We start from the raw sequence: 57,671 nt of genomic DNA, 5'->3' as shown, positions 1-57,671 counted from the left end.
AGTGTAATAATAGAGCATGGGTGCTTCTGATTCGCCAATATTATCTGAAGCCATACAGTCAGTTGCAGTAAATTGGCCTGCTAAGTGTTGATCTAAATCGACAAAAACCCCCTCAAAACCTTTAGTGTAATCAACCCATCCGAGAAATAAGGTTAAAATCACGCCCCAGACGCAACATAGCCCAAGTAACCAATTTTTCATCATCTGAAATGCAGGTGAAATAGGGTTAGCGATGATTTTATTACGTAAAAACCAAACTAAGGTAATGACTAAGCCACTCACAAAAGCCACTGAGGAAAATGGCATCTGGTAGCTCATCGGTAGCCAGCGACTAAAAGGGCTGAGCCATTCTTGCTGGTGGCCTGTTAATGCTATTAGGTAACAGGCCCAAAGAAATAGAATCAGTAATGACCAGAATATTGCCGCGAAATATGAAATATAACGTAAAATTTTCGCTGGAGCAGCTAAGAGTGTTTGTGTTGCTAAAATCGCCATTGGGGCAATAAATGGGAGCAAATACAAGGCACGACCTGAAGCTGAAAGCTGCAAAAAAACAATGCCTAATAAAGGAAATAGGGTGAGTAAATATTGGTTTTGATTGAATAACCGCTTGATAGGGTGCCTTAAAAAATATGCTGTAGCCAGTAGACCCGAAGGAAAGGCGAACAATAAAACGGCAGCTGGAATACGTGTTAAATTGGCTTTTGCACCTAATTTTTCGACAGAAAACCCGAAAAAGCGACCAATATTGTTTTCCCAAAACCACACCATAAATAAGTCAGGATGCTGCAAGTATAAATGGATAGGCCAAGGTAAAATAGCAACAAGGGCGATTAACCCTGCGGATAAACTGAATAGCCAGAATTGCTTGGTTCTACATTGGCGAATAAAAATAGGGGATAAAATTAAGCAAATCCATAAAACGCCGGGGATGAAAACCCCTTTTGAGAGCATTGTGATTACCGTCCCTAGGGATAACCAAAGGCTAGACATCAACAGTTTCTGTTGCTGTATTAGCCCGAGTAACCCATAAAGGCCGATAGTTGCCCCAGCCATAAGAGCAACATCTGTGAACATATCATGGCTGTGGCGCAGAACCCCCGGAGCACAGGCATAGAGTGCGAAAGCTAACCAAATGCGTGTATCCGTAAAGTCTTTAGCTTGGAAAAAGCGGCGCGCTAAGCATAAAAAGAAAGCGAAATTGAGCGCTGAAAACAGCAAAGTTGCACTACGAGCTGCATCATAAAGGGGCATAAAACCAGAAAATAAATGGGATGTAATAGTAGCAACCCAATAATAAAGCGGAGGTTTTTCCATGAATGGTTCACCCGCATTTGTTGGGACTAACCATTCATTAGTTTCATACATGGTTTGAATAATGCCAAAGCTATAATTTTCATCTTGCTTCCAAGGGCTATGGCTATATATTCCCGGTAATAAATACATTGCGAGGAAACAAATAAAAAGTAGTAAAACACCCCGTTGTAAAGTGATTATTGATGTATTCTTATTTGACATTTTAATATGTTTTTTGTGTTCGTTATTATAAATAAATCAGAATTATAACTATGGTTGACAATAATTGAGTGTATATATATATGAATTATATTCACTCCATGTATGTTTTATTTTCTCAATAAAAACAACGTAAAAAAGCATGTTTAATGGTTTGTATGAAAATTATTCTACCATAAATAAATATTTTTTAAGTTGTTCGTTTTGTAAGAAAATATTCTGTGATTATACCAAGAAAAATAATCACTCTCTTTAAACAAACGCTATATGAAAAGTAATTAGTTATTTTTACTTAAAATAACTACGATGAAAATAAAGGGAATTTTAGAAAGTCCGTTTAAGGCTCAGAGGGGAATAGATATTTTTTATCCTTAAGGAAGTACTTAGCAAAAAAACTGATAAGCCTTTGTTGAATACGAAAGGGGGAATATCAGGGGGATATGCTAAAAACACTTGATCATTAGCCCGTTTTAGAACGATAATTGCCCTCCTCACAATACGTTTTATTCTAATTTCAAAGCCAAACGATTGCGTAACTGTTTTTATAGAGAATTTATTCTCAATTGGTTTTATTTTTTGAAAACGTAATCGTTTACGTCAACGTATGCGTTAGGCGTCAGCACTATTTGAGAGTATTCGTTTACTATTAACAGCAGAGGTACACCATGTCAGGCCAACAGGCGTCATCCAACTGTAAATTGGATTCATTTTTTAAGATAACAGCACGCGGGTCTTCAGTTCGCCGTGAAATCATTGCAGGGCTAACTACATTCTTAGCGATGGTTTATTCTGTCATCGTTGTGCCTGGTATGCTGGGACAGGCTGGTTTCCCTCCAACCGCTGTTTTTATTGCAACATGTTTAGTGGCGGGGTTTGGTTCTTTGCTGATGGGGCTATGGGCAAATTTGCCAATGGCCATCGGCTGTGCGATTTCATTGACAGCTTTTACTGCATTTAGCTTAGTTTTAGGGCAAAAAATTAGTATACCCGTGGCACTAGGCGCCGTTTTTCTAATGGGGTGTTTATTCACCATTATCTCTGTTACAGGTATTCGTAGCTGGATCTTACGTAATATGCCAATGGGGATTGCCCATGGTACAGGGATAGGTATTGGTTTGTTTTTATTGCTAATCGCAGCAAATGGTGTTGGTTTAGTGATCAAAAACCCAAATGCAGGTTTACCTGTCGCTCTGGGGGAATTTACCTCTTTCCCTGTGTTAATGTCACTCGTTGGGCTAGCGGTTATTTTTGGTTTAGAAAAACGTCGTGTTCCGGGCGGCGTTCTACTGGTGATTATCGCTATTTCAATTATTGGGTTGATTTTTGACCCCGCTGTCCAATATCAAGGTTTCTTTAAATTACCATCATTGGGTGACGATGGGCTATCTCTAGTATTTAGTATGGATATTATGGGGGCTTTACAACCCATGGTATTACCAAGCTTGCTTGCGTTGGTGATGACAGCTGTCTTTGATGCAACAGGGACAATTCGTGCCGTTGCGGGGCAAGCTAACCTTTTAGATAAAGATGGGCAAATTATTGATGGTGGTAAGGCGCTAACTGCCGACTCAGTGAGTAGTATTTTTGCTGGTGCGATCGGTGCATCTCCTGCCGCAGTCTATATTGAATCAGCAGCAGGAACCGCAGCGGGTGGTCGTACAGGGTTAACGGCTGTGGTTGTTGGGGTACTCTTCCTCTTAATTTTATTTTTATCACCATTATCTTATTTAGTGCCTGCTTATGCGACAGCACCTGCGTTGATGTATGTGGGCCTGTTGATGCTAAGTAATGTCTCTAAACTTGATTTTGATGACTTTGTTGATTCAATGTCAGGTTTACTGTGTGCGGTGTTTATTGTTTTAACTTGTAATATTGTGACTGGTATTATGCTTGGTTTCGCCGCATTGGTGATTGGCCGTATTTGTGCGGGTGAATGGCGTAAACTGAATGTGGGAACTGTGATTATTGCGGTGCTTTTAGTGGTATTTTATGCCTCAGGATTAGCTATTTAAGGTTCATAATATTTAAATAAGGCGATCTTATCGCCTTATTTAACGTTTTATATCGATTAATCGCAAAATGGTAATTTTTTCCCCGAAAAATAATTGCTAAGGATAAAATAGATATAAGGCGGTGAACCAAGTGGAAGTCCATAGTTTCCACTCGTTACTGGCTCGATTTGAACAATCATGGTCTGGACGGTGCTATCTCTTACTATGCGGCGGCAGGCAAATTTTAGACTTTGGTCGTCTGGTTAATCAGTAAGGGCAACATGGAAATTTTCTTTACTATTTTGATTCTGATTTTAGCGGTCTCTATTTCTGGAGTTGCCGTTAAAGTTTTACCTATTCGAATTCCGCTTCCCCTCATTCAAATTGCTATCGGTGCATTACTTGCATGGCCTCAATTTGGCTTGCATGTCACTTTTGACCCTGAACTATTTATGGTTCTACTGATCCCACCTTTGCTGTTTGTTGATGGTTGGAAGACACCAACACGTGAATTTTTCCAAAATGGCCGAGAAATTTTTATTTTAGTGTTGGTTTTGGTGTTAGTGACTGTAATCGGCATTGGCTATTTAATTTACTGGTTAATGCCGGGTATACCTTTAATTGCCGCTTTTGCGCTTGCCGCGGTATTGTCACCTACAGATGCCGTAGCGTTATCTTCCATTGTTGGGAAAGGGCGAATTCCTAAGCGGATGATGAGCGTACTTGAAGGTGAAGCTCTGATGAACGATGCTTCCGGTCTGGTTGCATTAAAATTTGCCGTCGCAATTGCGATGGGCACGATGGTGTTTAGCACTTCAGGTGTCACCATTGAGTTCTTCAAAGTCGCTGTGGGTGGTTTACTGTCGGGGATTATCGTTACTTGGCTATACAGTAAATCATTGCGCCTTATGAGCCGTTGGAGTGGCGACGACCCAGCAACACAAATTGTGTTTATGCTCTTGTTACCATTCGCATCATATATGATTGCAGAGCATATTGGTTTTTCAGGTATTTTAGCGGCAGTTGCAGCAGGGATGACCATCACAAAATCAGGTGTGATCCGTAACGCTCCATTAGCGATGAGGTTACGTGCAGATAGCGTTTGGTCAATGCTTGAGTTTGTCTTTAACGGTTTAGTTTTCATTATGTTAGGGCTACAGCTACCGGGTATCTGGGAAACGTCAGTTATCCAAGCAGAACTTGATCCTAGTGTAGAAACGTGGATGCTATTTGCAGCGGTAGCCGTGATTTACTTTGCTTTATTGTTACTCCGTTTCTGCTGGCTGTGGCTAATGAAAAGGTTTAGCCGGTTGTTCTTAAAGAAAAAACCACTGCAATTTGCCAATTATACTGTGCGTGAACTCTGGCTTGCTTCCTTCGCAGGGGTTCGTGGGGCAATTACTTTAGCGGGTGTGCTTTCAATCCCTCTATTTTTAACCGATGGCTCTCCATTCCCTGCTCGTTATCAGTTAATTTTTATTGCTGCGGGGGTGATTCTATTCTCTATTTTTGCTGGGGTTATCGCTTTACCCTTATTACTGCGTAATTTTAAAGTGGGTGATAAGGATGCCGATGCTAACGAAATTCGTATGGCTAAAGCCGCAATGGCTGAAGTCGCGATTGTCAGCTTAAATAAAATGCAAGAGCGTTTATCTGCGGATGTCGAGGAAAAGCTAGATTCCGAAGATATTAGCGAGGTGGCATCCCGTGTGACGGGGTATTTAAGGCGCCGAACGGCTGGGCAGGATGAAATAGAACACAGCTTGCAGATTGAAGACTTGGAGCGTCGTTTCCGTTTAACCGCGCTTCGTGCGGAACGCGGTGAGCTCTATCACTTACGTGCGACGAAGAAAATCAGCAACGAAACGCTACAATCTTTACTAGTTGACTTGGATTTATTGGAAGCTGTATTGATCGAAAAAGAGCATTAAGGCTAAAAAACGAGTATTCTACTCACACCCCTTAAGTTTGAGACAAAATACAGCATTATGTGGTTACTTGTTATTACGACGCTGCTTTGGGCAGCGTCTTTTAGTCTTATAGGCGAATACCTTGCTGGCCAAGTTGACAGTTGGTTTTCGGTATTGGTGCGTGTTGCACTTGCTTCGTTAGTTTTCTTACCTTTCTTACGTTGGCGTCAATTTAGCCTCAAGGTGATTGCTCTGTATATGGCGGTAGGTGCTTGCCAACTTGGGGTGATGTATCTTTTTGTATTCCATGCCTATCAATACCTAACGGTAGCTGAGTTTTTACTTTTTACGGTATTAACGCCGTTATATGTGACGTTGATTTATGATTTGTTAGAACGACAACCACTCCGTAAAGGTTACTTATTTAGCTCACTACTCGCTGTAATTGGTGCTGCTATCATACGTTATGATCACTTAAGTGAATCTTTTTGGTTAGGTTTACTCTTCGTGCAGTTAGCAAATATCTTTTTTGCTATTGGGCAGGTAGGTTATAAGCGGTTGATGGAAATACACCCTATTCCTCAACATCAGGCATTTTCATGGTTTTATCTGGGCGCTACGCTAGTTGCACTGATTGGCTGGTTGTTATTTGGCAATAAATCAATGATGCCAACGACAACGCTTCAATGGGGGGTATTATTGTGGCTTGGCATTGTGGCGTCAGGAATTGGCTACTTTATGTGGAACTATGGTGCCACAAAAGTTGATGCTGGAACCCTTGCTATAATGAATAACATGATGGTTCCAGCAGGGTTATTAGTGAATTTTGCTATTTGGCAACAGCACCCTGATTGGTTGAGCTTTACCATAGGATCGAGCTTGATAATTGCTTCTCTTTGGGTGCATAGGCGTTGGATCCTTTCGCGCCCTTTACATAAGACAAGTTCTCCACAGCATGATCCGTCGCGGTCGCAGTAAAAGCCTCAATGGCTGGCTGGCGCTGCTCCCCCTCACGGCAAGCAGCGTACAGTCGGCTCCATAAACCACTCCCCAGTGTTTTTGTTTTAATCAGACCTTGTTTTTCAAAGGAATCAACCGCCCAGTGAGGGAGCGCTGCTATCCCCATTTTTGCTGCAACCATTTGAATTAAAATTAATGTGTTATCTACATTTTTTACATTGGGTGAGACCCCAGCTGGTTGTAAAAAATGACGCCAAACATCAAAGCGATCCCGTTGTACTGGGTAGATGAGCAGGGTTTCGTCTGCCAAGTCATGGGGCTCAATATACGGCTTTTTGGCTAACGGATGGTCATTGGAGACAATCAGTTTCACTTCATAGTCAAACATAGGTGTGTAGTGTAGGCCTTGCTCCGCCAATATGTCAGATGTCATCACGATATCTAATTCCCTTGAGAGTAACTCCGGCTGGGGGTCGAAAGTGACACCCGATTTAAAATCAACGCTGACTTGTGGCCAAGTTTGCCGAAATTGTTGCAAAGCAGGGGTTAACCACTGAATACAGCTGTGACACTCAATGGCAATACGTAATGCACAAACGCCAGGTTCATTACATACGCGGATCGCATCTTTCACTAATGGCAAGACTTGCTGTGCGAGTTGCAGCAAAACTTCGCCTTGTGGTGTGAAACGTAATGGTTGGCTTTTGCGAATAAATAGCCGAAAACCTAGTCTGTGCTCTAAATCACTAAACTGGTGAGACAGGGCCGACTGTGTCTGGTGCAAGTGGGTCGCCGTTGCAGCTAATGAACCGTATTGGCTGAGCGCTTGCAATGTTTTTAAGTGTTTTAATTCGATCATGAAAAACCTTCACCGTGATAATGAATAATTTGCGCTTGTGCTTTATACAGTACCTGTTGATTATAGATGTGTAAACATCTAGACGGCTAAATATTTTAAGGGGTCAATATGTCTGTTATAAATCATACGCTTGGGTTTCCACGTGTTGGACTAAAAAGAGAATTAAAACGTGCACAAGAAGATTATTGGGCAGGCAAGATTGACCAAGCTGCTCTATTAGACGTCGGTCACGTATTACGCGTTCGCCATTGGGAACAACAAAAAAATGCGGGAGTTGAGCTATTACCTGTTGGTGATTTTGCTTGGTATGACCAAGTACTGACAACCAGCTTACTATTAGGAAATGTGCCTCCGCGTCACCAAAATGAAGATGGTTCAATTGACTTAGATACACTATTTCGTGTCGCTCGTGGTCGTGCACCAACGGGAACACCAGCCCCAGCAGGGGAAATGACTAAATGGTTTAACACCAACTACCACTATATCGTGCCAGAATTTCAAAAAGGGCAAAAGTTCGCATTATCATGGACGCAATTATTTGACGAAGTGGATGAGGCATTAGCGTTAGGTCATAAAGTAAAACCTGTGATTATTGGTCCTATAACTTACCTATGGTTAGGGAAAGTTAAAGGTGGAGCCTTTGACCGTTTATCATTGCTAAATGAATTATTGCCTGTTTATCAGGAAATTCTTTCACGTCTCGCAGAAAAAGGTATTGAGTGGGTACAAATTGATGAACCTGCTTTAGTGTTAGATTTACCTGCGCAATGGCAAGAAGCGTATCAACAGGCTTATCAGGCGCTATCGGGTAACACAAAATTGCTGTTAACCACCTATTTTGATGGTATTAGCCACCATTTAGATTTAATTAAAAGCCTCCCTGTTCAAGGCTTACATGTTGATGTTGTGGCAGGCGCTGATGATATTGAAGAGCTACATAAAGCGCTACCCGAAGATTGGGTATTATCACTCGGTATTATCAATGGGCGTAACGTATGGAAGGCCGATTTAGGTGAAAAATTCTCACGGGTGAAACCGTTATTAGGTCAGCGTAATTTGTGGGTTGGCACCTCATGTTCATTACTGCATAGCCCCATTGACCTGAATGATGAAACCCGTTTAGATACAGAAGTGAAAAGTTGGTTTGCTTTTGCAATACAAAAATGTGAAGAACTCGCTTTACTGACAAAAGCGCTAAATCAACCAACAGAAAATCATATTGCTACACTAGAAACATATAGTGCGCCAATCCGAGCTCGCAAAACATCAACTAGGGTGAATAACGCGGCGGTAGCACAACGTTTAGCGGCTATTCGTGATGGTGATACACAACGTAGTAGCCCGTATTCACAGCGTGCACAGCGTCAACGTGAGCGCTTTAACCTGCCATTATGGCCAACAACAACCATCGGCTCTTTCCCTCAAACCAGTGAAATTAGAACATTACGCTTAGATTTTAAAAAAGGTAATGTGGATAAAACTTATTACCGCACCAATATTAGCGAGCACATTAAACAAGCGATTAAAGAACAAGAAATTTTAGATATTGACGTGCTAGTTCATGGTGAAGCAGAACGTAATGACATGGTTGAATATTTTGGTGAACATTTTGACGGCTATGTTTTCACCCAAAATGGTTGGGTGCAAAGCTATGGCTCGCGCTGTGTGAAACCCCCTGTCATTATTGGCGATATTAGCCGCCCAGAGGCGATTACAGTGGAATGGGCAAAGTATGCTCAATCGTTAACAGAAAAACCGGTTAAGGGGATGTTGACAGGCCCTGTGACGATCCTCTGTTGGTCTTTCCCTCGTGAAGATGTTAGCCGTGAAACGATTGCGAAACAGATTGCGTTAGCATTACGTGACGAGGTTGATGATTTACAAAAAGCGGGGATTGGCATTATTCAAATTGATGAGCCTGCCTTACGAGAAGGTTTACCACTGCGCAGAGACGAGTGGGCAGATTACTTAAAATGGGCGGTTGATGCATTCAAACTCAGTGCTGCAGTTGCACAAGACAATACTCAAATTCATACCCACATGTGTTATTGCGAGTTTAATGACATCATGGATTCCATTGCTGCATTGGATGCGGATGTGATCACCATTGAAACATCACGTTCGGATATGGACTTGCTAGACGCATTTGAGACTTTCCATTATCCAAATGAAATTGGGCCTGGGGTGTATGATATTCACTCACCAAATGTGCCAAGTGTGGAATGGATTGTCGCGTTGCTGAGAAAAGCGGAAAAACGTGTTCCTGTTGAACGTTTATGGGTTAACCCTGATTGCGGATTAAAAACCCGCGGTTGGTCAGAGACTCGTCAAGCCTTAGCCAATATGGTTCAAGCAGCAAAACAACTGAGAAGTGAGCACTAAAAATAAAGTCAGTAAGTGACAAAGGGCAGGGGGAACCTGCCCTTTTTTATAAAATTAGCACAAAATTTAACTTTAATAATTTAAAAATGCGGTTATATATTTCAGTTACTCTTTGTTGATAATAAAACTAAATGTGAATGCGATTTTTTGCCAAATTAATAGGGAAAACAATATGTTTAAAATACCAATGAAAAAATCATTGTTACAAACAAGTACAGCGGTATTTTTATTAATTTCTATTTGGAGTTCATCGGCTTATGCTATTGACCACATTATTGAAACAACAAATGGAAAAGTCCAAGGCAGTACACAACAGTCGTTAGTCACATGGACTGGTATTCCTTATGGTAAAGCTCCTCAAGGGGAGTTGCGCTGGAAAAAACCAGAACCAGTGAGCCAGTGGTCTGAAACGTTTGATGCAACTAAGCCTGCTCAAAATTGTATTCAAACTAGCCAATCAGGGGCGATAGGTACTGAAGATTGTTTGAATCTTAATATCTATAGGCCTGACGATAATCAGAAAAACCTCCCTGTTTTGTTTTACCTACATGGTGGAAATAACCAAACAGGGACTTCAGCCGAATTTAACCCTCAGTTGGTTGCAACGGAACTAAATGCAGTGATCGTTACCGTCAACTATCGTCTTGGCGCACTCGGTTTTAACCCTCTTCAAGCACTTAACACAGGGGATAAGATAGAAGACTCTGGAAACTACGCGTTATTAGACATTAAGCTTTCACTGGATTGGGTAAAAGAAAATATTGCTGCATTTGGTGGAAACCCAAATAACATTACCGTCTCCGGTTTCTCTGCGGGGGGACGAGATGTTATGGCAATGCTGATCTCCCCAATATTTGAGAACTCATTCAATAAAGCGATTGTATTTAGCGGAGGAATGACAACGGCAAATAAAAACCAAGCAGAACAAATTTTTGCTGACCGATTAGCCAAGTTAGTGGTTCGAGATAATAAAAAACCAACACTAGATTTAGCGAAAGAGTGGCTTTTAAGCGGCTCACCAGATGTTAAAGCGTATCTTTATCAACTCCCAGCCGCAGACCTAGCGACGTTATTTGGCGATGCTGGCATTAGAATGTCACAGTTTCCACACCTGTATCGGGATGGGGTAGTACTACCTAAAAATGGTTTTGAAACAAACGAATATCACTCAGTCCCCATTATCATGGTCACTGGGCAGGGGGAGTTTTCTTTATTTGCTCGAGGTGATAAGCGTTTTGCGGGGGCAATAGCAGATGGCTCATTAGCGACGAATACTCGCCTTTTGAATCAATATGATTTTGCGAATAAATATGGCAGTTTGTTTTATAGCCTGTTTAATGTGAATCAATCGGCCCAAAAGATGTACCCTCATTACAAGGCACCGATTTATGGTGTGGAATTTAGTTTGGGCAGTGATGAAGTTGTGACGGGCAGCCAACTTGCCCCATTAGGTTCTTTCCATGGTATTTTTTTGGCACTGTGGGATAAAACAAAGTTTAGCCCGTTCACTCAAGAATTGGTTAAATTAGAGGGGACGAAAGATGTCAGACAGAAATTTAATGGCTACTTAGCTAATTTTTTATTGAATGGTGTACCATCGAATAAAGGCCAAATTGAATGGAAGCCTTGGTCACCAGAAAATGAACAAGCAGGGGAATCATTACTTGTTATTAATGCAAATAAAATAAAATCAATTATTTATATGAGTAATAAACCATATCAATACGATGATGTTGTTGCTTTGATTGAGCAAGATAATACGGTAACCCCAGAAGAGAAACAGCAAATAATAACGCAAGTACTTAATGGGCGTTGGTTCAGTGAGCCTTTAGATAAACAGTTTTCTCACAAAGAAACGCAATAGCGTTTTGCTGTCCATAAAATGGTTGATAAGCCTAAAATAAGGTTTATCAACCAGCTAACGCTTAACCAAAGAGTTTTGATTTCAGAAGGTTCATACCAATGGAGGCAAGATCCAAGTTTTCTGGGATTTCTCCATTTGGTGTCGCATTATCGACGAGTTGCGGAAGGTATTTTGCCACTAAATCTGAAGTTGACTGTGCATCAAGGCCGACACTTTGAGCGAGTTCTTGGATATTAACATTGCCAAATACTTGCATTAGCTGGTTATTATCGATAGGCAAGTTCTCACCTTCACTAATCCAAGATGCAATAACACCGCCTAACCCTTGCTCGTTAAACTTTTCAACAACACCGCTTAAGCCCCCTTGGTTTTCAAGCCAATCGATGACTGATTGAAATTGTTGCATTTTATCGCCAGCAACCATTCCCATTACTTGTTCAAATAAACCCATTTTAACTCCTCACAATATGTCAGCTAATGCTTAACAGCTATAGATATAACCCTAGTATGGAACATGACACTAAAAAAGTAGCGGGTTATTTTGGTCGATTTAGCCTTAAGGTCAATAAAAATAACGTACTGAGGACAACTTAGCCTAAAAATATATTTTTCAGCATATTGTAGTGGGACAAATAAACACAACCAGCATCACATTTTTTATCACATTATCCTGTGAATGTCTTTGTAGTGATGTTAAATCATTAATTTATTGTTATTCAGGTAGTTACGTCTATTTTGTTTGTTTTTTATATTATTCTTAATGTGACGTTAGTCATGTGTTTGTGAATTTTATTGTGTGAAAATTCACAACAGTCACGAAGATTAACAACATCAGGGGTCATTATGGGAAATTTCGTTAATAATATTGGCGTTATTGGCCTTGGTTCCATGGGAATGGGGATAGCCCAATCTTTAATAAAAAATAATATTTCTACCTATGGATTTGATTTAAACCAAGATGCTTGCCAACGCCTTCTTCGCACAGGGGCAAAAGGCGTTGGGCAAGATGCAGCAGAATTTGCTCATCTCATTGATGCTTTATTACTGGTCGTTGTTAATGGTCGTCAGGTTGAGGCTATTTTATTTTCGGGTGAAAAACCACTCGTGGAGCAGCTACGTCCAGGCACCATCATTGTTTTACACAGCACCTTAGCGGCTGAGCAAACCAAAAGCATTGCTCAACGCCTTGCTGAATACCAGTTACCTCTGGTCGATGCGCCGATTTCAGGGGGCTCCATTAAAGCAGCGGATGGCAAGTTAACCGTTATGGCATCAGGAGCACCTGTATTATTTGAAAAACTATCACACGTGTTCGAAGCAATTTCTGAACGTCTATATCGTGTGGGTGACGAAGTCGGTTTAGGTTCAACAGTAAAAACGATCCACCAGCTATTGGCTGGAGTGCATATTGCGGTTGCTGCGGAAAGCATGGCCTTAGCATCCAAAGCGGGTATTGACCTAGCGGTAATGTACGACATTGTGACTCATGCGGCTGGGAATTCATGGATGTTTGAAAACCGTATGCAACATGTATTAGACGGTGATTATACCCCGAAATCCTCCGTCGATATTTTTGTGAAAGATTTAGGGTTAGTAATGGAAACGGGGAAGGCGCTAAATTTCCCATTACCACTGGCAGCCACAGCTCACCAAATGTTTATTTCAGCTAGCAGTGAGGGGTTTGGGCAGCAAGATGATAGTGCTGTGATCAAAACATTTAAAGGTATTACTTTACCGGAGAAAAAAGCATGACAGTGAAGTTAGGTGTGATCGCCGATGATTTTACCGGTGCAACTGATATTGCAGGTTTTATGGTGCAAAACGGTTGGAAGGTAGTTCAATTATTGAATGAACCTGATGAAAACACAGTGATACCACAAGGTGTTGATGCAATTGTTGTTAGCTTGAAAAGTCGTTCTTGTCCAGTGGATGAAGCAGTCAATGCCTCGGTGAATGCATGCAATTGGTTGAAGAAAAAAGCCCAGTGCCAACAAATTTTCTTTAAATACTGCTCGACATTTGACTCGACAGAAAAAGGAAATATCGGCCCAGTCACTGATGCATTGATGAAACAACTCGGTACGACTCTCGCATTAGTTTGTCCTGCGCTGCCCGTTAATGGTCGAACCGTAGTTCATGGCCACTTGTTTGTTAATGGTCAATTGCTCAATGAAAGCGGTATGCAGCACCATCCAGTTACGCCAATGACTGATGCAAATTTATTACGGGTGATGGAAAAACAGTCAAAAGGTAAGGCGGGTTTAATCAAACTTGCTGACATCCAACAAGGTAGCGAAGCCGTTAAATCACAATTAACTGAATTAGCCCAACAAGGGGTGAACTACGCCATTGTTGATACCTTGACGATGGATGATCTGTTACCTATCGCACAGGCAGTAAAGACTATGCCTCTATTGACCGGGGGGTCCGGTTTAGGCGCCGCATTAGCAAACATTGATAGCCAATGTGCATGGGGTGAAAACAGCGCTCGAGGTGAAAAGCCAACGGGAACAACTCGGAAAACGGTGATTTTATCAGGTAGTTGCTCGGTTATGACTAATAAGCAAGTACAGGCTTATCAAAAAGTTGCCCCAGCAAAGGCCTTAGATGTTGGTGAATGTTTAGCTAACCCTGAGTATGCAAAGTTGTTAGCTACTTGGGTACAAGAACAGCAAGGTGGAGGGTTAGCACCTTTATTATATGCCACTCAACCACCTGAATTACTGAAAAAAACGCAAGAAAAATACGGTGCAGCAGAGTCCAGCGCAGCAGTTGAAAATGTGTTTGGAGAGGTTGTGAAGTTACTTCAATCACAAGGGTATGACACCTTTATTATTGCTGGTGGTGAAACCTCAGGGAAAGTAGTTCAAAGCCTAGGTACAGAACAATTAAGTATTGGTTCACCAATCGCCCCTGGTGTTCCATGGGTACAAGATTTAGCAAGCGGTAGCTGGTTAGCGCTGAAATCAGGTAATTTCGGCCAAGAAAATTTCTTCCAGTTTGCACAGGAGATGTTTAATGAGTGATGAAAAGGCGCTGCGCCAAGAACTAGTCGATTGGGCTAAGTCAATGTTTAACCGTGGATATAGCAGCGGTGGTGCAGGAAATATTAGTGCTCGGTTACCTGATGGGTGCATTATTGTAACACCCACAAATTCAAGCTTTGGTGATTTAGACCCAAATAGATTGAGCAAATTAGATGCCGAAGGTAACTGGATAGACGGTGATAAACCAACGAAAGAAGTGTCTATGCATATGGCGATGTATTTACAACGCCCTGATTGCCAAGCGGTTGTCCATCCTCATTCCCCTTGGTTGACCGCATTATCTTGTTTGCCGGGGTTGGATACTAAAAACTGCTTACCGCCAATCACCCCTTATTACGTGATGCGAGTAGGTAAATTACCATTAATTGAGTACCTGCCTCCGGGGGATGACCGTATTGGTGAGGAAATTGCCAAATTGGCACCGACCCATAACGCGGTATTGTTATCGAATCATGGCCCCGTAGTGGGAGGGAAAACATTAAGACAAGCATTCTTTAATACTGAAGAATTAGAAGATACTGCTCGTCTGTACATCACCTTACGCCCACACGGCTTTACAACATTAACGCAAGAGCAAGTTGAGCAGCTCGAAAGTCGTTATCCACAAAAGTAAGGAAACAGAAATGGCTAAATTTGCGGCAAATTTAAGCATGATGTTTAACGAAGTGCCTTTTATGCAACGTTTTGCAAGTGCAGCGAACGCAGGGTTCAAAGGTGTTGAGTATCTTTTCCCTTACGAAGAAGATGCTAATGCGATTGCCGGTGAACTCAAAAAATACAATTTAACTCAGGCTTTATTTAATATGCCAGCAGGTGACTGGGGAGCGGGAGAGCGCGGTATGGCTTCTATTCCGGGTCGTGAGGCTGAGTTTGCTGAAGGCGTACAAACTGCATTGAAATACGCGAAAGCGTTGGGCTGCAAGCAAGTGCATGCAATGGCGGGTAAAGTGGATGAAAACTTCACACTTGAGCAGCAAAAAGCGTGTTTTATCAAAAACATTCAACATGCTGCGGATGTTATGGCAGAACACGGTATTCGTGTACTGATCGAGCCGATTAATACTCGTGATATGCCGGGGTATTTTTTAACGACTCAAAAGCAAGCCGAAGCGCTATTACCTGAAATTAACCGTGAAAATGTCTTTATCCAGTTAGATTTATATCACTGCCAAATTATGGAGGGTGATTTATTGAAAACGATTGAGCGTTTATGGGGCAAGTTTAGTCATATTCAAATAGCGTCAGTGCCATATCGCCATGAACCGGATAGTGGCGAAGTTAATTATCCATGGATTTTTAAAAAATTAGATGAAATGGGTTACGAAGGTTGGTTAGGATGTGAATATCACCCTGCTGGCCGTACCGAAGATGGGTTAGGCTGGTTAAAACAAGCAAATTCATAATGAGGAAAACCTATGCTTCCTTCTGAGCGTCGTGATTTTATTTATCGTTATGTGCATGAGCACCAAACTGTTTCAATTAGTGATTTAGTTGAGCTAATGAATGTTTCGCATATGACAGTACGACGTGATATCCGCATGTTGGAAGAAAAAGGGAAAGTAACCAGTGTTAGTGGTGGCGTTAAATTAAATGATGCACTACGCCAAGAGCTCCCTTGGAGTGAAAAAGCACGGTTGCATCACCGTCATAAACGTGAAATTGGGCAGTTTGCTAGCTCATTAGTTGAAGATGGGCAAGTTGTGTATCTCGATGCTGGGACGACGACCTTTGAAATTGCACGAGTACTCGGTGAGCGTTTTAATTTAACTATTGTCACTAATGATTTTTCTATCATGCAGTATCTGATGAATAAGTCACAGTTAAACCTGTATCACACCGGGGGGCAGGTAGATAAACGTAACCATTCTTGCGTAGGCAATACCGCGGCAATGATGCTGCAAACGTTAAATGTGGACATTGCGTTTATCAGTACGAGTTCATGGGATATACAGCATGGGGTTTCGACCCCACATGAAGAAAAAGTTCAGATAAAACAGACTCTACTTGATGTTGCTCGCCGTTGCGTGCTGGTTTCAGATAGTAGTAAGTTCGGCAAATATGGCATGTTCCGTGTTTGTCCATTGAATCAATTGCACGACATTATTTGCGATGACCAACTGCCAACGGATGTCGTGCAACGGATAACAGAACAAAACATAAAACTTCATTTAATCAAGACATAAAACATAAATAATCTTACCTAGAACTGCATAGCCAGTTAAAAGGCTATAGCAAGGAGAATTACAATGAAAGTTATTATTACTGGTGGCGCAGGCTTTCTGGGCCAGCAGCTAGCCGCTGCTTTGCTTAAAAATACTCAGGGCTTAAATTTTGACCACCTTGTTTTAGCCGATATTCAGTGCCCTACAGCACCCATTGAGGATGCACGAGTCAGTTGTGTTGCGTTAGATTTAACACAGCCAGGTGCGGCCGATAAACTGATTGATGCGCAAACTGATGTGGTTTTCCACCTAGCAGCTATCGTCAGTAGCCACGCTGAAAGTGATTTTGACTTGGGTATGAAGGTTAACTTCGAAGCAACTCGCCAATTATTGGAAGTTGCACGTGCCAAAAACCCAGCAATCAAATTTATGTTCACCAGTTCGCTAGCAGTGTTCGGCGGAGAATTACCTGAGGTGATCACTGATTTATGTGTGGTTAATCCTCAATCTTCTTATGGCGCCCAAAAAGCCATGTGCGAGCTGATGGTCAATGATTATTCACGTAAAGGTTATGTGGATGGGCGTGTTATGCGTTTACCAACCATTAGTATCCGTCCAGGTGTGCCAAATAAAGCCGCTTCTTCATTCGCGAGTGGCATTATTCGTGAGCCATTAAATGGGATTGAAAGTGTTTGCCCTGTCTCTCCTGATCTCGCTTTATGGTTATCCAGCCCTGAAACAGTTATCAATAATTTTATCCATGCTGTCAGTATTCCAGCAGAAAAATTTGGTAAATCGCGCACAGTCAATCTGCCGGGGATCACCGTTACTGTACAAGGCATGATTGATGCACTGCGTGAAGTTGCAGGGCAAGACGCTGTTGATCTTATCCGATTTGAACCAGATGAAGCTATTAATCGTATTGTGGCTAGCTGGCCGGGTAAATTTGATATCAGCCGTGCTTTGGAACTTGGCTTCCGTGCAGATGGCTCTTTCAGTGATGCGATACGCTCGTTTATCACTCACCATGGCGCATCCAAGTAGGAGATAAACTATGTCCTATATTCCTGTTATTGGCCTCGCGGTGGCCATATTTGTCCTGATATTTTTAGTATTACGAACGCGTGTTCATGCGCTGTTAGCGATGCTAATTGCTGCTGCAATCGCAGGTATTTCTGGTGGATTGACAGCAGCAGAGACAGTGACAGTAATTACGAAAGGCTTTGGGTCAACACTCGGTAGCATTGGTATTGTTATCGGACTCGGGGTAATGATGGGAAGGGTATTGGAAGTTTCCGGTGCCGCTGAACAGATAGCCTATAGCTTTATCAAATGGTTAGGTAAAAAACGCGAAGAGTGGGCATTGGCAATTACTGGTTATATTGTCAGTATCCCTATCTTTGTTGATTCTGCTTTCGTCATCTTATATCCATTGGCAAAAGCACTGGCAAAAAACGGTAAGCGCAGCATCTTAACATTAGGAGTTGCACTTGCTGGTGGGCTCGTTGTTACACACCATACTGTTCCGCCAACACCAGGTCCTTTAGGCGTTGCAGGTATTTTCGGTGTTGATGTCGGGGCGATGATCCTTGCTGGGATGAGCCTTGCTCTCCCCTGTGTTATTGGTATTGTTTTTTACGCAAAATGGTTAGGCACTAAATATCCTGAGTTTATGCCAGATGAAACGGGCAGCGAAGATTTAAAAGAAGTTCATGCCCGTTACATGGAAGAAAAAGCAAATAAACCATTACCAAGCTTATTTTTATCATTATTACCGATTATCACGCCAATTTTGCTGATCTTTATTAATGCAATTAATGGCTTGATTTTGAAAACAGCACCATTCCAAGGTATGGAAGGCAATTGGTATTTCCAGACTTTTGAATTCTTAGGTGCGCCGATTATTGCTTTATCAATAAGTGTATTGATCTCTGTATACACATTAATGCCAAAAGCAACGAAAGAAGAAGTCATTGACCGTATGGAAGAAGGCTTGCAATCGGCGGGGATCATCCTATTAGTTACTGGTGCTGGTGGTGCATTAGGTGCGGTGTTACGTGATAGCGGAACAGGGAACATTCTTGCTGAGCATGTTGCTAACTTGCCTATTACACCTGTATTAATTCCGTTTATTATCGCGACATTGGTTCGTTTGATCCAAGGCTCTGGTACAGTTGCAATGATCACAGCAGCATCTATTTCTGCGCCGATCATTAGCCAAATACCCGATATTAACTTATTAGTTGCGGCGCAAGCGGCAACAATGGGGTCTCTGTTCTTCGGTTATTTCAACGACAGCCTATATTGGGTTGTGAACAGAATGATGGGAATAAAGGACGTTAAACAACAAATTATTGTTTGGTCTATCCCTACCACTATTGCGTGGGGTATAGGTTTAGTTGGTGTCCTTATCCTTGATGTAGTTCTCTAACATAGCGTTATTATTTTTAGTTCTGCCAAATAATCAAAGCGCCCAGCTATTAGGGGCGCTTTTTGTGGTTATGACAAACTTTCATCTATACTGGTATCAACGGATTTTAAATAGACATAGCGCAAATGTTAATTTGTGATGAATATCACTAAATAATGAAATTAAGTTTTTATTGTTTTCATTAAAAGTGACGCTTATCACTAAAAGTTAATGGTTTTCTCGCTATATTACTAGTTACGATTAATCAGTGATGACTGATTTAATGATGCCATTGTGTAAAGGAGTTTGAAATGTCTGACGTTTTCCACTTAGGTTTAAAGAAAAGTGACTTACAGGGTGCAACTGTAGCGATTGTTCCTGGGGACCCTAACCGTGTTGAAAAAATTGCACGTCTGATGGATAACCCTGTACACCTTGCATCATTGCGTGAATATACCTCTTGGCGTGGTGAGCTCGATGGAAAAGCGGTTATTGTGTGCTCAACAGGTATTGGCGGTCCGTCAACATCTATTGCGGTTGAAGAACTCGCTCAGCTAGGCATTCGTACTTTCTTACGTATTGGTACAACAGGCGCAATCCAAGAAGATATTAATGTTGGTGATGTGTTAGTCACAACAGGTGCAGTACGCTTAGACGGTGCTAGCCAACACTTTGCGCCATTAGAATATCCAGCAGTTGCAGATTTTAATTGTACTAATGCTCTTTACGCTGCGGCAAAAGATGCGGGTGCGACAGTACATGTTGGGGTGACGGCTTCTTCAGATACCTTCTACCCAGGCCAAGAGCGTTACGATACTTATACCGGCCGTGTTATGCGCCATTTCAGAGGTTCAATGAAAGAGTGGCAGGACATGGGGGTAATGAACTATGAAATGGAATCGGCGACATTGCTCACTATGTGTTCCAGTAGCAAAGGCTTACGTGCAGGTATGGTTGCAGGCGTTATTGTTAACCGGACCCAGCAAGAAATTCCAAACGAAGCGTTACTGAAAAAAACGGAAGGTAACGTACTAAGCATTGTCGTTGAGGCTGCTCGTCGTCTGCTATAGTCAATAATTTACTGGCTCGCTTACTGAAATTTCACTCGGTTGTGGATGTAAAGTAGGCGAGCTTAGTCTCCGCACTTTCTTCCTGTATTCCCTCATTTATATTTTTCCTATAAATTTAGTAATTGCTAACAATTTACAGTGAATAATCTGATCCCCCTTATTTCGTAGATCTGTTATTGTCATAAAAACAATTATCAATATTATGTGCCCTCAAATTATTCAGGATGCATTTATTTTTGTAATCTGAATAAAAGCTGTGGGGCTAAAAGGAATTATTATGTCGACAACACCTTATCTTCACCCTTCAGTACTTCCTCTTAAAGGGGGGATTAACTTCCGCGATCTTGGCGGGAAAAAACTTCCTAATGGCAGCAAAATTAAACCTGGTATACTATTTCGTTCGGGGTCATTAGACCGCTTAACTCAAGAAGATGAATCCGTTTTACATTCACAAAACCTTTTTCAAATTATTGATTACCGTGATGAAGCTGAAATTTTAGATAAGCCTGATGTGATCTGGGAAGGGGCTCATTATATTCATGCGCCAGCGAATCCTTTAGCTAAGGAGGTTTCGGCTAACTTAGATAAACTGACCCCAGAAATATTAGAACAATTTGACCCACAAGCTTTTATGTTCCGTCTGTATGAATTATTACCGTTGAATAACCCAGCTTATCATCAACTGGTGAACTTACTGCAACAACCAGAGAAAGGTGGAATAGTCCAACATTGTGCTGTCGGGAAAGACCGTACCGGCGTTGGTTCAGCATTAGTCCTCTTTGCGCTCGGGGCCGATTTGGAAACCGTTATGGAAGATTATTTATTGACCAACGAAACACTAGCACCTTATCGCAAACATCTTTTAGCAGAGCATGCAAAAACGATGAATGAAAACATCGTTAAAAAGTTTGAGTATGTTTATTCCGTGCGCGAAGACTTTCTAATGACTGCCTTAAAGAGTATTGAAAGTCACTATGGTAATGTTGATAAATGGCTAGAGAAAGATTTTGGATTGGGGGCTGGCCAGCGGGAAGCACTGCAAAGTCATTTTCTTGATTGATCTATCTTAAGTGACGACGAGTTGTGGAAATTGCGCCTTATAAATTCCATAACTCGGTTAATTGATAAGGATTTTTTGCTTCGTTTAACCTTGATTTATCACATTTTCGTTACTGTAATAAAGTAAATCAATGATGATAGGGGATTGCTTTGACGCTTAATGAAATCGTTACCCTTGTAACCGACTTTACTCGTGAAAATGAAATATGGGCTCTTCCTATTATTTTCTTTCTCGCGTTTGGTGAGTCATTAGCATTTTTATCGCTACTTTTACCTGCAACAGTCATTTTATTAGGGTTAGGCGCTTTAATCGGTGAAAGTAATATTACATTTTGGCCAATATGGCTTGCTGCCGCTTTAGGGGCATTTTTTGGGGATTGGCTTTCTTATTGGTTTGGTTTTCATTATAAAGAGAATGTTCGCAAAATGTGGCCGATTTCCCGTAACCCGCAAATGATAGATAAAGGGCATCGTTTTTTTGACCGCTGGGGGGTATGGGGGATTTTCTTTGGGCGATTTTTTGGCCCTCTACGTGCGGTTGTTCCCCTTGTGGCAGGGATTTGCGCGATGCCACAGCGTCATTTTCAACTGGCAAATATTGCTTCTGCGATGATCTGGGCATTTGGCATCTTGGCACCGGGTGCACTCGGTCTGAAGTGGTTTGCAAGTTGGGTAGGCTAAGCAAAGCTTGCGAAATGCTTCGCAAAATTTTCTCAGTATATGTAATTACCTCTGGACACTTATACAGTATCCAATTACCTTACACTGGGTTTTGTAAAGTAAGGGTGTAATCGTGGATACCTCTCTTTTATATGCAGTTATTGGTGTGTTGAGTGGCATTTTAGTGGGTGGCTTAGCAACGTGGTTTTCTATTGCTCAAAAAATAGCTCACAAAGATCAAGAGCTACAACAAATCAATCGGCAATTGGCGGCAAGTGACGAAAAAAGTATTCATCTTGCTCAATGGAAAGCAGAGTACGACAGGCTTGACCAAGAATTGCGCACACAACGGGATATCAATCGGGAACAAGAAGCCGAACTTCGTGAAGTCATTACCCGTTTTGAACAAAATCAGCTCGCAAATGAAGAAAAACAACGTATTTTACAAAACAGTGAACAACGATTGACTGCGCAGTTTGAAAATTTAGCAAACCGTATTTTTGAACAAAATGAACGTAGGGCGTCGGAACAGCAACAAAAAAGTTTATTGGCAATGTTATCGCCTTTTCGTGAACAACTAGAAGGTTTTCGCCAACAAGTTCAACAAAGTTTTGGTGAAGAAGCGAAAGAAAGGCATACCTTAGCGTATGAAATAAGGCAGTTGCAGCAGCTTAACAATCAGATGACCAAAGAAGCTGTTAACTTAACCCGGGCACTTAAAGGGGATAATAAAATTCAAGGTAATTGGGGGGAAACTATCCTCACTCGCATTCTTGAGGTTTCCGGTCTGCGGGAGGGAAGCGAGTTTGAAACCCAAGTCAGTGTCAATACAGGTTATAATACTCGCTATCAACCCGATGTTATTATTCATCTTCCTGAAGGTAAAGATGTGGTTGTTGATGCAAAAATGTCATTGGTTTCCTATGAACATTATTTCAATAGCGAAGACCCGCACGAACAACAACAAGCGCTAAAAAATCATGTTGCATCCATACGCAACCATATGCGTATGTTGAGCCGAAAGGATTACCATCAGTTACCCGGAATACGCTCTTTAGACTATGTTCTAATGTTTATTCCTATTGAACCTGCGTATTTGCTTGCTTTAAAGGAAGCTCCTGAGCTACTTGATGAAGGAATAAAACAGAATATCATGTTGGTTTGCCCGTCCACGTTATTAGTGGCTGTGCGAACTATCAATAATATTTGGCGCTATGAGCGACAAGGGCAAAATGCCCAAGAAATTGCAGAAAGAGCTGCAAAAATGTATGACAAACTACGCTTGTTTGTGGATGATATGCAGGTTTTAGGCTCCAGTCTTGATAAAGCGAATAATACTTACCTGTCGGCAATGAAACGTCTTGCACAAGGGCGAGGTAATTTAATTAGTCAGGCGGAAAGTTTTAAAGAGCTAGGGGTAGAAATTAAACAACCTATCGCGCCTCAACTTATTGAGCGCTCAGAGGCATCTAATTGTGCGGAATCTTAGACTTCTGATAGGGTTTTACCTCAAAGACTGTTACACTTCTAACAAAAGTTTGAACTATCAGCAGGCATAAGAGAAATGACTGAACCAACTAAAGAAACCATTGATTTTGGTTTCCGTACTGTCGGCAAAGAAGATAAAGCCGGTCTAGTAGCGAATGTTTTTCACTCTGTAGCATCAAAGTATGACTTAATGAATGACTTAATGTCATTTGGTATTCATCGTATCTGGAAACGTTTTACTATTGAAGCAAGTGGTGTCCGCCGTAATCAGCGTGTACTTGACCTTGCTGGTGGAACAGGTGACTTAACCGCTAAGTTTTCGCGTCTTGTGGGCGAAAAAGGTGAAGTCATACTTGCTGATATCAATGACTCAATGTTGAAGATGGGGCGCGAAAAATTACGTGATCTTGGCATTGTTGGTAATGTAAATTATGTTCAAGCTAATGCTGAAGAACTTCCATTTCCAGATGACCACTTCGATTGCATTACTATCTCTTTTGGTTTGCGTAACGTTACGGATAAAGACAAAGCACTGCGTTCGATGTTTCGTGTTCTAAAACCGGGTGGGCGTCTATTAGTATTAGAATTTTCAAAGCCTATTATTGAGCCATTGAATAAAGCGTATGATGCGTATTCATTTCACATATTGCCTCGTATTGGTCAGGCAATTGTGAACGACCCAGAAAGCTACCGTTATTTAGCGGAATCCATTCGTATGCACCCTAACCAAGAAACACTTAAAGGGATGATGGAAAACGCCGGGTTTGAGCAAGTCTCTTATACCAATATGACTGGTGGGATTGTTGCATTGCATAAAGGGTTTAAATTCTAAGATGGAAGCACCATCAACACATACCGAAAATCAAAATACAGTTTTGTACTCTTTGATAACAGCATTGATGGAAACCTCACTTAACCATATGTTGTTCAAAGAAAAAGTATTACAGCCTGCTAGGGTACGTTTAGCAGGCAAAGTGATGGCTATTGAGCTTAAAGAACTCAATAAAACGCTAACACTTATTTTTGCTGAAAATCATGTTGATGTATTAAGCGAATGGGTTGAACCCGCAGACTGTACAATTAAAACATCATTATTTACTTTAATTAAATTGAAAGATAAACAGCAGTTATCTCAGCTAATCAATCGTGGTGATATCGTGATTGAAGGGGATATGCAGATTGTTCAGCATTGGTCCTCATTGCTCGATTTAGCAATTTGGAACCCGGCACATTATCTTTCACCTTATATTGGTGATGTCGCTGCTGAAGGGCTTAGTAAACTCTTGAATAAAGGCGTTTGCTTCGCATCTCACTTAGTTAAAAGGCAAAAAACGTATGTGAAAGATGCATTAATTGAAGAATGGAAAATGGCACCTAGCCAACTCGAACTTGCTCATTTTAATGACAAAGTTGAGGAAGTAGAACATTCAATTAATACGCTCGAACAAAGGTTAAGTCTGTTGGAGGAGAAGAATGACACCCGGTGAAATAAAACGACTTTACTTCATTATTCGGGTTTTTCTCTCTTATGGACTAGATGAGTTAATCCCCAAAATTAAGCTTACGTTACCGCTAAGAATTGGGCGTTTAGGTTTTTTTTGGATTAGAAATCAGCACAAAGATAGGCCATTAGGCGAAAGGCTTCGTCTTGCATTACAAGAGCTAGGGCCCGTATGGATCAAGTTTGGGCAAATGTTATCAACCCGTCGTGACCTTTTCCCGCCAGCAATCGCAGACCAACTTTCATTGCTACAAGATAAAGTCGCTAGTTTTGATGGGAAATTAGCCCGAGGTTACATTGAGGATTCTCTTGGTGGGCCGCTAGAACAGTGGTTTGATGACTTTGATGAGCAAGCCTTAGCTTCAGCTTCAATTGCTCAGGTTCACACTGCGACGCTAAAAGAAAATGGCAAAGATGTTGTTATCAAGGTAATTCGCCCTGATATTCTGCCTATCATTAAAGCCGATATTAAGTTGATGTACCGTATTGCTAACTGGGTTCCTTTACTACCTGATGGTAGGCGTTTACGGCCCAAAGAAGTAGTGCGTGAATATGAAAAAACGTTAATTGATGAGCTAAACCTACTACGTGAATCGGCCAATGCGATCCAGCTACGCCGTAATTTTGAAAATAGCTCCATGCTTTACATTCCCGAAGTTTACCCAGACTATTGCCGTGAAAACGTTATGGTCATGGAACGTATTTATGGCATCCCCGTATCAGATATTACAGCGCTAAAAGCTCAGGGTACAAATATGAAGCTGCTAGCAGAGCGGGGGGTAAAGGTTTTTTTCACCCAAGTTTTTCGAGACAGTTTCTTCCATGCAGATATGCATCCCGGAAATATCTTTGTTAGCTATGAGCACCCTGAAGACCCCCTGTACATTGGTATCGATTGCGGGATAGTGGGTTCACTAAATAAAGAAGACAAACGGTATCTTGCAGAAAACTTTATTGCCTTTTTCAACCGTGACTACCGCAAGGTTGCTGAACTACATGTTGATTCAGGATGGGTGCCTCTTGATACAAATGTGGAAGATTTTGAGTTTGCTATTCGTACAGTTTGTGAACCTATTTTTGAAAAACCATTGGCCGAAATTTCATTTGGGCATGTTTTATTAAACTTGTTTAATACTGCACGTCGTTTCAATATGGAAGTACAACCACAGTTGGTATTATTACAGAAAACATTACTGTATGTGGAAGGGCTTGGGCGTCAGTTATACCCTCAGCTTGACTTGTGGAAAACGGCAAAACCATTCTTAGAAGATTGGGTTCACAGCCAAGTGGGGCTACCCGCCATTACTCAGGCATTGAAAGAAAAAGCGCCTTACTGGGCAGAAAAGATGCCTGAAATTCCTGATTTAATATATGGCGCATTGCGACAACATAAGTTTTTACAATCGAATATAGACCAGTTAACACAACAGTTGAAAAGTCAGCGCAATAAACAGCGTAAATCCCATTATCTTCTAGGTGTGGGGGCGACTTTTATTTTGTGTGGTAGCTTATTTTTTATTTCTGATTTTACACGGCTTGCGGTCGTATTTATGGCGGCGGGTGCCCTATCTTGGGTAATTGGTTGGTGTAAAGCGGGCGATAATTAAGTAAACTTTGTTTTGCGACAAGTTTATAAGGCTGTGAACATTTCCGTATTTAGTGTTGGTTGTATATAATAGATATAACAACAATTGATCCCAAAACTATAGAGGTATTAACAATGGAATCAACTATTGCAATGGCTGCTTTCGGTAGTCCTTGGCAACTAATCATCATTGCTTTGCTTATTATTTTAATTTTCGGCACCAAAAAATTACGTTCATTAGGTTCTGATTTAGGTGAATCACTTAAAGGTTTCAAGAAAGCGATGAGTGATGATGAAAAGGCAAAAGTTGAGCAAGATAAGCAAGATGCCGACTTTGCGACTAAGAACATTACTGAACAACAGGCTTCTGAAAAAAAAGAAAGCCCAGTTGAGAGCAAAAACAAAGAGCAGGGTTAAACCGTGTTTGACATAGGTTTTAGTGAGCTGTTGCTTGTTACAGTTATTGGTCTTGTAGTCTTAGGTCCTGAGCGCTTACCAGTGGCAGTGAGAACTGTCGCTGGGTGGATACGTGCTATGCGTTCAATGGCAGCGAATGTACAAAATGAGTTATCACAAGAGCTGAAATTACAAGAGCTGCAAGACACTCTGAAGAAAGTAGAAGAGAAAGCTAACTTAGAAGCGCTTTCCCCGGAACTTAAGCAGTCCATGGAAGAGCTGCGTACAGCAGCACAGTCATTGAAAAGCGGCTATCAAGCAACAACCAGCGATATCGAAACAGAGTTAAATAAAGCAAAAGAGATCACTGACAGTTATGATAGTGCTGTTAAGGATGCTGAAAACAAGGCCCCAGAGGCCCAAGAATCAGATCCTGACCCTGAGCATGCAGCTAAGATGGCAGCGGTTGTTGAGGATAAAACACCTGAAGCTCCTACAACAGTGAAAACGGCTGAGCCGCTCGATGCTAAAGTAAAGAACTCTAATCAAACTGAAAGTGAAAAATAACACATGGCTGTAAATGATACACAACCACTTATTAGCCACCTCATTGAACTCCGTAAACGGCTAATGAACTGTTTAATTACAGTTTTGATCGTTTTTGCTGCGCTCGCTTATTTTTCAAATGATATTTACCGGCTGGTAGCAGCCCCTTTGATTGATAAGTTGCCAGTGGGCTCTCAAATGAGTGCGACGGATGTGGCGTCAACCTTCTTTACCCCTATTAAACTGACGATGATGGTTTCGGTTTTTGTATCGATACCAGTTATTCTCTATCAAATTTGGGCATTTATAGCGCCGGCCTTATACAAGCATGAACGCAAACTCATGTTGCCTTTGCTTGTTTCAAGTAGCTTTTTGTTTTATTTAGGGATGGCATTTGCTTACTTTGTTGTTTTCCCATTAGCTTTTGGCTTTTTTGTAAAAACAACACCAGACAGCGTTAACTTTATTCCGGACATCAGTAAATATCTTAGTTTTGTCATGACATTATTTATGGCTTTTGGTGCTGCATTTGAGGTACCAATTGCAATTATTTTACTGTGTTGGACTGGGGTAACTACACCTGAATCATTAAAACGTAAACGTCCATATATTTTGGTTGGGGCATTTGTTGTAGGGATGTTTTTAACCCCACCAGATGTCCTTTCTCAGACTTTACTAGCAGTCCCAATGTATTTGCTATTCGAGTTGGGGGTATTACTGTCTAACTTTTATGTCGGCAAAGGTCGAGGTCGACAAGAAGAAGGTACTGAGGAAGAAGAGTCGTAAGTAGGTTTTAGGTCATATTAGGCTTAATGACAGCCCATAGAGAACCCTTCATTGTTGAAGGGTTTTTTATGGGCACGATTTTTAGTCAGTTGATTTTTTAAATTGAGTATTATCAACAATTTTAGGGACACTTTTGTTCAATATATTCAGTAGAAGAATTGAACGATATTCTCCATTTGGCTCATCAAAGATAGCTTGAACCCCCGCAAAAACCCCCTCGGTAATTGTGACTTGATCTCCATGTTTTGGCATATCAGGGGCTATGGAATGACTAATAGGGTTTTGTTGTAATAACTTAATGATTTCATCAGGGACTTCAGCGGGTAATTGGCCAAACCGAATAAAATGGCTGACCCCACGAGTTGATTGGATAGTCGTAGTATGAATTTCGTTGTGATCAAACTTTACGAACAAGTAATTAGGGAATAAAGCTTCTTGCACCTTAGTTCTTTTTCCTCTGACCACTTTTTCCATTTCTGTCATGGGCGTCATACAGATAACACTCTGCCTATTTAGATGCTCAATAGCACGCTCAATTTGCCCTCGTTTGCAATAAAGCAGATACCACTTTTCCATTTTTCGAATCTCGCATGACAAAATTATGTTTATGATAACAAATTACGACATAACAGTGTGACTATTGAGTAGTAGCACAATATTATTGGTATTCTGAAGCTTATATTAATCGAATATGGACTTTAGGTAACTGTAATATAAAAAGCAAATCAGTAGGAGACATGATGGATATCTTTTTGTTGAGTAATGGTAAGCTGCCAGGTAACCCTGTATGGCTAAGCTATGCTCTACCTCGTATCAAAGAAATGATTACACGTAAAAATGTAAAGTCAGCTGTTTTAGTTCCTTATGCGATCCTTCGTGGCTCACATGATGAAAGAGCAGAGCAACTATCGGAAGCTTTAGGGATAAACGTTACTTCCATTGAGCATTTTGCGAGCCCAGTAGAGGCGATTGAACAAGCTGAGTGTATCTTAGTGAGTGGTGGCAACACTTGGTGGCTCAACAAGTGTTTACATGAAAATGGCTTGGTTGTTGCTATTCAGCGCGCTGTTAAAGAACGAGGAGTCCCTTACATAGGTTGGAGTGCGGGGTGTAACGTTGCGACTCCAAGTATTCGTACTACTAATGATATGCCCGTAAGTAATGCTGTAATTATGCCTTCTCTAGGGTTATTCCCTTTACAAATCAACCCCCATTATATTGATGCTCATATTTCTGGGCACATGGGCGAAACGCGTGATGAAAGGTTGCAAGAATTTTGTGTAATTAATCCTCATGAGGTTGTTGTTGCTCTGCGAGAAGGGAGTGGGATGCAGATCAAAGGTAATGAACTTCATTATTTCAGTGGAAAAGATCAAGGTTTTAAACTATTTCAGCACAACAAAACATTCTCAGAGCAGTTTGATACATTATTATTAGAAAAATTAGTCCCTTTTGATTGCCAGTAAAATGGTATACTTGACCAGAAAAAGATTGATTATTAAGTGTTTTAGGTAGTAACTTGTAACCTTGGCCGGACGTCTTATAATGGGACTCCCTCTGTAACAGTAAAAGAAGATAATGAAATATCGTGACCTTAGAGATTTCATCGCGCAGCTTGAAAAGCAGGGCGAACTAAAACGTATTACAATGGAAGTCGATCCCTACTTGGAAATGACTGAAATTGCAGATCGTACACTAAGAGCAGGGGGACCGGCCCTATTATTTGAAAATCCCAAAGGTTATAACATGCCTGTCCTATGCAACTTGTTTGGGACGACAAAACGCGTTGCTATGGGGATGGGGCAAGAAGATATCAAAGCCTTACATGATGTAGGTAAATTGCTCGCATTTTTAAAAGAGCCTGATCCTCCGAAAGGTTTTCGTGACCTTTTTGATAAGCTACCAAAATTCAAACAAGTATTGAATATGCCAGCAAAGCGCTTAAGTTCAGCGCCTTGTCAGGAACAAATTTGGGCTGGTGATGACGTAGACATCACCAAAATACCCGTTATGCATTGTTGGCCAGAAGATGCGGCACCGTTAATAACATGGGGGCTAACTGTCACCAAAGGGCCATATAAAGAAAGGCAAAACTTAGGTATTTATCGCCAGCAAGTACTTAGTAAAAACAAAGTTATCATGCGTTGGTTGTCTCATCGCGGTGGTGCTCTTGATTTTCAAGAATGGTGCCAAGCTCATCCAGGTGAAAAATTTCCGGTAGCCGTAGCATTGGGGGCTGACCCGGCAACAATTTTAGGGGCGGTAACCCCTGTGCCTGACACGTTATCAGAATATGCATTTGCAGGCTTATTACGTGGTAATAAATCAGAGGTCGTAAAATGTATATCTAATGACCTCGAAGTTCCGGCGGGTGCCGAAATTATTCTTGAGGGCTATATTGAACCGGGTGAAATGGCACCTGAAGGGCCTTATGGTGACCACACAGGTTATTATAATGAGATAGATAACTTCCCTGTGTTTACTATTACTCATGTGACTCAGCGCCGCGATGCAATTTATCATTCAACTTATACAGGGCGGCCACCTGATGAACCAGCGGTACTTGGTGAAGCCTTAAATGAAGTTTTAGTACCTATCCTACAAAAGCAATTTCCAGAAATTGTCGATTTTTACCTTCCACCTGAAGGTTGTTCATACCGGCTTGCTGTCGTAACAATGAAAAAACAATATGCGGGGCATGCAAAAAGAGTAATGATGGGAGTCTGGTCATACCTGCGCCAATTCATGTACACTAAATTTGTTATTGTTTGTGATGATGATATTAATGCGCGTGATTGGAAAGATGTTATCTGGGCAATTACAACCCGAATGGACCCTGCCCGTGATACCGTTATGATGGAAAATACGCCGATAGACTACTTAGATTTTGCTTCACCTGTATCAGGGTTAGGTTCAAAAATGGGGCTTGATGCAACCAATAAGTGGCCAGGTGAAACGGATCGCGAATGGGGACGTCCTATTGTTATGACAGATAACGTAAAATCCCGTATTGATGACATTTGGGAACAATTAAATATTTTTGAAAAATAAGAGGGGAACCATGGCAACTCTAAGCTGTAAAGTTACATCTGTCGAATCGATTACGGATACGGTTTATCGGGTTATATTGTTGCCAGATGGTCCTTTTCATTTTAAAGCAGGTCAATATTTAATGGTCGTAATGGACGAAAGAGACAAACGACCATTTTCAATGGCTTCTACCCCAAAAAATAAAGAAACGATTGAATTACATATCGGAGCTTCTGAAATCAACCTGTATGCTATGGCTGTTATGGACAGGATTTTAGAACAAAAACGCATCGATATTGATATTCCTCACGGTAAAGCTTGGTTTCGCGAAAACAGCAGCAATGGCATGATTTTAATTGCAGGGGGGACAGGGTTCTCTTATACCCACTCAGTACTGCTTGCTGCATTAGCTGAAAATCCTAATCGTGACATTACTTTCTATTGGGGAGGGCGTCAGTTGGAGCACCTGTATGACCTTGGTGAATTACAAGCACTGAGTGAAAGCTACCCTAATTTGAAAATCACCCCTGTTGTAGAGCAACCTGATGAATTATGGCGTGGTAGAACAGGCACTGTTCTCAGCGCAGTGTTAGAAGATTTCGGTGATTTATCCAATCATGATATCTATATTGCAGGGCGTTTTGAAATGGCGAAAATTGCTAGGGATCGTTTCTGTAATGAACGCAATGCTAGGGCCGAGCAGTTGTTCGGTGACGCTTACGAATTCATTTAACCCGTCCTAGTTCAAATTGTAGGGGTGTTGGCTTCGCTCATTCGCCCTAGTCACATACTTATGTATGCTCCTAGGGTCTCATTCACTTGCCGCCTACCTACAATCTGAACTATGAGGGTTAAACTCGTCTGGTATCTGCATGAAATCAGGTTAGTTTCAAATTGTAGGGGGGCTAGCTTTGCTCATTCGTCCTAGTCACATACTTATGTATGCCCCTAGGGTCTCATCACTTGCCGCCTACCTACAATCTGAACTATGAGGGTTAAACTCGTCTGGTATCTGCATGAAATCAGGTTAGTTTCAAATTGTAGGGGTGTTGGCTTCGCTCATTCGCCCTAGTCACATACTTATGTATGCTCCTAGGGTCTTATTCACTTGCCGCCTACCTACAATCTGAACTATGAGGGTTAAACTCGTCTGGTATCTGCATGAAATCAGGTTAGTTTCAAATTGTAGGGGGGCTAGCTTTGCTCATTCGCCCTAGTCACATACTTATGTATGCTCCTAGGGTCTCATTCACTTGCCGCCTACCTACAATCTGAACTATGAGGGTTAAACTCGTCTGGTATCTGCATGAAATCAGGTTAGTTTCAAATTGTAGGGGTGTTGGCTTCGCTCATTCGCCCTAGTCACATACTTATGTATGCTCCTAGGGTCTTATTCACTTGCCGCCTACCTACAATCTGAACTATGAGGGTTAAACTCGTCTGGTATCTGCATGAAATCAGGTTAGTTTCAAATTGTAGGGGGGCTAGCTTTGCTCATTCGCCCTAGTCACATACTTATGTATGCTCCTAGGGTCTCATCACTTGCCGCCTACCTACAATCTGAACTATGAGGGTTAAACTCGTCTGGTATCTGCATGAAATCAGGTTAGTTTCAAATTGTAGGGGTGTTGGCTTCGCTCATTCGCCCTAGTCACATACTTATGTATGCTCCTAGGGTCTCATTCACTTGCCGCCTACCTACAATCTGAACTATGAGGGTTAAACTCGTCTGGTATCTGCATGAAATCAGGTTAGTTTCAAATTGTAGGGGTGTTGGCTTCTCTCATTCGTCCTAGTCTCATACTTATGTATGCTCCTAGGGTCTCCTTCACTTGCCGCCTATTGATAACCTAAACTATGAGAGGCTATTTGGTTAGAAAAAGGCAAAAAAAACCCGCCCCTGACTAGGCGGGAACATCGACAAAATGCAATGTTTGTGAAAATTACGGCTAAACACGTTCAATAATAGTGGCGATACCTTGACCAAATCCGATACACATAGTTGCTAAACCAAACTGTTTATCTTTAAGCTCTAATTGATTAAGTAAAGCGGTGGTGATCCTTGCACCTGAGCACCCTAATGGATGACCGAGGGCGATAGCACCTCCACTAAGATTTACTTTTTCGTCTAATTGATTCTCTGATAATTTTAAACCTTTCATGCAGGCTATTGATTGAGCTGCAAAAGCTTCATTTAGTTCAATAATATCAATATCATTTAAAGACAACCCAGCGCGTTTTAATGCAAGTTCGCTTGCTGGTACTGGCCCATAACCCATTATTGATGGATCACAGCCAACTACTGCCATTGCTCGTACTCTAGCTCGTGGCTTAATCCCTTGCTGGCTAGCATAGCTTTCACTCGTTAGCAGCATTGCGGATGCCCCATCAGATAGGGCTGATGAGTTCCCTGCCGTGACTGTACCACTGACCGGGTCAAATGCTGGTCTTAGAGCAGCTAGGCCCTGAAGGCTAGCATCAAAGCGGATGACCTCATCATAATTTACAGAAATAAGATTACCATTAGCGTCATGCCCGCTAATAGGGACAATTTCATTACTAAATTTCCCATTTTCTGTTGCTAAAGCAGCAAGTTGGTGAGATCTCAAGGCAAATGCATCTTGTTCTTCACGGCTAATTTTGTACATTTTTGCTAGCATTTCAGCGGTAAGGCCCATTGCGCCTGCGGCTTTGGCAACTCGTAACGTCAGTTTAGAGTTGAAATCTATACCATGAGTCATGGGGACATGCCCCATATGCTCGACGCCACCAATTAATACTGAGTTTGCATCGCCTGTCATGATGAGTCGGCTAGCATCATGTATTGCTTGCATTGATGAACCACAAAGGCGATTAACAGTCACAGCTGGAACAGTGTGAGGTATATCCGTGAGCAATGCCGCGTTCTTGGCAATATTAAACCCTTGTTCTAAGGTTTGTTGGACACAACCCCATATGATGTCATCTAACTGTTTTTTACTTGCATTTGGATTGCGTTCAAAAATAGCATTCATAAGGTGCGCAGATAGGTCTTCAGCCCTGACATGGCGAAATACCCCACCTTTTGAACGGCCCATTGGTGTACGTATTCCATCAATAATGACGACATTTTCCATAAAATTAACCCCTCGCAACTTTTTTGACATCAACGGCCACAACAGGTGGTTGTGGGTAATATCTAGCATTAGTAACTGCTTTTTCTTTTAAACCTTCAGGTGCCTGATAAAGAGGGCTTAAATGCTCTAAAGATTCTGCTGTTTTGAAATAAGACTGGCTACCCAAAGTATCTAAGTAGCAGAATGCGCCACCTCTAAATGGTGGGAACCCTAGACCATACACGAGAGCAATATCTGCATCTGATGGGCTCTGAATAATGCCTTCTTCTAAACAACGGACAACTTCATTGACCATTGGGATCATCATTCGAGCAATAATTTCTTCTTTGGTAAAAGAACGTTTTGTTGAGCAAATAGAAGCGAGTAGTTCATCTGTATGAGGGTCATTAACTTTTTTCGGCTTACCTTTTTTATCTTTTTCATATAGATAAAAGCCCTTGCCATTTTTTTGACCAAAACGCTGCTGTTCAAACATCACACTTATGGCATTTTTGCCTGTTTTACTCATACGCTCAGGGAAACCTTCGGCCATGACTTGTTCAGCATGGAAAGCAGTATCAATACCGACAACATCGAGAAGATAAGCAGGGCCCATAGGCCAACCAAATTCTTTCTCCATGATTTTATCTATTTCTCTAAAATCAGCCCCATCTTGCAAAAGTAAATTAAAACCTGCGAAATAAGGGAAAAGGACTCGGTTAACAAAGAAACCAGGGCAATCATTAACGACAATTGGGGTTTTCCCCATTTTATTCGCATAGGCAACAACTTTGGCGATAGTATCTTCAGATGTTTGTTTCCCTCTGATAATTTCAACTAATGGCATACGGTGTACTGGGTTGAAGAAATGCATTCCACAGAAATTTTCTGGGCGTTTTAGTGAGCTTGCAAGTGTCGAAATTGGAATGGTAGAGGTGTTTGATGCTAATAAGGTATCAGGGGCAATAAGGGATTCTACCTCAGTGAGCACAGCGGCTTTAATTTTGGGGTTTTCAACAACAGCTTCAACGACGATTTGGCTGCTTTCAATACCTGAATAGGATAATGAAGGGTGTATAGCAGCTAATGTGGTTGCCATTTGTGCAGCGGTGATTTTCCCTCTTTCAAATTGCTTGTTTAACAGCTTTTGTGCTTCCTCAATCCCTAACTCTAATGATTTCTCATTGATATCCTTCATTAAAACTGGCACGCCCCTACTGGCGGACTGATAGGCAATGCCTCCACCCATAATCCCAGCACCAAGCACTGCGGCATGCGTTGGAGTACTAACATGTTGTGAGAGTTTTTTGCTATTAGATTTAACATGTTGATCATTCAGAAAAATACTGACTAATGCGCGAGCAACATCACTATGGGCGAGAGGTACAAAAGCTGCGGTTTCATGTTTTAATGCTTCATCTCGTGCACAGTTTGCTGCTTTTTCAATTGTATTTACAGCAGCCATTGGCGCAGGGTAATGTTTCCCAGCAGCCTGATACACCATTCCTTTTGCCACATTGAAACTCATTGTTTGTTCAATAGGGCTTAATTGTAATGGCTCTAGTTTTGGTTGGCGTTTTTTCTGCCAATTTAGTGCACCTGCAATAGCTGATTCAATGATAGTCAGTGCAGATTGAGGTAAGAGTTGGGTATCAACAACAGCGTCGATAAGACCAAATTTTAATGCTTGAGCGGCATTGATATCTTTACCTGCGGTAATAATTTCTAAGGCACTATCTAAACCGATTAGACGAGGCAGACGTACGGAACCACCGAACCCAGGCATAATACCAAGTTTTGTTTCAGGAAGCCCAATTCGAGCGTCGGGTGATGCGATACGAAAATCAGTGGATAAAACGCACTCACAGCCACCACCTAAAGCATAGCCATTGATAGCGCAGATAGTAGGAACTGGCAAATCTTCAATGCGGTTAAAAATGGTATTGGCATATTGTAACCAATTACTTAGCGTTTCTTTTGATGCCTCAAATAGAGATAAAAACTCTTTAATATCAGCTCCAACAATAAACGCTGGTTTATCAGAACGGAAAATAACACCTTGCAGATCGGTTTGCTGCTCTAGAACAGTCACGGCTTCATCAAGTGAAGCAACGGTGTGGGTATCCAATTTATTAATCGGCCCTGGTGAGTTAAAAACCAGTTCTGCAATCCCTTTTTTCAACCATTGAATATAGATTGTTTCACTTTGATAAAGCATTCTGCTCTCCTTTACATGGTAATGGTATCTGGTATGACCAGATGAAATGAGTGTGACCAGAATGTTAATCAATTGCAAATGGTTAATGACAAAAATGGAATGCGGGTCACAGCAATTAAGCGAAATAATAATGAATTAAAATGATATTATCATTATTTATCAATATATTAAGTTAGGTTTGCAATAGAGTGCATATCCGTTAATTTCAGAACGTGGTAAGCTTGAATTTTCTAATTAATGCTGAAAGGTTGAAAGAAATGGAAAAATTGACTGCACTCTACGCTGAACATATTAAAACGTTACAATACAGAACTCAGCAAGTCTTACAGCGCAGCAAATTAGATGCCATATTGATTCATTCAGGTGAACCCCTACGCATCTTTCTTGATGATAGTGATTACCCTTTTAAAGTTAATCCTCATTTTAAGTCTTGGGTACCTGTTACTGATGTCCCACATTCTTGGTTACTCATTGATGGGGTAAATAAGCCTAAATTATGGTTTTATTCGCCAGTTGATTATTGGCATAGCGTTGAGCCATTACCAGATGGTTTCTGGACTAAAGACATTGACTTAATCCACCTAAAGAATGCGGACGATATCAAAGGGTTTCTGGCGAATATCCAAAAAGACAATATTGCCTATATCGGCTCTGCAACAGCAAGAGCGGAGTCATTAGGCATCTCTTTGCATAATATCAACCCAAAACCGGTTTTAGACTATTACCATTTCCATCGTTCATATAAAACAGACTATGAGCTTTACTGTATGCGTGAAGCACAAAAAATGGCGGTGAATGGGCACCTTGCAGCACTTGAAGCATTCCGTGCAGGAATGAGTGAATTTGATATTAATATCAGTTATTTACAGTCTACTGGTCATCGAGATACCAATGTGCCATATGGTAATATTGTTGCTCTAAATGAAAATGCAGCCGTACTGCATTACACCAAGTTGCAGCAAACAGTTCCTAATGAATTACGTAGTTTTCTGATAGACGCTGGTGCAGAGTACAATGGCTATGCAGCTGATATTACTAGGACTTATGCCGCAAAAGGCAAGGATGAATTTGCTGAATTAGTGGCGGATGTAAATAGCGAACAGCTTTCATTAATTGATACAATTAAAGCTGGGGTTCGTTATACCGATTATCACGTGGATATGCATCATAGGATCGCAAAAATCCTCGCTAAACACGATATTATAAAAGGTATTAGCGAAGAATCGATGGTCGAAAATGGGTTAACAACACCATTTTTACCTCATGGCTTAGGGCACCCTTTAGGGCTGCAAGTGCATGATGCTGCTGGCTTTATGCAAGACGACAGCGGGGCTCACCTTGCTGCTCCGAAAATGTATCCTTTCTTGCGCTGTACTCGTGTATTAGAACCTAAAATGGTATTAACAATTGAACCAGGTCTGTATTTCATTGAATCTTTACTCGCTGAGTGGCGAAATGGTGAATATAGTCAGCATTTTAATTGGGATAAAATAGAGTTCTTTAAACCTTATGGCGGTATTCGTATTGAAGACAATATAGTGATCCACGCTAACCGAATTGAAAATATGACTCGAGACTTACATTTACGTTAATGAAACCTTATTTAATACCAGCAGAAACGATTTCGTTTACTGAAGAAATTAAAAAAAGTCGTTTTATTACGTACTTAGCACATACCGAGGGTATTGAAGCGGCAAAAGATTATATCCAATCGGTTAAAGCTCAATATCCAGATGCTCGGCATCATTGCTGGGCATTTGTTGCTGGGCGTCCTGATGACTCGCAACAATTAGGTTTTTCTGATGACGGCGAGCCAACAGGAACGGCTGGCAAACCCATTATGGCACAACTTTTGGGAAGCAACTTAGGGGAAGTCACTTGTGTCGTTGTGCGTTATTTTGGTGGGATAAAACTGGGGACTGGCGGGTTAGTTAAAGCTTATGGTAATGGTGTACAGCAAGCACTGAAAATTTTACCAACACAAACTAAAGTGCCACAAAAAGTGTTTAATTTAGTATGTGATTACTCATTGGTTAATGCAATTGAGCAGCTACTTATTCAGGTGAATGGCGTGGTTTTACACAGTGATTATAATGAAGCTGTCTCTTTGCAAATTGCAATTCCTGCTACCCTTCAGCAGGAAGTCAATGATAAATTACGCGATATAAGTCGTGGTGCCTTGTCGCTCACGCCAGAATCGGAATAGTAAACAGCTTTAGCAAGGAATCTGCCGAATGCATTTTCGCGCAATAACCCGTATTGTCGGGCTGCTAGTCATCATTTTTTCATTTACCATGGTTATACCAGGTATTGTGGCGCTAATTTATCGCGATGGCGCAGGGCGAGCCTTTAGCCAGACTTTTGTGACTGCGTTATTGATTGGTCTTTTTTTATGGCTACCTACGCGTAATAGCCGTCATGAACTTAAGGCAAAAGAAGGCTTTCTTATTGTCGTATTATTTTGGACTGTTCTGGGGAGTGTTGGGGCATTACCTTTTATCTTTTCAGAGAGACCAAACCTTTCCGTTACTGATGCTTTTTTTGAATCATTTTCGGGGTTAACCACTACTGGCGCAACAACGCTAACAGGGCTCGACTCGTTACCTAAAGCAATATTATTCTATCGGCAAATGCTTCAATGGCTTGGCGGTATGGGGATCATTGTACTCGCCGTTGCAATCTTGCCTCTACTGGGTGTTGGGGGGATGCAGTTATATCGAGCGGAAATGCCGGGGCCTTTGAAAGACAATAAAATGCGCCCACGTATTGCAGAAACTGCAAAGACGTTATGGCTTATTTATGTATTGCTAACGATTGCTTGTGCTGTTGCTTTGTGGGTAGCTGGTATGGATGTTTTTGATGCTATATCCCATAGTTTCTCAACAATTGCTATTGGTGGTTTTTCTACACATGATGCAAGTGTAGGTTATTTTAATAGCCCAGCGATTAACACCATCATTGGGGTATTTCTGCTCATCTCTGGCTGTAATTTTGGTTTACACTTCGCTGTATTAACTGGGCGTAGCCTTGGCATTTATTGGCGTGACCCTGAATTTAGAATGTTTATTAGCTTCCAGTTTGTTCTAGTCGTGATCTGTACTTTAGTTTTAATGTATCACTCAGTTTATGGTAGCTTTGGGCAAACGCTCGATCAGGCATTTTTCCAAGTTGTATCAATGGCGACAACTGCTGGTTTTACAACAGATAGCTTTTCGGGGTGGCCACTTTTTTTACCGATGCTTTTATTATGTGCGGCATTTGTTGGTGGGTGTGCAGGGTCAACTGGGGGCGGGCTAAAAGTTATTCGCATTTTGTTACTCTTCTTGCAAGGTTCTCGGGAACTAAAACGTCTGGTTCATCCAAATGCGGTATACACGATTAAGTTAGGCCAAAGAGCGCTCCCTGAAAGAATTATAGAAGCGGTATGGGGGTTTTTCTCCGCATATGCTTTGGTTTTTATTGTCAGCTTATTACTTTTGATAGCAACGGGCGTTGATGAGTTTTCTGCTTTCTCTGCTATAGCCACCACATTAAATAACTTAGGCCCGGGTCTAGGAACAGTTGCTGACAACTTTACCTCTATGAATCCAACTGGGAAATGGATATTAGTTGTGACTATGTTATTTGGGCGTTTGGAGGTCTTTACTTTATTGGTACTGCTGACACCGACTTTCTGGCGTGAGTAATTGAGTACAACCTAATATAGAAATGATAATAATCTAGGAACGATGATGAGCTATTTACTTTTACATTCCAGTACGGATGGGCAAACAAAAAAAATTATTTTAAAGATGGCTGAGCAGCTACGGACATTAGGTCGAGAGTGTGATATTCGTGATTTAAACACTGAGCAAAGCTTAAATTTGGCGGCTTATGACAAAGTATTGGTGGGGGCATCGATTCGTTATGGTCATTTTAATAAAAAGCTACTTCGTTTTGCGACTACTCACCAAAACCAATTGAATTCAATGAACACAGCCTTCTTTGCTGTAAATCTTACAGCAAGAAAAGAAGGGAAAGACACAGTAGAAACAAACGCATACACACGTAAGTTTTTAGAAGCTTGCCCTTGGAAGCCAACATTAAAGTCTGTTTTTGCTGGAGCCCTCTTTTATCCACGTTATAAATGGTTCGATAGAACTATGATCCGCCTAATAATGAAAATGACAGATGGTCCGACTGACCCAAATACTGAAATTGAATACACTAATTGGGAGAACGTTACCCAATTTGCTAGTGAGTTTGATAAACTGTAGGTCTTTTTATCAACAAAATGCAGCAGGTTTGCACGATTTGTTTAATAAATCAGCGCTTGAAAAGAAATATTAAAAAAACACTTGCTAGATTTTCTGGGCTCCCTATAATGCGCATCCGTTGTCACGATAAACCGGCTCGAAGAAAACCTCGAAGCCTTGTGATAACAGAGGTGAGAAAGAAAAAGTTGAAAATAAACGCTTGACTTTCTAAATAAAAAACGTAATATACGTCACCTCGCGACAACGACCTAAGTTAATTAAAACTGAGTCGAATTTCCAAAAGAAATGTCGCAACGCTCTTTAACAATTTATCAGACAATCTGTGTGGGCACTCACAGGACACTATCAAAAAAATATTTGATTTTAAGTCTTGAAGAGTGACTAACACGTTAATTCATATATATGAAATAAGGTAGTAACGCTTATTTTGGAAGGATAACGCGAAGGCAAGCAGAGATAACCCGAGACAGTACTTAGGTACGGCGAGGGGAAGCGATGTGAAGCCGACAACGTTAGCCGAACAAAAGAACGTTACGGTCAGTAAGACATTCTTTGAGCATCAAGCTACTTTTAATTGAAGAGTTTGATCATGGCTCAGATTGAACGCTGGCGGCAGGCCTAACACATGCAAGTCGAGCGGTAACAGGGGAAGCTTGCTTCTCGCTGACGAGCGGCGGACGGGTGAGTAATGTATGGGGATCTGCCCGATAGAGGGGGATAACCACTGGAAACGGTGGCTAATACCGCATAATCTCTTAGGAGCAAAGCAGGGGAACTTCGGTCCTTGCGCTATCGGATGAACCCATATGGGATTAGCTAGTAGGTGGGGTAATGGCTCACCTAGGCGACGATCCCTAGCTGGTCTGAGAGGATGATCAGCCACACTGGGACTGAGACACGGCCCAGACTCCTACGGGAGGCAGCAGTGGGGAATATTGCACAATGGGCGCAAGCCTGATGCAGCCATGCCGCGTGTATGAAGAAGGCCTTAGGGTTGTAAAGTACTTTCAGTCGGGAGGAAGGCGTTGATGCTAATATCATCAACGATTGACGTTACCGACAGAAGAAGCACCGGCTAACTCCGTGCCAGCAGCCGCGGTAATACGGAGGGTGCAAGCGTTAATCGGAATTACTGGGCGTAAAGCGCACGCAGGCGGTTGATTAAGTTAGATGTGAAATCCCCGGGCTTAACCTGGGAATGGCATCTAAGACTGGTCAGCTAGAGTCTTGTAGAGGGGGGTAGAATTCCATGTGTAGCGGTGAAATGCGTAGAGATGTGGAGGAATACCGGTGGCGAAGGCGGCCCCCTGGACAAAGACTGACGCTCAGGTGCGAAAGCGTGGGGAGCAAACAGGATTAGATACCCTGGTAGTCCACGCTGTAAACGATGTCGATTTGAAGGTTGTTCCCTTGAGGAGTGGCTTTCGGAGCTAACGCGTTAAATCGACCGCCTGGGGAGTACGGCCGCAAGGTTAAAACTCAAATGAATTGACGGGGGCCCGCACAAGCGGTGGAGCATGTGGTTTAATTCGATGCAACGCGAAGAACCTTACCTACTCTTGACATCCAGAGAACTTAGCAGAGATGCTTTGGTGCCTTCGGGAACTCTGAGACAGGTGCTGCATGGCTGTCGTCAGCTCGTGTTGTGAAATGTTGGGTTAAGTCCCGCAACGAGCGCAACCCTTATCCTTTGTTGCCAGCGATTCGGTCGGGAACTCAAAGGAGACTGCCGGTGATAAACCGGAGGAAGGTGGGGATGACGTCAAGTCATCATGGCCCTTACGAGTAGGGCTACACACGTGCTACAATGGCGTATACAAAGAGAAGCGACCTCGCGAGAGCAAGCGGAACTCATAAAGTACGTCGTAGTCCGGATTGGAGTCTGCAACTCGACTCCATGAAGTCGGAATCGCTAGTAATCGTAGATCAGAATGCTACGGTGAATACGTTCCCGGGCCTTGTACACACCGCCCGTCACACCATGGGAGTGGGTTGCAAAAGAAGTAGGTAGCTTAACCTTCGGGAGGGCGCTTACCACTTTGTGATTCATGACTGGGGTGAAGTCGTAACAAGGTAACCGTAGGGGAACCTGCGGTTGGATCACCTCCTTACCATTGAAGTGTTTTTGTGAAGTGCTCACACAGATTGTCTGATAGAAAGTAGAGCAATAGGCTATACGTGGGAGACTTACTTGAAAGAGTAGGACTTGCATGAGATACCGCAGCAGTATGTGCAATATCTTGTGTCCCCTTCGTCTAGAGGCCTAGGACACCGCCCTTTCACGGCGGTAACAGGGGTTCGAATCCCCTAGGGGACGCCAATTGCGCCGATATCGAGTGAAAGACGATGTCCCCAATAATGATTAAGCCAATTACCTTGTAGTTGGTTTAACAATTATGCTCTTTAACAATCTGGAACAAGCTGAAAATTGAAAACAACGCACATTGTTTATCGCTTAAACAATGTGAGAGTCTCTCAAAAATCTCAACTTGAAGTGTTTTTCAAACACACAAACGAGTGGCATGAGCGAGCAGTGTGAAATTCAAGGCGGCTAGCGCACAGCAAGCGCAGCGTACAATAGTACGTGAGCATTGCGAGCACTACCCAACGAAGAAGTTCACCACGCACAGCCATGACGTTAAGTGTCGTCTGATAAGAAGACACCTTCGGGTTGTGAGGTTAAGCGACTAAGCGTACACGGTGGATGCCTAGGCAATCAGAGGCGATGAAGGACGTGCTAATCTGCGATAAGCGTCGGTAAGGTGATATGAACCGTTATACCCGACGATTTCCGAATGGGGAAACCCAGTGCAATTCGTTGCACTATCGTTTGATGAATACATAGTCAAACGAAGCGAACCGGGGGAACTGAAACATCTCAGTACCCCGAGGAAAAGAAATCAACCGAGATTCCCCTAGTAGCGGCGAGCGAACGGGGAGCAGCCCAGAGTCTTAATCAGCATTAGTATCAGGAGAACGGTCTGGAAAGTCCGGCAGTAAAGGGTGATAGCCCCGTATCTGAAGATATTAGTGTTGTGAACTCGACGAGTAGGGCGGGACACGTGTTATCCTGTCTGAATATGGGGGGACCATCCTCCAAGGCTAAATACTCCTGATTGACCGATAGTGAACCAGTACCGTGAGGGAAAGGCGAAAAGAACCCCGGCGAGGGGAGTGAAATAGAACCTGAAACCGTGTACGTACAAGCAGTGGGAGCCTTGATTTATCAGGGTGACTGCGTACCTTTTGTATAATGGGTCAGCGACTTATATTCTGTAGCAAGGTTAACCGTATAGGGGAGCCGTAGGGAAACCGAGTCTTAACTGGGCGAATGAGTTGCAGGGTATAGACCCGAAACCCGGTGATCTAGCCATGGGCAGGTTGAAGGTTGGGTAACACTAACTGGAGGACCGAACCGACTAATGTTGAAAAATTAGCGGATGACTTGTGGCTGGGGGTGAAAGGCCAATCAAACCGGGAGATAGCTGGTTCTCCCCGAAAGCTATTTAGGTAGCGCCTCGTGAACTCATCTTCGGGGGTAGAGCACTGTTTCGACTAGGGGGTCATCCCGACTTACCAACTCGATGCAAACTACGAATACCGAAGAATGTTATCACGGGAGACACACGGCGGGTGCTAACGTTCGTCGTGAAGAGGGAAACAACCCAGACCGCCAGCTAAGGTCCCAAAGTCATAGTTAAGTGGGAAACGAAGTGGGAAGGCTCAGACAGCCAGGATGTTGGCTTAGAAGCAGCCATCATTTAAAGAAAGCGTAATAGCTCACTGGTCGAGTCGGCCTGCGCGGAAGATGTAACGGGGCTAAACTATGCACCGAAGCTGCGGCAGCGATATGTAAATATTGTTGGGTAGGGGAGCGTTCTGTAAGCCTGTGAAGGTGTACTGTGAGGTATGCTGGAGGTATCAGAAGTGCGAATGCTGACATAAGTAACGATAATGCGGGTGAAAAACCCGCACGCCGGAAGACCAAGGGTTCCTGTCCAACGTTAATCGGGGCAGGGTGAGTCGACCCCTAAGGCGAGGCAGAAATGCGTAGTCGATGGGAAACGGGTTAATATTCCCGTACTGGTGATAATTGCGATGGGGGGACGGAGAAGGCTAGGCTGGCCGGGCGACGGTTGTCCCGGTTTAAGGATGTAGGCAGGTGAATTAGGCAAATCCGGTTCACTATATGCTGAGGTCTGATGACGAGTCACTACGGTGGCGAAGTAGCTCATGCCCCGCTTCCAGGAAAAGCCTCTAAGCTCTAGATTATCATTAATCGTACCCCAAACCGACACAGGTGGTCAGGTAGAGAATACTCAGGCGCTTGAGAGAACTCGGGTGAAGGAACTAGGCAAAATGGTGCCGTAACTTCGGGAGAAGGCACGCTGGCGCTAGGTGAAGTGGTTTACCCATGGAGCTGAAGCCAGTCGCAGATACCAGCTGGCTGCAACTGTTTATTAAAAACACAGCACTGTGCAAACACGAAAGTGGACGTATACGGTGTGACGCCTGCCCGGTGCTGGAAGGTTAATTGATGGGGTTATCCGTAAGGAGAAGCTCTTGATCGAAGCCCCAGTAAACGGCGGCCGTAACTATAACGGTCCTAAGGTAGCGAAATTCCTTGTCGGGTAAGTTCCGACCTGCACGAATGGCGTAATGATGGCCAGGCTGTCTCCACCCGAGACTCAGTGAAATTGAACTCGCTGTGAAGATGCAGTGTACCCGCGGCAAGACGGAAAGACCCCGTGAACCTTTACTATAGCTTGACACTGAACATTGAGCCTTGATGTGTAGGATAGGTGGGAGGCTTTGAAGTGTGGACGCCAGTCTGCATGGAGCCAACCTTGAAATACCACCCTTTAATGTTTGATGTTCTAACGTTGCCCCGTTATCCGGGGTGCGGACAGTGTCTGGTGGGTAGTTTGACTGGGGCGGTCTCCTCCCAAAGAGTAACGGAGGAGCACGAAGGTTGGCTAAGCATGGTCGGACATCATGCGGTTAGTGCAAAGGCATAAGCCAGCTTGACTGCGAGAGTGACGGCTCGAGCAGGTACGAAAGTAGGTCTTAGTGATCCGGTGGTTCTGAATGGAAGGGCCATCGCTCAACGGATAAAAGGTACTCCGGGGATAACAGGCTGATACCGCCCAAGAGTTCATATCGACGGCGGTGTTTGGCACCTCGATGTCGGCTCATCACATCCTGGGGCTGAAGTAGGTCCCAAGGGTACGGCTGTTCGCCGTTTAAAGTGGTACGCGAGCTGGGTTTAGAACGTCGTGAGACAGTTCGGTCCCTATCTGCCGTGGGCGTTGGAAGATTGAAAGGGGCTGCTCCTAGTACGAGAGGACCGGAGTGGACGCACCACTGGTGTTCGGGTTGTCATGCCAATGGCATTGCCCGGTAGCTAAGTGCGGAAGAGATAACCGCTGAAAGCATCTAAGCGGGAAACTTGCCTTGAGATGAGTCTTCCCTGACCCTTTAAGGGTCCTAAAGGAACGTTTAAGACTAAGACGTTGATAGGTTGGGTGTGTAAGCATAGCGATATGTTGAGCTAACCAATACTAATGAACCGTGAGGCTTAACCTGACAACACCGAAGGTGTTTTAGAGATTGAGAGATGAGATTGATTCAATGAGCGTGAGAAGCCGAGAGGCGAGGGACATGGCAGCTTGTTCAAGATTGCAGTTCTGGTTTAGTGACGAAATGTGCTAAACGGGAACAAACCGAATTTGTCTGGCGGCAATAGCGCGGTGGTCCCACCTGACCCCATGCCGAACTCAGCAGTGAAACGCCGTAGCGCCGATGGTAGTGTGGGGTCTCCCCATGTGAGAGTAGGGAACTGCCAGACATTAAATTAGTGAGAAAGCCACCCATTGGGTGGCTTTTTTGCGTTTGGGGAAACCGAAATCACGCAATTTAGGGAGAGAGGCCTACATCGTGTGCTTATCATTAAAGGTGATAAGCTAACTAGTAGTCAACTCAGCAATTAAGTCACTTCGGTGAAAGGGATGATGACACGAGTGGGTGTTCTCTTTGTTGACGTGGCTCGTGTGACTTCTCGTGATTAATCATCAGCTTAGTGAATGTGCTTTGTATTTATGGCACTTATTGTCATCGAGGACCAATAATCCATTCAGTAACTTACGAGTACGTCTACTTCATTTTTTATCATTTTAACCCTTATCGAAGCTAGTTTTTATTGTATCCCTTATCATTCAAATATATAGATGCCCATAAATCATATTTTACGATGTATTAAAATATAAAATTGATTGATTGATTTAAAACGAATGGTCTGGCATTACTTATTGTCCTCTATATTTAATAAAATTTGCTATTAAACATAATAAAACTATACCATTATAATTATTATTCCTCCCTAATTAATAATGTTTGATAGTTAAAGTTTAAAAATGATGAGTTTTAGTTTTTACTATAAATAAGTAAAAATACAGTTGTAAATTGTTTATTTTTTCTTTTTTTAGAGAGGGTATATGGTTTTGCTGAATGGAAAAAACTTAAAACTTCATGATATAGAATTAATTATGAATGGTGAAGATATTGCTGTGGATTATATGGTAGTGGAAAAATTAGAAGAAAGCCATAACCTATTAATATTAGAGGCCGAGAAAGGAGTAAGGATATATGGTCTAACAGTAGGTGTTGGCTTAAATAAAGATACGGAATATATAAAATTAAATGGTAGGTTTACTGAAGAGCTAATTGAAAAATCAACGATATTTAATAAAAAACTAATATGTGCACATTCTGTGGGTATAGGTAAGCCAATAGATAGCTGTTTAATTAGAGGGATCATGGGAATTCACATTAACATGTTACTTAATGGTTATAGTGGAATTCAACCTAGAATAATTAATAGCTATGTCGAATTACTTAACAGAGATATCATTCCTTTTATCCCAAGCATGGGTTCTATTGGTGAGGGGGATATTACTATATTGAGTCATATAGGGCTTACATTATTAGGTGAGGGAGAGGTAATTTACCAAGGTAAAACAATGTCTTCTTCAAAGGCACTTCAACTTGCGGGCATTCCCCCCATAGAACCTTGGGCAAAAGATTCACTCTCTTTATTATGTTCAAACGCTTATTCTGTTGCTATAGCAGCTGCTGCGTTATTAAAAACAGCACATTACATAAATATAAGTGAGTTATTGTATTGTTTAAATCTTCAAGCCTTAAATGGTAACCTCTCACCTTTAAATCAGCAGGTTTTGGATGCTTGTGCATACCCTGAAGTTATTGCAATGGGAGAAAAACTTAGAAGCCTATTAGTTGGTTCTTCGTTGGAATGTTACGACGATGAACGTCATTTACAAGACCCTCTAAGCTATCGTTGTGGGGTATATCGGCTAGCAGAGTTGCGTTTAAGCTATGAACAAGCTAAAGAACAGCTCCTCATTCAAGTAAATGGATCAAATGATAATCCATGCGTGCTCACTAAACATGTAAATAATAATTTGGCTGAAAATGATTGTCATCAGGCAGTGCTTCCAAGTGGAAATTTTGAAACACTACCTTGGGTTTTATCTATCGAAAAATTAAGTTTAGCGATTGCTCATAATGCACTAGCAAGTGTACCGCAGATAGTAAAACTTAATGACCCTTATTTTACACAGCTAACTCGGTTTTTAGGTAATAGAACTGCATTTCATGCACTTGGTGCCATTGAAAAGCCCGCAGTTACTTTAGCAATGAGAATTAAATATCTAGCAATGCCAGCTTCATTAGATTACTTCTCTGTCGCAGGTGGTGTTGAGGATACTGCGACGAATGCACAGTTTGTTGCTGAAAAATTAAAAAATCAATTAATGTATGGATATGAATTAATTTCGATTGTGTTTTTATGTGTGGTACAAGCAATTAATTTAAGAAAAGAGAAAGATCCCTCTTATTTATTATCTTCAAAAACAGATAGTATTTATCATATGATAAGTGAATGTATTGATTTAAATGGTGAAGATAAATCACTTTCAAAAGAATTAACACTGATACATGATTATATCTTAAATTATGAAATATAATCATCGGGCAGTTAATTAAGCTAAATTGAAATTTAATGATGGGTATTTAGTCAGTATTTTTTTAAACCACGGAGTAAAAATCTCCGGTTGTTGATTAATTTCATAAATAAGTTTAGAAATACTAACCCAGCGGATGGATGCGACTTCTTCAATATTGGGATAGATCACTTTATTATAGTGGCCAACATATAGGTGGTCATATTCATGTTCTATTAATCCTCCACTCACTTCAGCATGGTAAGTGAATGAACCAACATGAGTTAAAGGCGTGATGAACCCTAATTCTTCATTAAGTCGTCGTTGTGCGGCTTGTAGGGTATCTTCATGTGGTTTTGGATGACTACAGCATGAATTAGCCCATTGGCCAGCAGAGTGATACTTATGAAGCGCTCTTTGCTGGATAAGCAATTCATTTTGGTCATTAAAAATGAAAATAGAGAAGGCGCGATGTAAGCGACCGAGTTGATGTGCGAGTAATTTAGGCATTACACCTATTGGTTCATCATTTTCATTAACTAAAATTAACTGATCTTCCATTTTTATTATTTCCATTAAAAACTATACGTATAGTTTATTATAACTAAAAATAAAAGTTTGCAAATTAGAGCTATTTATCTCTTATTTTAGTTTAATTCTTAGTCTTATTTTTTTTAACTCGCAGCTATTTTATTATTTATATAGCTGCGATAGGGCTGTAGTGAGGATTATTTTTGTTGTAATACCCAAACAGCAGCTTCAACCCTAGATTTTAAGTTTAATTTTTTAAGCAAATGTTTAACGTGAACTTTTACTGTACTTTCTGCAATATCTAGTTTGCGAGCTATCATTTTATTGGACAACCCTTGTGAAATGAGTTCTAAGATGTCCGCTTCTCTTGGTGTTAAGGATGCAATATGGTTTTCATCTTGTGTTGTATTATCCCTTAATGATTCAGCAAGTACTGAAGCTAGCGTTGGGCTGACAACTAATTTTCCACTGGCAGCCTCTTTAAGAGCCACAATAAGCTCTTCTGGTTCCATATCTTTAAGTAGATAACCATCAGCCCCTCTTTTTAACGCGTTGACTAGGTCATCACTATAGTTAGAGACGGTAAAAAGGATAATTCTTCCAGAAAGTTCCCTTTTTCTTAGCTCATCTAGAGTTTCAAAGCCATTCATACCCGGCATATTCAGATCGAGAAGAATTAAATCAGGGTCTTGTTCTGCTGCGATTTGGATACCTGTTTTCCCATCTCCTGCCTCTCCGATGACTTGTAATGAAGGTTCTAAACTAATCAGTTGTTTGACCCCATTTCTTAGCATCGGATGATCATCAATAAGTAGGATGGTTGATTTTTCATTCATTATATTTGTATTCTCCATAGATGATTTTTCCGGTGTTTTAAGCGTCAGGTAAAGGGAAAGTCACTTTAACTTGAGTTCCCCCTTGCTCTCTAGAAATAATAGAACACTCACCCTTAAGACTCAGTGCCCTTTCCCTCATAATAATTAGCCCATAATGGTTAAGTTTATCAGCATTAGATGAGATTCCAGTGCCATCATCAGTAATAGTAATGCTAGCGATACCCGCATGTTGACTTAATGATACTTCAGCCCGCTTAGCATTTGCATGTTTTAGGATATTACTAAGGGCTTCTCGGATTATTTGTATAATATGGATTGATTGGTGTGGCGAAATACTTTTCGCTGGTAGGTTATAATTTAATCCTATTGAATAGCCCATTCGTTCACTGAATTCGCTGATTGTACTCTCTAGAGAGGGTAAGAGCCCAGGCTCAGTTAATTTAAGCCTAAAGGTGGTTAATAACTCTCTTAACTGACTATACGCGGTATTAATCTCACTGCGCATTTCAGTTAACAACTGTTGAGGCCTTTCTGGTAATGGTTCAGGTTGCAATTGCAAATAGCTAATTTGCATTTTTAAGCAGGATAATGATTGAGCTATAGAGTCATGAAGCTCACGAGCAATGGCTGAGCGCTCATCCATTATCAATAGCTGTTGTTGTTGCTCTATTTGATGCTCCATTGCTAACATGCCTGAAATTTGCTTGGCCAATACAGAAACTAGATTGCTTTGTTCATCTGAAAGGACTTCTGTATCTTCAATTTCACCGATGATGACACCATATCGGTGCATGTTGTCAGACAAATCCCACTGCATAGTTATTGCTTTTTTTATTATCGAGGAGGGTTGTTTTGTAACATGATTATCTAATTCAGATAGCCCTATTGAATCACAACATATTTCATGAAAATAGGCATCATTACTTTCTTCGTATAACCGTAAGCTGAGATTTTTTAATAGGGTAATATTTTTGAGCTCAATCAGCACTTTTTGTAAGCGTGAATACAGAGGCTCCGAAGAATGTAAGATTTGGTTTGATTGATATAAATAAGATAAAACGCGATTTTTTGTCATCAGGTCCGCTGTTTTTTCTGCGACCCTTTCCTCTAATTGATGGTAACTTTGAGCCAACTCATCGGACATTTGGTTAAGTGTTTCACCCAAAGCGTTTAACTCATCTTGTTGGTGATTTTTAGGGTAGCGCTGACTAAAATCTTTTTGGCCAATAGCAGTCACCATTGACAATAATTTTACCCATGGGTAATAAATTTTCCGTCTTAGGTGCCACATTGTTCCCATTAATAACAAAAAAACTAAACTAATAAAAACGAGCTGGGTCATTGCGACATAAGCAATTTTTCTTTCTGTTTTTTCATCAATATTATGGACTAGTTCATCAAGCTTATTAACGAATGATATTACTTCGTATCTTGCATCATTTGGTGACTCAGCAGCCATTAGCGCTGGTTTCAGTGTATGTAGCCAATAATTATGAAGTTCATTAAATTGGGGGGTTAAATTTTCGACTTTTACTACTTGTGTTAGTTCTGGGCTTACTAAATCATTTTCTAATATGCCTAGATAACGTTGATTTTGAGTATTTAATGGTACTAAGGAAAGTAACCTGTAGCTTTGCATTCTTAAGGAGCCTGATTTATTTATTGCATGGGCATTGCCTTGGACGCTAATAATCATACGATTTGAAATCGTCATTCCAATAATCCCCAAGATCGCAATAAGTAGCATCAGGCCGATTACTTGGTTAATAATTGAAAAGCGACGATACAGAGTCGGCATTTTTCCTTCCTCAAAAATAAAGCTCATAGTAAATTAAAAAGCTTGAACACCTAGTATTGTTCATAAAGAGCATAATATTAAATATACTACTTTGGTGGTATATTTTTTCGGTGGTGTGAGCGCTAAAGCAAAAAATTAAGCTTTAATATATATACTGATGATTTCAACTAATTGATATTTAATGGTTAATCTATTTTTTTGTTATATTCTAAAATACACATCTACGTATTATAACGTAAATTAAAGATGAATTTCTTTTGATTTAGATCAGTTTGCTTATGTTTGTAACGCGATATGCAATTAAATTTATAGCGAACAAATAAAAATGGTAAACAATGGAGAGAAAGATAGCACTCAACCGTCTGTGCTATCTTATTTTTGAGGTTAACTTTTTTTAAGTTTTTTGAATAAATTGATTATTGCAACTAGAAGTAAACCTACGATTAAACCAAAAAATAAATTAATAATGGTAGGTAAGACAAACTGCATTGTACTGCCAATAATAGGGGTCAAAATTGCGGTAAAAGCAATTTCATCGATCCATTCTGAAATGTAACTAATACCATGTGTCAAAATACCACCACCAACCATGAACATTGCGGCTGTGCCTACAATAGATAAGGTTTTCATTAGATATGGTGTGATATAAATTAAAGCATTGCCACATTTTTTTAGTGCTGTAGATGCTTTCTTCTGCAAGTAAAACCCTAAGTCATCTAATTTAACAATACCTGCGACTAGCCCATAAACACCTATTGTCATTACAATCGCAATAATAGAAAGCACAATAACTTGATTCATAAAGGTCGTTGAAGAAACAATCCCTAATGTTATTGCAATGATTTCAGCAGATAGTACAAAGTCAGTACGGATAGCACCTTTGATTTTTTTACTTTCAAACTCGCTAAGCATTTCAGGAGATAATTGTTTTTGCATAGTAGCGGCTGTTTTTGTTTCGGGGTGCAATAACTTATGTGCAATTTTCTCTGCACCTTCAAAACATAGGTAAGCCCCACCAAGCATAAGTAATGGTGTAATAGCCCAAGGTAAAAAGGCACTAATTAGTAGTGCTAAAGGGACAAGTATCAATTTATTAATAAACGAGCCTTTAGCAACTGACCAAACAACAGGAAGTTCTCTGTCAGCCCGTACTCCTGTGACTTGCTGAGCATTTAAAGCGAGGTCATCACCCAAAACGCCAGATGTTTTTTTAGCTGCCATTTTAGTCATGACGGAAACATCGTCTAACACTGCGGCAATATCATCAAGTAATGTGAGTAAACTGCTTCCAGCCAAAATAATATCCTCATTATTTTCTTTTTTAAGGTGTAGTTAATGTTTATTAGGTTGGTTTAGCGATAATTAGTTCACTTGGTATTAACCATAATCTATAAAATTTAATAATACCATTACAGTTAAAAATGCCGCGCATTGAATTATTAAATTTTTATGACAATGGAACCAATGCGTTTTTTGTGTTTCTAACTAATTAATTTTAGTGAAGTAACACATTTATAGTTGGTCTTTCGGTCTGACTTAACCACTTTGGGTTATAAATAATTTTAAGTAGATTGGTATAAGGTTAATACATGTCTTCTCAGCCAGTTTTGAGCATTGTTGTTGCCGTTTATAATGGTGAAAAATTTCTACCTCAGTTTTTTGAAAGTTTAATAGCGCAAAAATTAGAGAACTGGGAGCTTATTGTTGTTAATGATGGCTCTAAGGATGATAGTGAAAGCGTTATCAATGCTTATGCAGATAAGTTTGCTTGTTTCAAAGTATTATCTCAGGAAAATCAAGGTGTTTCGGTTGCTCGTAATACTGGAATGGCTGAAGCAACGGGGAAATATATTACATTTCCTGATATAGACGATGAAATTAACCCTAAAATGTATGGACGTCTATTAGAAATCGCATTATCTGGAGACCTAGACGTTGCAACCTGTAATGGGACATATGTTTATACCAATGGTGACGCACCGAAGGCTATTTTCCCACCAAACAAAGTACCCTCTACGGGGGTGATATCTGGTCCTGAATGGCTTGAAAAAGGGTTAAGCTCACGTAAGTTTTTACATGTGACTTGGTTGAACTTATACCGTTTAGAGATGTTACGCCAACATGATTTTTTCTTTGAGCCTAAGTTGCATCATCAAGATATTCCTTGGACGACTGAAGTTTTGTTAGTAGCAAAACGTGTGCAATTTATTAATGAACAGTATTATCGTTATTTGATCCATAACCAATCAGTTTCTCACTCATTGACGGGTGATGAACGCTCAGTTCGTAAGATAAACACTTATTTGAAAATCATTGATATGTTGCTAGATATTTATCGGCGCTATCCTGAGCAAGTCAAACAAGCACCAGCTTGCTTATGGCAGGTTGGTAAGGAAGGCTTAGGGGTGATCCAAGCCTTACTGGCAATTAAGTCACCTGAAACACAAAAAGAGATGGTGCAGCAGTTTTTTGATAAAGGTTACTGGCAAGTAGTATGGGAACATGCGACGACAGTAAAACTTAAGTGGCGTTTAATTAGGCGCTATACCAAATTAAAAGAAATCCTTAAATCATAATCTTTTGAAAAGGTAGCTGACAGAGGCTACCTTTTCATTATTTATTTACCTAATTGCTTAAGGGAATTTATAAACATTTCCCATAGTTTTGGGTTATCGAGCTTTGTGGCAACTTGTGTATGGCATTCGGCTTTGGCCGGCATACGAAAATCAGTGACAGTCATCCCTGTAGTTAAAGTACCTTGTAACTCGATATCAATTGGCGCTTTAACTGTTTCCATTATCGATGGGTTAATAACATAAGCGACGGCACAAAGGTCATGGACAGGTGCATGGTCGCTATAACCATTACGTTGGCGATAACCTGTTGTGTAGTAATTTAGGGATTCCACAACAAATTGGCTAATTGGTGTATTCAAACGAGCAATTTGTTCCATAATTAGATCATTTGGCCTAGCCTGGTGGGTGAGGTCTAATCCAACCATGGTAATCGGCCATTTTTCATTAAATACAATATGGGCGGCTTCAGGGTCTATGATGATATTAAATTCAGCTACAGCAGAGCGATTACCGGTATGGTAGCCTCCCCCCATCAGAACGACTTCTTTTACTAACTCTACAATTTCAGGTGCTTTTCTGATGGCTAAAGCAATATTTGTTAATCCACCAATAGGAACGAGAGTAATTGTTTTAGGGGAATGAGATTTGATTGTATCGATGATCAAATCGACAGCATGGCGTTGGTCAATTGGCTGTGTTGGCTCTGGAAGGTGTGTCCCATCAAGCCCTGTGCTTCCATGAACTTCAGGGGCAGTTTGTATTGTCCTTACTAAGGGACGAGGGCAGCCAGCAGCTATAGGGATATTATTTGCACCAACGAATTCCATAATTGCGCGTGCGTTGTGAGTCACTTTGTCTAGAGTTTGGTTTCCAACGACAGTCGTGACAGCGAGTAAATCTATATTTGGGTTACCTAACGCCAAAAAGATAGCCATAGCATCATCATGTCCAGGATCACAATCTAAAATAATTTTGTATTTCTGCATTTTTGCTCCTTTTATTATGTTATTTACTTTTGATTAACATAATATAAGGATTTATTTATTATTTTGTGATTTAAGCTTCATTTTAATGAATACTAATGTAATGAAACTATTCATTAATGTTACTAATATCATAGTGACATAATTAACATATTAATAACAATCATGTTGAGTTTATAAAGATTATGTGTTTCTTATATCCTTTAGCTTGGAGTATAAATACACTTTATTAATAAGTTAATAAACTAGGAGGGAGCATGGATAATTATCTCAATAAATTGCCAGATGTAATTGATTCTGTTGCAACTAACCAGTTTTACCCTAATTTATTATCATGGTTATCTTCATTCATCACATTTGATAATGCGATTGTATATTCTTTTGAGAAAGGTGCGCCTCCTCGATTTCTATCTAAAGTCGAACGTCGCAATAGTGATAGTGTTAATAGGATCTATCAGCGAGGTGCTTATTTAATGGACCCATTCTATCAAGAAATCCAGAAAGGGGGCGCTTCGACGGTACTCACGCTAAAAGAATTGGCACCTAAAGGTTTTTATCACACTGATTATTATCTTAATTTCTATCGTAAAACGGGTTGGTGTGATGAAGCGGGTTTATTGTTAGAAATCTCAACAGGTAGGCAACTAGGGATCTTTTTTGGTAACGAAGATAGACCTTTCTTCTCAGGAAAGCATACACAAGCCCCACTTAAAGATGCTTGCGATATTATTCGTAGTATGGCTAGGCTTCATAAAGAAGTCTCTCCTCATGCAGTTTCTCATCATTACCGAAATGCGGATATGCAAACGCGGTTTGGGTTAACCCCAAGAGAGTGTGAGGTTGTTGAACTGATCCTTGCTGGTAAAGGCTCCCCACAGATTGCACAGTCGCTTTTTATCAGTTTAGGGACAGTCAAAAATCATCGTAAGAATATTTACCAGAAATTAGATATTAATTCGCAAGCTGAATTATTTAACTTATTTATGAATAGGCCAATTCAATAGGTAGGGTGAATTTCCTTACCTCAAAATATTAGAATTATTTAGTTTATTTATCATGGTGTTAGTTTTATCTAATATTTATTAGAATACTTTTAAGTATTTCAACTCATAAATTGTTATATTATTAATATGGCAATAATTATCTAATTAATTGAATTTTATTTAAAAAAATAAACTTTACTAAATTTTATTTTTATATAAATATTCTACTCACGTCACAAATGTTAACTTTATGTTTCGAATGTCCCTAAAGGGCTATGTAATTGTTAATGCAAGGTTAAGATAATCAGGTTATCGAAAGATACTAAACAGGGTATCCGTTATGAATAACCAAGTAGAATCACTAACTTATTATGCTGCAACTAAGAAATATGACTTACGCTTTCCTACATTAAAAGAAGATCTTGATGTGGATGTTGTCATTATTGGTGGTGGCTTTTCAGGGGTCCACACGGCACTCGAGTTGTGTGAAAAAGGTATTACCAATATTGCTATCTTGGAGGGGCGTCACCTAGGCTATGGTGGTTCTGGGCGTAATGGCGGCCAAGTTATGGCAGGTATTGGCCATGATATTGATGCAATTAAAAAATATGTTGGCCCTGAAGGGTTAGAAACGATCTTTAAGCTCAGTAACATGGGGGCTGGGATCATGCGTGAGCGTATCGCTAAATATGATATCGATGCTGATTTCTGCCGCGGTTACGCTTATTTAGGTAGCAACAAGCGCCAAGAAAAAACCTTACGTGGTTGGCTAAAGGATTTTAAATCCGTTGATCCCGATGAGGAAATTGAATTCTATAGTGGTACAGAACTGAAACAGATTATCGGTTCTGATGCTTATACCTGTGGTATCAAACACATGGGGGGTGGGCATGTTCATTCATTGAATTTGCTATTGGGTGAAGCAAAAGCAATAAGTGAAATTTATGGCGCTAAAATTTTTGAAAATAGCCAAGTATTAAATGTTGAGTATGGAAATACCATCACGGTAAGAACGGCGATGGGCACGGTTAAAGCCCAAAAAATGTTATGGGCTTGCGATTCGTTCTTAAACGGTCTTGAACCAACAATTTACCCTAAAACGATTAATACTTACGCATATCAATTAATGACGGAAGAATTGCCGGACGAGCTA

The 57,671-nt window shown here is 41.1% G+C and carries 44 protein-coding genes, 1 tRNA gene and 3 rRNA genes (2 of these 48 cut by a window edge); 37 read left to right on the top strand and 11 right to left on the bottom strand.

From position 1 onward, the window contains the following. On the bottom strand, nucleotides 1-1,518 hold the 5' portion of the coding sequence (locus M1F14_RS00515) for a glycosyltransferase family 39 protein (protein WP_166685919.1). Its footprint begins 171 nt before the window's first position; only the first 1,518 of its 1,689 coding nucleotides appear in the window; it begins with the start codon at nucleotides 1,516-1,518; its stop codon lies off the left edge, out of view. A gap of 662 nt (nucleotides 1,519-2,180) precedes the next feature. On the opposite strand from M1F14_RS00515, the gene M1F14_RS00510 reads away from it, so the two are divergent. From M1F14_RS00510 to M1F14_RS00500, 3 genes are all read left to right on the top strand, one after another. After that, nucleotides 2,181-3,527, top strand: coding sequence for an NCS2 family permease (locus M1F14_RS00510; protein ID WP_042848844.1), 1,347 nt, complete (start codon nucleotides 2,181-2,183; stop codon nucleotides 3,525-3,527). 260 nt (nucleotides 3,528-3,787) lie between these two features. After that, nucleotides 3,788-5,437 (top strand): Na+/H+ antiporter, encoded by a 1,650-nt coding sequence (locus M1F14_RS00505; RefSeq protein WP_048608641.1) that lies wholly within the window; start codon nucleotides 3,788-3,790, stop codon nucleotides 5,435-5,437. A 57-nt stretch (nucleotides 5,438-5,494) separates the two neighbouring features. Beyond that, on the top strand, nucleotides 5,495-6,394 hold the full coding sequence (locus tag M1F14_RS00500) for a carboxylate/amino acid/amine transporter (protein ID WP_071547681.1): 900 nt from the start codon (nucleotides 5,495-5,497) through the stop codon (nucleotides 6,392-6,394). Here M1F14_RS00500 and metR read toward each other — a convergent pair. Continuing rightward, nucleotides 6,279-7,235: an HTH-type transcriptional regulator MetR gene (gene metR / locus M1F14_RS00495; RefSeq protein ID WP_042848842.1), complete on the bottom strand. Its 957-nt coding sequence runs from the start codon at nucleotides 7,233-7,235 to the stop codon at nucleotides 6,279-6,281. The two genes, M1F14_RS00500 and metR, sit on opposite strands and share 116 nt — an antisense overlap. Before the next feature lie 108 nt (nucleotides 7,236-7,343). Here metR and metE point away from each other — a divergent pair, with 108 nt between their 5' ends. Further along, complete coding sequence (metE, locus tag M1F14_RS00490) at nucleotides 7,344-9,617, top strand: 5-methyltetrahydropteroyltriglutamate--homocysteine S-methyltransferase (RefSeq protein WP_181469067.1); 2,274 nt, start codon at nucleotides 7,344-7,346, stop codon at nucleotides 9,615-9,617. 172 nt (nucleotides 9,618-9,789) lie between these two features. After that, nucleotides 9,790-11,481, top strand: a complete 1,692-nt coding sequence (locus M1F14_RS00485; protein ID WP_232370513.1) for a carboxylesterase family protein — start codon at nucleotides 9,790-9,792, stop codon at nucleotides 11,479-11,481. Nucleotides 11,482-11,542: 61 nt separating this feature from the next. On the opposite strand, the gene M1F14_RS00480 is transcribed toward M1F14_RS00485, so the two are convergent. Continuing rightward, nucleotides 11,543-11,932 carry a YidB family protein gene (locus tag M1F14_RS00480; protein ID WP_048608635.1) on the bottom strand — a complete coding sequence of 130 codons (390 nt, stop codon included), beginning with the start codon at nucleotides 11,930-11,932 and terminating at the stop codon, nucleotides 11,543-11,545. Nucleotides 11,933-12,324: 392 nt separating this feature from the next. Between M1F14_RS00480 and ltnD the strand changes: the two genes are divergently transcribed. The 17 genes from ltnD to tatC all read left to right on the top strand — a co-directional run bounded on the left by ltnD (nucleotide 12,325) and on the right by tatC (nucleotide 28,191). After that, nucleotides 12,325-13,233: an L-threonate dehydrogenase gene (ltnD, locus tag M1F14_RS00475; protein WP_042848839.1), complete on the top strand. Its 909-nt coding sequence runs from the start codon at nucleotides 12,325-12,327 to the stop codon at nucleotides 13,231-13,233. Continuing rightward, nucleotides 13,230-14,507 carry a 3-oxo-tetronate kinase gene (otnK, locus tag M1F14_RS00470; RefSeq protein WP_042848838.1) on the top strand — a complete coding sequence of 426 codons (1,278 nt, stop codon included), beginning with the start codon at nucleotides 13,230-13,232 and terminating at the stop codon, nucleotides 14,505-14,507. The genes ltnD and otnK overlap by 4 nt, the downstream gene beginning before the upstream one ends. Then, nucleotides 14,500-15,141 carry an aldolase gene (locus M1F14_RS00465; RefSeq protein WP_181469068.1) on the top strand — a complete coding sequence of 214 codons (642 nt, stop codon included), beginning with the start codon at nucleotides 14,500-14,502 and terminating at the stop codon, nucleotides 15,139-15,141. The genes otnK and M1F14_RS00465 overlap by 8 nt, the downstream gene beginning before the upstream one ends. A 10-nt stretch (nucleotides 15,142-15,151) precedes the next feature. Next, on the top strand, nucleotides 15,152-15,931 hold the full coding sequence (gene otnI, locus M1F14_RS00460) for a 2-oxo-tetronate isomerase (protein WP_042848836.1): 780 nt from the start codon (nucleotides 15,152-15,154) through the stop codon (nucleotides 15,929-15,931). 12 nt (nucleotides 15,932-15,943) lie between these two features. Beyond that, entirely contained in the window at nucleotides 15,944-16,711 is a 768-nt protein-coding gene (locus M1F14_RS00455) for a DeoR/GlpR family DNA-binding transcription regulator (RefSeq protein ID WP_042848835.1), read from the top strand. Between the two features lie 63 nt (nucleotides 16,712-16,774). Continuing rightward, nucleotides 16,775-17,734 (top strand): D-erythronate dehydrogenase, encoded by a 960-nt coding sequence (gene denD, locus M1F14_RS00450; protein WP_042848834.1) that lies wholly within the window; start codon nucleotides 16,775-16,777, stop codon nucleotides 17,732-17,734. Nucleotides 17,735-17,744: 10 nt separating this feature from the next. Next, the gene (locus M1F14_RS00445; RefSeq protein ID WP_042848833.1) at nucleotides 17,745-19,121 is read left to right on the top strand and encodes a GntP family permease; all 1,377 of its coding nucleotides are present in this window, start codon (nucleotides 17,745-17,747) and stop codon (nucleotides 19,119-19,121) included. A 290-nt stretch (nucleotides 19,122-19,411) separates the two neighbouring features. After that, the gene (udp, locus tag M1F14_RS00440) at nucleotides 19,412-20,170 is read left to right on the top strand and encodes a uridine phosphorylase (protein ID WP_042848832.1); all 759 of its coding nucleotides are present in this window, start codon (nucleotides 19,412-19,414) and stop codon (nucleotides 20,168-20,170) included. 277 nt (nucleotides 20,171-20,447) lie between these two features. Then, nucleotides 20,448-21,230 (top strand): tyrosine-protein phosphatase, encoded by a 783-nt coding sequence (locus M1F14_RS00435; RefSeq protein ID WP_042848831.1) that lies wholly within the window; start codon nucleotides 20,448-20,450, stop codon nucleotides 21,228-21,230. A 149-nt stretch (nucleotides 21,231-21,379) separates the two neighbouring features. Next, on the top strand, nucleotides 21,380-21,910 hold the full coding sequence (locus M1F14_RS00430; protein WP_042848830.1) for a DedA family protein: 531 nt from the start codon (nucleotides 21,380-21,382) through the stop codon (nucleotides 21,908-21,910). Between the two features lie 112 nt (nucleotides 21,911-22,022). Beyond that, nucleotides 22,023-23,378 (top strand): DNA recombination protein RmuC, encoded by a 1,356-nt coding sequence (gene rmuC / locus M1F14_RS00425; protein WP_048608629.1) that lies wholly within the window; start codon nucleotides 22,023-22,025, stop codon nucleotides 23,376-23,378. A gap of 75 nt (nucleotides 23,379-23,453) precedes the next feature. Continuing rightward, entirely contained in the window at nucleotides 23,454-24,209 is a 756-nt protein-coding gene (gene ubiE / locus M1F14_RS00420; protein ID WP_042848829.1) for a bifunctional demethylmenaquinone methyltransferase/2-methoxy-6-polyprenyl-1,4-benzoquinol methylase UbiE, read from the top strand. Nucleotide 24,210: 1 nt separating this feature from the next. Then, nucleotides 24,211-24,864, top strand: coding sequence for an SCP2 domain-containing protein (locus tag M1F14_RS00415; protein ID WP_042848828.1), 654 nt, complete (start codon nucleotides 24,211-24,213; stop codon nucleotides 24,862-24,864). Then, nucleotides 24,851-26,485 (top strand): ubiquinone biosynthesis regulatory protein kinase UbiB, encoded by a 1,635-nt coding sequence (ubiB, locus tag M1F14_RS00410; protein ID WP_042848827.1) that lies wholly within the window; start codon nucleotides 24,851-24,853, stop codon nucleotides 26,483-26,485. Before M1F14_RS00415 ends, ubiB begins: the two co-directional genes overlap by 14 nt. Nucleotides 26,486-26,598: 113 nt before the next feature. Next, complete coding sequence (gene tatA, locus M1F14_RS00405; RefSeq protein ID WP_042848826.1) at nucleotides 26,599-26,880, top strand: twin-arginine translocase TatA/TatE family subunit; 282 nt, start codon at nucleotides 26,599-26,601, stop codon at nucleotides 26,878-26,880. A gap of 3 nt (nucleotides 26,881-26,883) precedes the next feature. Continuing rightward, the gene (gene tatB, locus M1F14_RS00400; RefSeq protein WP_042848824.1) at nucleotides 26,884-27,426 is read left to right on the top strand and encodes a Sec-independent protein translocase protein TatB; all 543 of its coding nucleotides are present in this window, start codon (nucleotides 26,884-26,886) and stop codon (nucleotides 27,424-27,426) included. Nucleotides 27,427-27,429: 3 nt separating this feature from the next. After that, a complete protein-coding gene (gene tatC / locus M1F14_RS00395; RefSeq protein ID WP_042848823.1) occupies nucleotides 27,430-28,191 on the top strand; it encodes a Sec-independent protein translocase subunit TatC in 762 nt (253 codons plus the stop codon). A gap of 81 nt (nucleotides 28,192-28,272) precedes the next feature. On the opposite strand, the gene rfaH is transcribed toward tatC, so the two are convergent. Next, nucleotides 28,273-28,767 (bottom strand): transcription/translation regulatory transformer protein RfaH, encoded by a 495-nt coding sequence (rfaH, locus tag M1F14_RS00390; protein ID WP_042848822.1) that lies wholly within the window; start codon nucleotides 28,765-28,767, stop codon nucleotides 28,273-28,275. A 164-nt stretch (nucleotides 28,768-28,931) separates the two neighbouring features. On the opposite strand from rfaH, the gene pepE reads away from it, so the two are divergent. From pepE to fre, 3 genes are all read left to right on the top strand, one after another. Beyond that, on the top strand, nucleotides 28,932-29,657 hold the full coding sequence (gene pepE / locus M1F14_RS00385; protein WP_042848821.1) for a dipeptidase PepE: 726 nt from the start codon (nucleotides 28,932-28,934) through the stop codon (nucleotides 29,655-29,657). 112 nt (nucleotides 29,658-29,769) lie between these two features. Further along, nucleotides 29,770-31,242 (top strand): 4-hydroxy-3-polyprenylbenzoate decarboxylase, encoded by a 1,473-nt coding sequence (gene ubiD / locus M1F14_RS00380; protein ID WP_048608622.1) that lies wholly within the window; start codon nucleotides 29,770-29,772, stop codon nucleotides 31,240-31,242. Nucleotides 31,243-31,252: 10 nt separating this feature from the next. Beyond that, the gene (gene fre / locus M1F14_RS00375; protein ID WP_042848819.1) at nucleotides 31,253-31,954 is read left to right on the top strand and encodes an NAD(P)H-flavin reductase; all 702 of its coding nucleotides are present in this window, start codon (nucleotides 31,253-31,255) and stop codon (nucleotides 31,952-31,954) included. A 1,216-nt stretch (nucleotides 31,955-33,170) separates the two neighbouring features. On the opposite strand, the gene fadA is transcribed toward fre, so the two are convergent. Together fadA and fadB are read right to left on the bottom strand one after the other, a co-directional pair. Next, on the bottom strand, nucleotides 33,171-34,337 hold the full coding sequence (gene fadA, locus M1F14_RS00370) for an acetyl-CoA C-acyltransferase FadA (RefSeq protein WP_042848818.1): 1,167 nt from the start codon (nucleotides 34,335-34,337) through the stop codon (nucleotides 33,171-33,173). 4 nt (nucleotides 34,338-34,341) lie between these two features. Then, nucleotides 34,342-36,534, bottom strand: coding sequence for a fatty acid oxidation complex subunit alpha FadB (gene fadB, locus M1F14_RS00365; protein WP_181469069.1), 2,193 nt, complete (start codon nucleotides 36,532-36,534; stop codon nucleotides 34,342-34,344). Nucleotides 36,535-36,791: 257 nt separating this feature from the next. Between fadB and pepQ the strand changes: the two genes are divergently transcribed. The 9 genes from pepQ to M1F14_RS00320 all read left to right on the top strand — a co-directional run bounded on the left by pepQ (nucleotide 36,792) and on the right by M1F14_RS00320 (nucleotide 48,835). Continuing rightward, complete coding sequence (gene pepQ / locus M1F14_RS00360; RefSeq protein ID WP_042848816.1) at nucleotides 36,792-38,126, top strand: Xaa-Pro dipeptidase; 1,335 nt, start codon at nucleotides 36,792-36,794, stop codon at nucleotides 38,124-38,126. After that, the gene (locus tag M1F14_RS00355) at nucleotides 38,126-38,740 is read left to right on the top strand and encodes an IMPACT family protein (RefSeq protein WP_042848815.1); all 615 of its coding nucleotides are present in this window, start codon (nucleotides 38,126-38,128) and stop codon (nucleotides 38,738-38,740) included. Before pepQ ends, M1F14_RS00355 begins: the two co-directional genes overlap by 1 nt. 28 nt (nucleotides 38,741-38,768) lie before the next feature. After that, a complete protein-coding gene (gene trkH / locus M1F14_RS00350) occupies nucleotides 38,769-40,220 on the top strand; it encodes a Trk system potassium transporter TrkH (protein WP_042848814.1) in 1,452 nt (483 codons plus the stop codon). A 45-nt stretch (nucleotides 40,221-40,265) separates the two neighbouring features. Then, a complete protein-coding gene (gene hemG / locus M1F14_RS00345) occupies nucleotides 40,266-40,790 on the top strand; it encodes a menaquinone-dependent protoporphyrinogen IX dehydrogenase (RefSeq protein WP_071547685.1) in 525 nt (174 codons plus the stop codon). A 571-nt stretch (nucleotides 40,791-41,361) separates the two neighbouring features. After that, nucleotides 41,362-42,901, top strand: a 16S ribosomal RNA gene (locus M1F14_RS00340). Between the two features lie 133 nt (nucleotides 42,902-43,034). Next, nucleotides 43,035-43,110 (top strand) — tRNA-Glu (locus M1F14_RS00335). A gap of 357 nt (nucleotides 43,111-43,467) precedes the next feature. Then, nucleotides 43,468-46,376 (top strand): 23S ribosomal RNA (locus M1F14_RS00330). Nucleotides 46,377-46,522: 146 nt separating this feature from the next. Beyond that, nucleotides 46,523-46,638, top strand: a 5S ribosomal RNA gene (rrf, locus tag M1F14_RS00325). The 16S, 23S and 5S rRNA genes sit together here with 1 tRNA gene alongside, the layout of an rRNA operon. A 646-nt stretch (nucleotides 46,639-47,284) precedes the next feature. Next, nucleotides 47,285-48,835, top strand: a complete 1,551-nt coding sequence (locus M1F14_RS00320) for an aromatic amino acid ammonia-lyase (protein ID WP_181469070.1) — start codon at nucleotides 47,285-47,287, stop codon at nucleotides 48,833-48,835. Between the two features lie 15 nt (nucleotides 48,836-48,850). On the opposite strand, the gene idi is transcribed toward M1F14_RS00320, so the two are convergent. From idi to M1F14_RS00300, 4 genes are all read right to left on the bottom strand, one after another. Beyond that, nucleotides 48,851-49,372, bottom strand: a complete 522-nt coding sequence (gene idi / locus M1F14_RS00315) for an isopentenyl-diphosphate Delta-isomerase (RefSeq protein WP_071547687.1) — start codon at nucleotides 49,370-49,372, stop codon at nucleotides 48,851-48,853. A 167-nt stretch (nucleotides 49,373-49,539) separates the two neighbouring features. Further along, a complete protein-coding gene (gene narL / locus M1F14_RS00310) occupies nucleotides 49,540-50,196 on the bottom strand; it encodes a two-component system response regulator NarL (RefSeq protein WP_042849091.1) in 657 nt (218 codons plus the stop codon). Nucleotides 50,197-50,215: 19 nt separating this feature from the next. Further along, on the bottom strand, nucleotides 50,216-51,976 hold the full coding sequence (gene narX / locus M1F14_RS00305) for a nitrate/nitrite two-component system sensor histidine kinase NarX (protein WP_042849089.1): 1,761 nt from the start codon (nucleotides 51,974-51,976) through the stop codon (nucleotides 50,216-50,218). A 384-nt stretch (nucleotides 51,977-52,360) separates the two neighbouring features. After that, the gene (locus tag M1F14_RS00300) at nucleotides 52,361-53,272 is read right to left on the bottom strand and encodes a DUF808 domain-containing protein (RefSeq protein ID WP_042849088.1); all 912 of its coding nucleotides are present in this window, start codon (nucleotides 53,270-53,272) and stop codon (nucleotides 52,361-52,363) included. A gap of 293 nt (nucleotides 53,273-53,565) precedes the next feature. Between M1F14_RS00300 and M1F14_RS00295 the strand changes: the two genes are divergently transcribed. Continuing rightward, complete coding sequence (locus M1F14_RS00295; RefSeq protein ID WP_042849087.1) at nucleotides 53,566-54,552, top strand: glycosyltransferase; 987 nt, start codon at nucleotides 53,566-53,568, stop codon at nucleotides 54,550-54,552. Between the two features lie 41 nt (nucleotides 54,553-54,593). Here M1F14_RS00295 and M1F14_RS00290 read toward each other — a convergent pair whose 3' ends face one another. After that, entirely contained in the window at nucleotides 54,594-55,538 is a 945-nt protein-coding gene (locus M1F14_RS00290) for a nucleoside hydrolase (protein WP_181469071.1), read from the bottom strand. A 254-nt stretch (nucleotides 55,539-55,792) separates the two neighbouring features. Here M1F14_RS00290 and M1F14_RS00285 point away from each other — a divergent pair, with 254 nt between their 5' ends. Together M1F14_RS00285 and M1F14_RS00280 are read left to right on the top strand one after the other, a co-directional pair. Beyond that, the gene (locus M1F14_RS00285) at nucleotides 55,793-56,539 is read left to right on the top strand and encodes a helix-turn-helix transcriptional regulator (RefSeq protein WP_042849084.1); all 747 of its coding nucleotides are present in this window, start codon (nucleotides 55,793-55,795) and stop codon (nucleotides 56,537-56,539) included. Between the two features lie 319 nt (nucleotides 56,540-56,858). Next, on the top strand, nucleotides 56,859-57,671 hold the 5' portion of the coding sequence (locus M1F14_RS00280) for an FAD-binding oxidoreductase (protein WP_042849083.1). 492 nt of this gene lie beyond the right edge of the window; 813 of the gene's 1,305 nt are visible here — the first part of the coding sequence; it begins with the start codon at nucleotides 56,859-56,861; its stop codon lies beyond the right edge, outside the window.

It is taken from the genome of Providencia sp. PROV003 (genome assembly GCF_045040775.1).
Classification (GTDB): Bacteria; Pseudomonadota; Gammaproteobacteria; order Enterobacterales; family Enterobacteriaceae; genus Providencia; species Providencia huashanensis.
The sequence above is the reverse complement of the archived record's forward strand: the minus strand, read 5'-3'. Positions and strand labels throughout refer to the sequence as shown.

What these genes read in the sequence shown, in the direction of transcription:
- otnI (WP_042848836.1), top strand. Translation starts at nt 15,152, where the DNA reads ATGGCTAAATTTGCGGCAAATTTAAGCATGATGTTTAACGAAGTGCCT.
- tatC (WP_042848823.1), top strand. Translation starts at nt 27,430, where the DNA reads ATGGCTGTAAATGATACACAACCACTTATTAGCCACCTCATTGAACTC.
- udp (WP_042848832.1), top strand. Translation starts at nt 19,412, where the DNA reads ATGTCTGACGTTTTCCACTTAGGTTTAAAGAAAAGTGACTTACAGGGT.
- M1F14_RS00455 (WP_042848835.1), top strand. Translation starts at nt 15,944, where the DNA reads ATGCTTCCTTCTGAGCGTCGTGATTTTATTTATCGTTATGTGCATGAG.
- otnK (WP_042848838.1), top strand. Translation starts at nt 13,230, where the DNA reads ATGACAGTGAAGTTAGGTGTGATCGCCGATGATTTTACCGGTGCAACT.
- pepQ (WP_042848816.1), top strand. Translation starts at nt 36,792, where the DNA reads ATGGAAAAATTGACTGCACTCTACGCTGAACATATTAAAACGTTACAA.
- M1F14_RS00510 (WP_042848844.1), top strand. Translation starts at nt 2,181, where the DNA reads ATGTCAGGCCAACAGGCGTCATCCAACTGTAAATTGGATTCATTTTTT.
- idi (WP_071547687.1), bottom strand. Translation starts at nt 49,372, where the DNA reads ATGGAAGATCAGTTAATTTTAGTTAATGAAAATGATGAACCAATAGGT.
- M1F14_RS00295 (WP_042849087.1), top strand. Translation starts at nt 53,566, where the DNA reads ATGTCTTCTCAGCCAGTTTTGAGCATTGTTGTTGCCGTTTATAATGGT.
- M1F14_RS00485 (WP_232370513.1), top strand. Translation starts at nt 9,790, where the DNA reads ATGTTTAAAATACCAATGAAAAAATCATTGTTACAAACAAGTACAGCG.
- metE (WP_181469067.1), top strand. Translation starts at nt 7,344, where the DNA reads ATGTCTGTTATAAATCATACGCTTGGGTTTCCACGTGTTGGACTAAAA.
- pepE (WP_042848821.1), top strand. Translation starts at nt 28,932, where the DNA reads ATGGATATCTTTTTGTTGAGTAATGGTAAGCTGCCAGGTAACCCTGTA.
- fadB (WP_181469069.1), bottom strand. Translation starts at nt 36,534, where the DNA reads ATGCTTTATCAAAGTGAAACAATCTATATTCAATGGTTGAAAAAAGGG.
- ubiD (WP_048608622.1), top strand. Translation starts at nt 29,770, where the DNA reads ATGAAATATCGTGACCTTAGAGATTTCATCGCGCAGCTTGAAAAGCAG.
- ubiE (WP_042848829.1), top strand. Translation starts at nt 23,454, where the DNA reads ATGACTGAACCAACTAAAGAAACCATTGATTTTGGTTTCCGTACTGTC.
- fre (WP_042848819.1), top strand. Translation starts at nt 31,253, where the DNA reads ATGGCAACTCTAAGCTGTAAAGTTACATCTGTCGAATCGATTACGGAT.
- ubiB (WP_042848827.1), top strand. Translation starts at nt 24,851, where the DNA reads ATGACACCCGGTGAAATAAAACGACTTTACTTCATTATTCGGGTTTTT.
- M1F14_RS00505 (WP_048608641.1), top strand. Translation starts at nt 3,788, where the DNA reads ATGGAAATTTTCTTTACTATTTTGATTCTGATTTTAGCGGTCTCTATT.
- narX (WP_042849089.1), bottom strand. Translation starts at nt 51,976, where the DNA reads ATGCCGACTCTGTATCGTCGCTTTTCAATTATTAACCAAGTAATCGGC.
- M1F14_RS00415 (WP_042848828.1), top strand. Translation starts at nt 24,211, where the DNA reads ATGGAAGCACCATCAACACATACCGAAAATCAAAATACAGTTTTGTAC.
- ltnD (WP_042848839.1), top strand. Translation starts at nt 12,325, where the DNA reads ATGGGAAATTTCGTTAATAATATTGGCGTTATTGGCCTTGGTTCCATG.
- M1F14_RS00500 (WP_071547681.1), top strand. Translation starts at nt 5,495, where the DNA reads ATGTGGTTACTTGTTATTACGACGCTGCTTTGGGCAGCGTCTTTTAGT.
- M1F14_RS00290 (WP_181469071.1), bottom strand. Translation starts at nt 55,538, where the DNA reads ATGCAGAAATACAAAATTATTTTAGATTGTGATCCTGGACATGATGAT.
- M1F14_RS00465 (WP_181469068.1), top strand. Translation starts at nt 14,500, where the DNA reads ATGAGTGATGAAAAGGCGCTGCGCCAAGAACTAGTCGATTGGGCTAAG.
- trkH (WP_042848814.1), top strand. Translation starts at nt 38,769, where the DNA reads ATGCATTTTCGCGCAATAACCCGTATTGTCGGGCTGCTAGTCATCATT.
- M1F14_RS00285 (WP_042849084.1), top strand. Translation starts at nt 55,793, where the DNA reads ATGGATAATTATCTCAATAAATTGCCAGATGTAATTGATTCTGTTGCA.
- hemG (WP_071547685.1), top strand. Translation starts at nt 40,266, where the DNA reads ATGAGCTATTTACTTTTACATTCCAGTACGGATGGGCAAACAAAAAAA.
- tatA (WP_042848826.1), top strand. Translation starts at nt 26,599, where the DNA reads ATGGAATCAACTATTGCAATGGCTGCTTTCGGTAGTCCTTGGCAACTA.
- fadA (WP_042848818.1), bottom strand. Translation starts at nt 34,337, where the DNA reads ATGGAAAATGTCGTCATTATTGATGGAATACGTACACCAATGGGCCGT.
- narL (WP_042849091.1), bottom strand. Translation starts at nt 50,196, where the DNA reads ATGGAGAATACAAATATAATGAATGAAAAATCAACCATCCTACTTATT.
- M1F14_RS00355 (WP_042848815.1), top strand. Translation starts at nt 38,126, where the DNA reads ATGAAACCTTATTTAATACCAGCAGAAACGATTTCGTTTACTGAAGAA.
- denD (WP_042848834.1), top strand. Translation starts at nt 16,775, where the DNA reads ATGAAAGTTATTATTACTGGTGGCGCAGGCTTTCTGGGCCAGCAGCTA.
- metR (WP_042848842.1), bottom strand. Translation starts at nt 7,235, where the DNA reads ATGATCGAATTAAAACACTTAAAAACATTGCAAGCGCTCAGCCAATAC.
- M1F14_RS00320 (WP_181469070.1), top strand. Translation starts at nt 47,285, where the DNA reads ATGGTTTTGCTGAATGGAAAAAACTTAAAACTTCATGATATAGAATTA.
- M1F14_RS00480 (WP_048608635.1), bottom strand. Translation starts at nt 11,932, where the DNA reads ATGGGTTTATTTGAACAAGTAATGGGAATGGTTGCTGGCGATAAAATG.
- rfaH (WP_042848822.1), bottom strand. Translation starts at nt 28,767, where the DNA reads ATGGAAAAGTGGTATCTGCTTTATTGCAAACGAGGGCAAATTGAGCGT.
- M1F14_RS00445 (WP_042848833.1), top strand. Translation starts at nt 17,745, where the DNA reads ATGTCCTATATTCCTGTTATTGGCCTCGCGGTGGCCATATTTGTCCTG.
- M1F14_RS00435 (WP_042848831.1), top strand. Translation starts at nt 20,448, where the DNA reads ATGTCGACAACACCTTATCTTCACCCTTCAGTACTTCCTCTTAAAGGG.